Genomic DNA, 48,363 nt, shown 5'->3' on the forward strand with positions numbered 1-48,363 from the left:
GTCTTGCTACACTGTTACCGTGCACATCGCATCGTCAACGCCGGGCCCGACCGCCCGGATACCATAGAGACCATCTGAACGCACCGGAAAGGGGTTCTCATGGAGCCGATTATCAAAGGCATGCAGGGACCCGCTGTCGAGGACGTCCAGTCCCGCCTTTCCTCCCTGGGCTTCGACATCGACGCCGACGAGCTCGAGACGCGCTCGTTCGGCGACAGCACCGCCGCCGCGGTCCGCGGCTTCCGCCGCGACAACGAGCTCGTCCCCGGCGAGGAGGTCGACATGTCCTGCTGGTCGACGCTCGTCGACGCGTCGTACAAGCTGGGCGACCGCACGCTCTACCTGCGCCTCCCCAACTTCCACGGAGCCGACGTCAAGGCCCTCCAGCAGGCGCTCAACGTCCTCGGGTTCGCCTGCGGCGCGGACGACGGGTACTTCGGACCCCATACCGAGGCCGCGCTCCAGCAGTTCCAGGAGAACGTCGGGCTGTTCGCCGACGGCATGGCGTTCCAGGACACCTTCGCCTACATCGCACGGCTCCGCCACGTTTGGGAGGGCAAGCCGTCGGTCGTCGAGGCCGAGGAGCGCATCGGGTTCGCCCGCGCGGCCGAGGTGCTCGAGAGCTATCGCATCGCCGTGCTCGGCAGCGACCCGATCGCGCGCGCCGTGGCCTCGCGCATGTGGAACATCGCCTCCGCCACGACCGAGACGAGCGGCATGGTCCTGTGCGACGCCCGGACCCCCGAGGGGATGGACCTGATCCTCGAGCTCTCCAGCGACGAGCTGCCCGATGACGCGCCGCCGAAGCCGACCATCGTGCTCGCCGAGTGCAACAACCTGACGCAGCGCATCGCGACCGCCTTCGCCGCCGCGAAGAGCAGGCCCGCGCTCATCCGCATCGAGCTGACCGGCATCACCGGATACGACGGCATGTTCACCTCGAGCGACGCCCAGACCCTGGCGGTCCGCCTCCTCGACGGCGTTTGCGCGGCGCTGAACGATTAGGTACACTTGGTTGGCTGCTGACGGCGGGTGGAAGCGCCCGTCAACAGATTCCAATGGGGCATCGTCCAGCGGCAGGACCCCGGTTTTTGGTGCCGGTTACGGGGGTTCGAATCCCTCTGCCCCAGCCATGGAAACGCATGAAGCCCGGAGGCCGCTCGGCCCCGGGCTTTTCGCTCGAGGGGGCGCAGAGGGGTTCGAACCCGCGGGGCCCCATGGCGTGCAAAGCGCGCGAGCGCCTAGCGGTACAGCATGCGGTCGACGGCGCCCATCGAGGCGCGGCGGAAGTCCTCGCTGGTCAGGACCTCCTGCGGCACGCGGATGTTGTCGCGCAGCGCACGCTGGAAGGGGACCCGCAGGGACACGGGAAGGTCCTTGACCACGCCCGACAGGTCGCGCGGGGCATCCTGGTTCTTGGCGGCGTCCTCGCGCGCGATGCCCTGCTTGAGATGGGCGCGGTGCGCGGCGAGCATCGCCCGGTAGATGCCCACGTGCAGCCTGATCTCCGTCACGTTCACCTCGCGGGCGCGCTCGACGAGCCGGGCCCCTTCGCGGTCGATATCGCCGGCGTAGTACACGTAGGGGAAGCGGTAGCCGATGTCGTGCAGGTACTCGTCGAGCGCATGGGACATGCAGATGTTGTGCCCCGCCCCGAAGATCACGCCGCCCACGCGCGCGCCGAACAGCCGGGCGCTGCGCTTCCCCTTGAGCAGGTTGACGACCTCCTCGTACGCATCGATGTTCTCCATGACGATGAAGGGACGGTCGGATCCGATAGCGAAGAAGCCCTGCAGCTGCGTCGTCTGGTTCGCCTCGATCCGCAGGGACGCCGGGTTCAGGCCCTTGCCCGTCATCCGGCGCATGAGCTTCTCCCCGCGCTTGCCCTCGAGCGCCTTCTCGTCGCCGAAGATCTGGTAGGCCCGCTGGCGGCGGGTCGCATAGGCGGGGCGCTCGTCCCCCTGCTCCTCGAGCCAGCGCTGCACCAGCTTGAGGTCGTCGGGGCGGGAGTCCGGCTTGGGAGCGCCGCCGGAGCGCCGCTCCCCGGGCCTTCCGGCATCGCGGCGACGCGAGCGGTCGTCGGAGCCCTTCCGCCCCGCGGCCTTGGCGTCCGATCTCGCGGAAGCGCCCGATGCCGCGGTCTCACCGCCCGGGACCAGCGCGTCCTTGACGGCGACGGCGCGCTCCCGCACCGCCCCGAACAGACCTGTCAGCGCGCGGCGGGAAGCCTGGAGACGGCCCTCGCGAACGGGCTCCGGCGCCGGCTCCGCGGATTTCCGACCGGAACCGGAGGCGGGCTGCGCCTTGGAAGCAGGACCCTGCTCGGCGCCGCGCCCCTCGCGGCGGGACCGCTTGTTCTTGCGGGACCCCTCTTCGGAACGGGTCTTCCCCTCGGGCCGGGGTCGTCCGCCCGCCTTGCGGCCGTCTCCGGACCGCGGGCCGTCCTCGGTTCCGGACCCTCCCCGAACCGTCTGCGCTGCGGATGCCTCGGCCTGCGGGGAGGCGGAAGGCGTTTTGTCACCGTTCGGATTATGATCGCCCCCGCCCGGATTCCCGGCGGGCACCTCGGACCCTGACCGCCGCCTGCGCCGCGACCGCCGTTTGGACGTCTCGTGCGCGGGGGACTCCGCGTCATCCGGCTCCTCGTGCGCCGCGCAGCCGCCTTCGGGAGCTGCGACCGGGTCCCCGGTCCCGCACGGCGCCCCCTCATCGCCCTCCGCGTCCTTCGGGAGCGCATGCCCCGCTCCCCGCTCCGCGCCGTCGCGCGACGCCCCCGACCCCGCGGGGGCATCGCCTTCGCCCGCCTGGGCCTCAAGCGGGGACTCATGCGGGGCCGGCGCAGGTGAGCTCGCGGCGGGGACGCCCGGATGCGCCGAGGCCGTGGCCTCGACGCGCACGTTGACCGCGATCCCCGCCCCCGCGACGGAGGCCGGAACCGACGCGGCGTCCATCCCCGCAGCGGGAACGGCGACCGCGTCCGCCCAGTCCGCAGGCGGCGCGCCGGCACCCTCCCCCGCAGCGCGGCCCGCGCTCCCGAACGGAGCGGGTCCCGCCCCTGCGGCGAGATCGGCCTCCGTGGCGGCACCCGCCTCGACGGCGGTGCACCCGGCGGCGGAGCCCGACCCGGCCATCGCGGATGCGCGGGCGGCGGCGCGCACAGCACCGCGAACGGACGCGGCGGCGGGCACGGGCTCGATACCCGCCTCCTCCACATGCAGGATGTAGTAATCGGGGCCGTTGCGGCGCGTCGCGAGCTCCAGCAGGCCCGCCTCGACGAGCTCCTCGCGCACGGCCTCCGCATCGACCTGACCGCCGAGCGATTTGAGGAGCTGCTCGAGGGCCACCGGCTTGATACGGGGCTCCTTGCGGCACAGAAGCGTGCGGGCGAGGATTACGCGGCGCTTCCCGTCGAGCCCGACCCTGCCGTCAAGCCAATCGATCAGCGCGGTGACGTTGTTCTGGTCATCTGAAATCAGGGCATGCGCCATGTCGGGCTCCTCTGGATGGACAATCGGAACCCCCAGCGTAGCACAGCGGGCGCGAATCGGCTGCGCACCCGAGTCGCACCTCTCCCGGGACCCGCAACCGGCGGCCGCGCTTCCGATCATGGGATCGGCGGCTTCGGCCGTACACGGGCCGCGATGCCCGCCGCGATGCCGCACGACGGCGCGGCTGCATGGGCGGTCAATACGGCCGCGTCATCCCGCAAGGGCCCGCGCTCCTCGTTTGCGTTCGGCTCCCTGGCAGAAAATCGCCGTTTGGGGATAGGTCGACCCGCCGGGCAAGCGATTCAGTGGGACGCGCGGCCGGGTTCAAGCTGGACGCTCCGTCGCACGGGTCCACATCTGGCGATATTTTTATCCGAACACTGATTATCTTGCCGTTTTGTCAGGTATTCCGCGCGCGCACGGCGCCGACCGATCGGTCGGGAGACCCGCTCGCGCCCTCTCGGTGCCCGCATGGGAGACCGGGGCTCCCCGAAACGCCCGTTTTCCGCCAGGATCCCGTTTACGAACGAGAGATCGCGCTGCGGACCCCGGATTATGCGGCGCCCGCTGTACGGGACCCTCGCGAAACGCCTCGAAACGAACGGCGGGGCCGCACCTCGAAAGGTGCGGCCCCGCGACCTCGGGCCATGGCCCCGCGGTTTCGGACTTCGGACGGCCGCGCTTACCCGCGGACGCCCTCACCGCCGGCGGAACGGGCAGCGTCGGCGGCCTCCGCCTTCACGTTGGCCCGACCCATCTCGGTCCACTCGGGCTCCTCGTCGGGCATGGACCCGGCCTTCTTGGTGAAGAACTCCTTCAGGCAGTTATAGGCCACAATCACGCCGAGGACCATGAGCAGGATCGCGAACACGAGCTGCAGGCCGGACGTCGCGATCACGGCGGTGCCGGATGCGGCGAGCGCGTTCACGCATCCGATGGTGCTCAGCACGAGCGAGGTGAACGTCGAGCACAGCAGGAAGACCACGGGCACGTACAGCATCCAGCCCTTGCGGCCCGTGCACTTGCAGAACACGGCGAGCGCGATCATCGTCATGCCGCCGAGCAGCTGGTTGGACGCGCCGAACAGCGGCCAGATGTTGTTGTAGCCGCCGAACGCGAGCGCCAGGCCGAGCGCGAGCGTCAGGACCGTGGACACCCAGGTGTTGGAGAGCACATGGACCAGACCGGTGGTCTCGGCGGACGCGTCCTCCGCGGCGTCGTTGCCGCGGGCGAAGAACTCCTGGAACGACAGGCGGCCGATGCGCGCCACGGCGTCGACCGAGGTCAGCGCCAGAGCGGACACGCACATGGTCATGAACACGGTCGCGAGCGTGGAGTCGACGCCGAACGCCGTCATGCCGCGCGCGACGCCCTGGGAGAAGATCGAGAACGGGGTCGCGGCGACGCCTCCGTTGAGGGCGCCGGTGCCCGCCGTGTTGAGGTCGGAGAACATGATGGCGGCGAAGACGATGGCCAGCACGCCCACGAACGACTCGACGACCATCGCGCCGTAGCCCACGGGCAGCATGTCGGACTCCTTCTCGATCTGCTTCGAGGAGGTGTTGGTCGACACGAGGCTGTGGAAGCCGGAAAGCGCGCCGCATGCGACGGAGACGAACAGCAGCGGGAACAGGTAGCTTCCGTTCGAGGCGAGCGCGGAGAGGTCCGCCACCGCGGGCGCGGTCATCGTCGCCTGGCCGTTGGCGCCGAGTACGACGACGCCCACCACGGCGCACGCGATCATCACGATCATCATGATGCTCGTGAGGTAGTCGCGCGGCTGCTTGAGGGTCTGGATGGGCATCGCGGCCGCGAACAGCAGGTACACCGCGATCACGGCGAACCAGCCGTACTTGGGCAGATACACGGGGAACTGCATGCCCACCGCGAACATGAGCACGAACAGCACCACGGCGAGCGCGAGCTCCTTCACGCCGGTCAGGCCGATCTTGCGGTTGAGCCAGCCGAAGGCGATGGCGACGAAGGTGAACAGGATCGAGATGGTGCCCGCGGTGCCGCCCGCATAGGAGGCGGCCGTGTCGACGGCGCCGTCCGCAGCGGTCTTCATCGCGAAGGTACCGGCGACCATGTCCACGAACGCGGCGATCACGATGATGGTGAACAGCCAGCTGAACAGCAGGAACAGCCTGCGCCCGGTGCGCCCGATGTACTTCTCGATCAGCTGGGCGAGCGACTTGCCGTTGTTCTTGACGCTGGCGTACAGCGCGCCGAAGTCGTGGACGGCGCCGAAGAAGATGCCGCCCACGAGCACCCACAGCAGCACCGGCAGCCAGCCGAACATCATCGCGGCGATGGTGCCCGTGACGGGGCCCGCGCCGCAGATGGAGCTGAACTGGTGGGAGAACGCGGTGAAGCACGAGGCGGGCGAGAAGTTGCGCCCGTCCTCCATGCGGCGCGCCGGGGTGACGGCCTCGCGGTCGATCCCCCACTTCGCCGCAAGCCATCGGCCGTACCCCAGGTAGCCGGCGGCGAGGACCACCGCCGCTACCAGAACCACTACGATTCCGTTCATGTCCGTTCCTTTCCCCGGAAGGCCCCTCGGGACCGAGATGGTCGCCCGCTTCCCTGCCCGGGCGTCCGTCTCGTAAACAAAACGAGGGCCGCCGAAATCATTCAGCGGCCCTCGTCCACCAGCCGCCCGTATGGTACGGGCCGGCCTCAACGTACGCCAACCCGTATCAGATAATCTCGCGGATAATGGATAGCAGGTCTGTACGCATGATCTCGAAAACCTTCTCGTCTTCCGATGCGGGACCCCGCACCGTCCTGTAATGCGCAGCCTAGTCTACGCTTTAGCTGAGGAAAGTCAAACCTGCGACATCTATGTTTCGATGCCGTTTCATGTGCGGATTACCGCGCCCACGGGGGTCGGAGAAGGTCTATGGGGGCGTCCCTATGGTTTTGTCGCCCCTCGAAAAGAGTTCGACGTGCCGCGGTGTGCCCGGCGGGGCGGGCGAAGAGGGTGGCGGACTCCGGCAGGCAGGCGCAGGCGGGGGGGCTTGACGTCACGGGCGCGGAGGCAACGGCAGGCGGCCCCGCCGTTGCAGCGGGGCCGCCTGCCCGAATCGCGGCCGGTGCGGCCGCGTCTATGTCACATCCGGTCAGCTGAGCAGCGCGCTGGCGACCTCGTCGGCAACGCTGTCGTCCTCCTCCCACGCGCCGTCGGAGTCGCGGTAGTACTGGAGGTCGAGGTCGCTCTGCTTCGCCTCGGTCTCGTCGACCGCCTGCATCATGAGCTCGCCCACGCGCGCGTAGAGCTCGTCCTCACCGAGCCCGATGACGCTCGGGTCCGTCTGCAGCTCGTACAGGAGCTCCTCGAAGCGCGGCATGATGTCGGCGAAGGACTTGACGGTCATGGAGACGTGCGCGACGGCCGTCCCGGCCTCCTCGTCCACCCCGACCGAGGTGATCTCGTAGGAGAACCCGTCGAACATCGAGGCGACGAAGTCCTCGGTGGAGACGCCGAACTGGGACAGGCCGCCGTCCTCGTCGATGTCCTCGATCATCTCGCGGTAATCATCCGAGGTCGGATCGGTGATGAGGTCGAGCTGACCGGAGATATCGCTGCGGATGAGCTCCTCGACGGAGGGGCCGGAGGGCATGAAGGCGAACACCGCCGCAACGATGACGACGACCGCCGCAACGGCGGCGACGATGGCGATGATCGGCCCGCGACCGCCCTTCTTGGCGGGCTGCGCCGCAGCCGGCGCCGGCTGGCCGGGAGCGGCGGGGGCGGCCTGAGGCCCCGGCGTCTGGGGGCCGGGGACCTGCGGTCCGGGCGCAGGTTGCTGCGGTGACGGCCCGGGTGCGGGTTGCTGGCCGGCAGGCTGCTGCGGCGCAGGCTCCGGTGCGGGCTGCGGCCCGGCGGGTGCCTGCGGCTCCGGCTGCGGAGGAACAGCGGGCTCGGCCGCATCGCGCGGCAGGAGCGCCTCGGTGACGGGGGCCTCCGGGAGCTTGGCGCCGCAGCTCGTGCAGAACGTCGCGCCATCCTTCACGGGCGCGTTGCAAAACGGACAGTTCATGGCATCTTCCTCTCGCGCTGAGGCGGGCGTCCGGTTGACGCCAGCCACTCTCGACGCGCCCAGTATAGCAACGGTGCGCGGCGCGGCCGGCGGCTCCTCGCCCACCGGCCCACCGCGCACCGCAGCCGGACTTTTCCCATGTAAATGATGGTGTCGGTAAACTTGGCGCCCTTACTCGGCCGCTCCGTAGCGCTCGTAGTAGGCATCGATGGCCGCCTTCGTCGCGTCGTCGATCACCACGCGGCCGCGGACCTCGCGCCCGTGCAGGTGCTCGACGACCTCCGCCATGCTCACGATGGAGGCGACGGGGAACCCGTAGCGCTCCTGGATCTCGGCCTGCGCGGTCTTGACGCCGCCCTTGCCGACCTCCATGCGGTTGAGGCTCACGATCAGCCCCTTGACCTCGACGTCGGCCGCCGCCTTGAGCTTGGGGTAGGTCTCGTCGATGGACTTGCCGGAGGTGGTGACGTCCTCGACCATCACCACGCGGTCGCCGTCTTCGAGCTCGTAGCCCAGCATGCCGCCCTTGTCGGCGCCGTGGTCCTTGACCTCCTTGCGGTCGGAGCAGTAACGCACCTCCTTGCCGTAGAGCTCGTGCAGGGCGATGGCGGTGACCACCGACAGCGGGATGCCCTTGTAGGCGGGTCCGAAGACCACGTCGAAATCGAGCCCGAAGTTGTCGTGGATCGCGCGGGCGTAGAACTCGCCCAGGCGCTTGAGCTGCTCGCCGGTCACATAGGCGCCCGCGTTCATGTAGAACGGCGAGGTGCGGCCGCTCTTGAGCGTGAACTCGCCGAACTTGAGCACGTCGCTCTCGACCATGAACTCGATGAACTCCTGCTTGTAGGCTTCCATGGACAGATCCTCTCATCGCGGGTGCGTATTGCCTCCGCCCCATTCTAGCAGCGCCCGAGGCGCTGCCGCCCGACCCCCTCGCGACATGCGGCCGAAACCCCCGGCGGCCCGCTCCCCGGCGGCCCGGGTGCGGGCGGGCGCGCGGACAGGAATCCATCCGGCGGCCCCGGTGCCCGCAAGCGCCTCCGGAGCCCCGCCGTCCGCGACCGCCCCCGGCAGCCCCAGGCCGCCCGGCGCGGTCGGTTCGACGGGCGTCCCCCCCCCGTAAGGAAAATTCTTTCGATAAAACGTCCCGACCCAGCCTGCTGAATCCGTGACGCCCTCCTCAATGCTATGCAGCGCTACCAGCCTTTTTCGGTAGGGAAAAAAATTTTCTACGGTTGTCGAAAAACACTTGCAATACATCTCCGGAATACGCCACTATAGTGCTAGTACGCACCCCTGCGGGCAGTCCGCCCCGCGGATCACGACTCGGAACCGCACGGCATCCTCCCGCGCGGGCGCGCATTCCTTTTGTCGCATCGCCAGCGAAGGCGAGTTTCGGCTCCACAGAGGGGAGCCATAGGGAAAGGAGCATTCCATGATCCGTGCTGTCGACAAGCTCGAGCCCTTCCAGAGGGCGATCACCAAGGCGCACCTCGCCTCCACCGGCGTCGCCGTCGATTCCCTGGAGAACCCGGACAAGCCGCTGATCGCGATCGCCAACAGCTGGAACGAGATGTGCCCGGGCCATGAGCCCCTGCGCCAGCTCGCCGAGGAGGTCAAGAAGGGCATCCTCGAGGCCGGCGGCGAGCCCATCGAGTTCAACACCATCGCCATCTGCGACGGCATCGCCCAGGGCCATGCCGGTATGCACTACAGCCTGCCCCACCGCGAGATCATCGCGGACTCCTGCGAGGCCCAGATCCTCGGCCTGAACGTCTTCGACGGCGTCGTCTACATGGCGAGCTGCGACAAGATCGTCCCGGCCATGCTCATGGCCGCCGGCCGCATCAACCTGCCGGCCGCGCTCGTGTCCGCCGGCCCCTGCTGGGACGAGATCAAGCCGAGCGACTCCAAGGCCCTGCGCGCGTCCTTCCTGCGCGGCGAGGCCACCGAGCTCGATGTCATCGAGGGCACCCTCAAGTACTACACCGGCCCGGGCATCTGCCCGTTCCTGGGCACCGCCAACACCATGTGCTGCCTGGCCGAGGGCCTGGGCATGATGGTCCCGGGCGGCGCGCTGCAGCCCGCCCCCACCGCCATGCGCCGCTTCCTGGCCCGCCGCACCGGCGCAGCCGTCGTGGAGCTCGTCCGCCGCGGCATCAAGCCGAGCGACATCATGACCGAGGCCGCCTTCCAGAACGCCGTGACGCTGCTCGCCTCCATCGGCGGCTCGCTGAACGCCCTGCTGCACCTGCCGGCCATCGCCCACGAGCTCGGCCTGAACGTCACCTGGGCCCAGGTCGCCGAGACCACCAGCCGCGTGCCGCTGGTCACCAACATCACCCCGAACGGCGACATGTCCTGCATCAACCTCTACAAGGCCGGCGGCGTGCCCGCGGTCATGAAGACCATCGAGAAGGACCTCGACACCTCCTGCATGACCATCAACGGCAAGACGGTCGGCGAGAACCTCGAGGCCGACATCAAGATCGACCGCTCGGTGATCCGCACCCAGGACGACCCCGCCTCCGTCGCCAACGGCATCCAGGTGCTCTACGGCAACCTGGCTCCCGAGGGCACGCTCGTCAAGACCTCCGCGGTGCCCGAGGACCAGCACACCTTCGACGGCCCGGCCATGTGCTTCAACAGCGAGGAGGAGTGCTTCGCCGCCTACAACGAGCACAGGATCCCGGCCGGCACCGCGGTCATCATCCGCTACGAGGGCCCCAAGGGCGGCCCGGGCATGAAGGAGCTGCACCGCGTCACCGAGATCATGAAGGGCATCCCCGGCTCCGCCGTCATCACCGACGGCCGCTTCTCCGGTGCCTCGGGCGGCCTGTCCGTGGGCTACCTGTGCCCCGAGGCCGCTGAGGGCGGCCCCATCGCCCTCATCCAGGACGGCGACATGGTCCACATCAACCTGGAGGACAACGCGATCTCCTTCGACATCACCGACGAGGAGCTCGAGGCCCGTCGCCAGAACTGGACCCCGGTCGTCCACGACTTCAAGGGCAAGGTCCTCGGCCGCTACCTCAAGGAGGTCGGTCCCGCCAAGGACGGCGCCCTGCTCGGAGCCTAAGCGCTCCCCGGTCGCCGACACGCGGCTCCCCTCGGGAGCCGTCGGCTCGCGCAGCGATCGCCCCGGTCAGCCCCGTGCTGGCCGGGGCTTTTCCATGGGTCGTCCGGGGACGGGTCCGTTTCAACCCATGAGGAGCGCCGCATGGGTTGAGACGGACCCGTCCCCGGACGACCCATAACGAGACGGGGCCCCGGCGGGATGAATCCCGCCGGGGCCCCGGGCAACCCGATCGTGGGGCTGCCGGCTACTCGCCGCAGCCGCTCTTGATGAGCTCGACGAGCGCCTTCACGGCATCCTGCTCGTCCTCGCCGTCGGCGGAGATGACGATGGCGGTGCCGCAGGAGAGGCCCTGGGTCATGAGGGCGAGCATGCTCTTGGCGTTGACGCCGTCGCCCTCGTCGCCGGCCTTCTTGACGGTGACGTTGGACTTGAAGCCGGAAGCGGTCTTGCAGAACAGGGACGCCGGACGGGCGTGCAGACCGGTGGCGTTGACGATGGTGGTCTCCTCGGAATACATGGGACTACATCTCCTTTACTTGCGAGCGTGAGCTCTACGGGTCCGGGAGCGACGTCCCGGACGCATTGACCGTATTGATAACTGTACCACGTCGCAGGCGCGATGCCTGCCCGCAGTGCAGTACGAACGACCCCGGGCCGACAGACATCGGCCCGCGCGCGAGCGGATCGGATGGCGCGCATCCGGCCCTCCCGCGCGAAACCGGCAGGGCCTAGACCATCTCGCGGACGGCCTCGTGCAGGCGCTTGCGGTCCGCCGGGTCGTCGCTGTTGTAGTGACGCGAGTTGACGATGTACTCCTCGATGGTGTTCAGGTTCTCCTCGGTCGGCTCGATGCCGAGCTCGCCCAGGGTCAGCGGGAGGTCCATCTTGCGCATGAACTCGCGCAGCTCGTCCTCCTTGTCCTTCAGGCCGTTGAAGTACAGCTGGCAGAACAGGCCCACCGCCACGATCTCGCCATGGATGGCCTCGGCGGCCTCGTGGGTGAAGTGCGTGCGGACGCCGTCGTAGATCACGTGCGCGAGCTCGGACTGACGGAAGCTCTTGGTGGTGTTGGCGATCACGCCCGTGGTGATGACGTTCAGGAACGCCATGTCCGTCAGCGCCTTGGTGACCTCGTGGCGGCGGTTGTCCTCGATGGCTTGCAGCGCGATCTCATCGAGCACGCCGTAGACGTAGGCGGCCATGTTGTAGGCGGTGTAGACGTCGATCGGCGTGTCCTCGAGGTGCATCTCGGGCTGGCCGTTCAGCATCTCGATCTTCTTGGCCATGGCGTCCATGACGCCCGCCGCGTTGTAGCGGATCGGGCAGTTGGCGATGACGTCGAGGTCCATGTAGACCGCGTCGATCTCGTGGTCGAAGCGCCAGGAGCGCAGCTTGCCGCCCTCGGCGGTGTACATGACGCTCATGCAGGTGAACGGGGCGCAGGTGGACGCCGAGGTGGGGATGTTGACCGCACCGAGGTGCGCGACCTCGCCGACCGCCTTCGCGAGGTCGGTGATCTTGCCGCCGCCGACGCCGACGATCTCGTCGCAGCCGGCCTCGTGGGCCTTGGCCGCGAGCTCCTCGGCGGCCTCGTAGCAGCACCAGCCCGTCCAGATCTCGAGCTGCCAGTCGACGCCCGCCGCCTCCATGCTCGGGACCAGGCGGTCCTTGACGGCGTCCCAGGAACGCGGGCCGGCGACGATCAGCATCTTGGAACCGAAGCGCTTGAGCTCCTCGCCCAGCTGCTCGAGCAGCCCCTGCTCGCAGCGGACGCGCCCGGCGCCGAACTTGATCGCGGTGTCCAACTCTACTGCCATGAATACATCCTCTCTCCCATGTGCAATTCATCACGGCATCTATCTCCCGGTGCGCGGTGGGCGCGATGCCCCTGCAGCCCGCCGCGCACCGTGAAGACCGTCTCGTCGCGGCCGCGCGCATGCCCGCACGCGGCCGCGCATGCGGCGTCCCTAGCCGCGGATCTCGCGGACGGCGGCCGCGGCCTCGGCGGCGATGGCCTCGACCTTGGAGAAGTCCCCGTCGGCGAAGAGGTTGGGCTTGACCATCCAGGTCCCGCCCGCGGCGATGATGGCGTCGCAGCTCAGGAAATCGCGGACGTTCTCGGTGTTCACGCCACCGGTGGGCATGAAGCGGTGGCCGACGAAGACCGAGGCGAGCGCCTTGATCCCGGCGAGGCCGCCGTAGAGGTTCGCGGGGAAGAACTTGGTCACGTCGAGGCCGCGGTTGATGGCGACCATGATCTCGGTCGGGGTGACGGCGGCGGGGATGATGTTCACCTCGTGCTCGATGCACCAGTCGACGGTCTCGGGGTCGTAGCCCGGCGAGACGATGAACTTGGCACCGGCCTCCACGGCCTGCTTGCACTGGGCGAGATTGACCACGGTGCCCGCGCCGACCAGGATGTCCGGGCACTTCTCGGACATCTCGCGGATGCAGTCGGCCGCGGCGGCGGTGCGGAAGGTCACCTCGGCGGCGGGCAGCCCGCCGGCGACGAGGGCGTTCGCCATGGGCACGGCGTCCTCGACCTTCTCGAGCACGACCACGGGCACGACGCCCGTCTTCTCGACCTGCCCGTAGAACCCGTTCTGCTTCATGTACTCAGTCGACATCTTGCTTCCTCTCTCTTTCGGTTCCCTCTCCTTGTATCCGCACAGGGCCACGCTCGTGGCGGCGGCGCATCCGCCCTCAGGGCAGGCAGGTGCACCACACCTCCTGGTTGTGGAAGATGGCGAAGTCGTCGAACCCCAGGCGCTCGGCCGCCGGCTGCTCGCCGTCGCAGACGCGCTCCAGCAGCTTCAGCAGATGGGCTCCCAGCTCGCCGATCGTGACGGTCCCCTCGACGGCGCCCGAGGCGTCGAAGTCGATGTTGTCGCCCATGCGCTCCGCGGTCTCGCAGTTGCCCGTCACCTTGATCACGGGGATGAGCGGGTTGCCGATCGGGGTGCCGCGCCCGGTGGTGAAGATGAGCGCCTGGGCGCCGCCCGCCGTCATGCCCGACACCGACTCGATGTCGTAGCCCGGGGTGTCCATGATCACGAGGCCGCGCTCGCTCGGGATCTCGCCGTAGGGCACCACCTGGCGGATGGGCGAGACCCCGCCCTTGGAGATGCCGCCCAGGGCCTTCTCCTCCAGCGTCGACAGGCCGCCGGCCATGTTCCCGGGCGAGGGGTTGGCGCCGCGCACGTCGACGCCCGTCTCGGCGAAGCTGCGCTCCAGCCCGCCCACGATCCGGTAGATGTCCTGGGCGACCTCGAAGGAGTTCGCGCGGTCGGCCAGGATGTCCTCGGTCCCGATGAGCTCGGTGGTCTCGCCCAGCATGACGGTGCCGCCCGCGGCGACCACCGCGTCGCTCACCACGCCGACCACGGGGTTTGCGGCAAGGCCGCTCGTGGCGTCCGACCCGCCGCAGTTCGTCCCCAAGACGAGGTCGGCGAGCGTCATCTCGCAGCGCTCGACATCGGCCGCGCGCGCGACCAGGGCGCGCGCCAGCTCCGCGCCGCGCTCGACCGCGCGCTCCGAGCCGCCGAGGTCCTGGATGGTGATGACCTCGAGCGGCTTATCGCCCGCGGCGCGGATCCGCTCGGCGAGCTCGTAGGGGCGCGTGCTCTCGCAGCCGAGGCCCACGAGCAGCGTGCCGAACACGTTGGGGTTGGCGGCCAGGTTCCTGAGGCAGCGGCGCATGATCTCGATGCCGGTCCCCACCTGCCCGCACCCCTTCGCGCACGGGACGGCCACGGCCCCGGGCACCGCCGCGGCGATGCGTCGGGCGACGACGTTCGCGCAACCGCAGGTGGACAGGACCATGACATGGTTCCGGATGCCGATGCGCCCGTCCGGGCGACGGTAGCCCCTCATGCGCGCACCCCCGTCTTGATGCTCTCGATATTGTGGACATGCACGTACCCGCCGCGCTCGATGCACTCCGTCGCACGGCCGATGACCTGCCCGTACTTGTAGATCTTCGCCCCGCACCCGAGCGAGCGCAGGCTGATCTTGTGGAAGCGCGGGATGTCGGCGAGCGCGCTGAGCTCGTCGGCCGCCTCGCCGGTCTTGGTCGTCACGACGACGGTATCCCCCGCGGACACGGCCTCGATGACCGTCGCCACGTCGTCCGTCGCGCTCATGAGCAGAGCCCGTTTCGCCATGTTCGCACCCCCTTGGTTCATGGTCGGTCGCACCGCGCGCCGCGCGGCACGGTCCCGGGCCCCGTGGACCCGGCGCCCAGGGCACCGGCAGCGACACCGGCGCCTCGTCTTCGGTCCGCCCGGGCGTCGTGCCCGGCGGCCGCTTTTGGACGCGCGCCCGGGCACCCGCCCGGGGACGTCCGGATTCCGGGATCAGCCCGCCTTCCTGCCCACCTTGGACAGCGGGTCCTCGAACCCGGTGAACACGATGTCCGGGAAGCGCTCGCCCACGTTGTCGCGCAGCCAGTCGAAGGCGTCCTGGATGCGCTGGCGGCGCACCCACAGACCGGAGAGCTCGAGCATGTAGTAGACGCGGTCGGTTCCGTTCGCATCCATCTGCGCCTGCATCTCCGGGGTTATCTCGTCGAGCTGGTCGGCGGTGCGAAAGCCCGTCACGTCGAGCATGAGGTCGTTGGTGTTCGCGGCCTTGAGCTGCACGTTGAGCACCTGGCTCCACGGCAGGGTGATGACGTCTTGCGGCTTGGTGTAATCGGTCACGCCGTCGAGCGTGTAGACGAACAGCGGGGAGCGGTTCATCATCTTCCGCGTGTTGAGCACGATGCCCGCGACGAAGCATGCGGCGATGACCACCGACAGGACCCGCCACAGGATGCCGTCGCCCTGGGTGAACCCGAGCCACACGATGCACGCGCCGATCAGCGCGTAGGACACCGAGATGGCGGTCAGCTTCCGCAGGTCGTTATAGACAACGAGTTGTTCCATGGGATGCACCTCGCATAGGTTTCAGATTCAGCGCAGGACCTCGAGGAAGTCCGCGACGTCGGCCAGCGTGTCGAAGGACAGCACGGCCTCGCGGCGGATGCCCTCGCACGTGCCCTCGGGCTGGTCCAGGATGGGGTAGCCCGTGGTGATGGAGTCCATTCCGGTCAGATCGTCGAAGATGAAACCGGACGTGAAGCCGCCCGCATTGGCGGCGCGGATGCCCGCGAGGCTGTCCTCCAGGACGAGCGTGCGGGCGGGGTCGGCGCCGATGAGCTCGGCGGCCTTGAGGAAGATCTCGGGGTCGGGCTTGCCGCGCCGCACGCTCGTCCCGTCCATGATGTGGGGGAAGGCGTGCGTGAGGTACTCGGCCTCGAGGTACTGGTCGATGAGCGACCGGGCAGAGGAGCTCGCCAGCGCATAGGGGATCCGGCGCTCCTGGAGGTAGTTGAGCAGCTCGAGCAGACCGGGCTTCTTGCCCACGCGGCCGTTCTGCTCCATGCGCACCGCGTTCTTCTGCTTCTTGATGTAGGCGCGCCAAGTGGCGACGTCCTTGTCGTCGCCGAAGGCGTGTTTGAGCCCCGCCACGACCTCGCTTTCGATGCGGCCGCAGAGGCTCATGTAGAGCGCCGGGTTCATCTGGAACCCGAAGGCGCGGGCCGCACGCAGATAGGCGCGGTAGCACAACCGCTCGCTATCGAAGATGAGGCCGTCCATATCGAAAAGCACTGCCTGAAACGGACCCACCGTCGGAACTCCTTACGCTCGCATGCCGCCGATTACCGTCGATAGACAAAAGGAAAGGCCTGCACCCTCCTGCGGGTGCGCGGGAAGGTGCAGGCCCGAAAGGTCCAGGCTAGGCCCGGATCTCGTTCACCGGCTCCTCGCCGGCGACGAAGCGCTCAACGTCACCCACGCACTTCTCGCCCATGCCGCGCAGGCACTCCTCCGTGTAGGCGGAGATGTGCGGGCACACGAGAACCTTGGGGTGGTTGAAATAGGGGTCGTCGGCCGCGGGCGGCTCGTCGTGCATGACGTCGATGGCCAGGGCCTTGACCGTGCCGTCCGCGAGCGCGTCGAGCATCGCCGGCTGGTCGATGAGGTCGGCGCGCGCGTTGTTCACCACATAGACGCCCTTCTTCATCTTGGCGAAGCAGTCGGCGTTCAGGATGTGGAAGGACGTGGGGTTCAGGTCGGCGTTCAGCGTGAGAATGTCGCAGGACGAGACCACGGTGTCCAGGTCGGTGTAGGTGATGTCCACACCCTGGGCGCGCAGCCCCTCGGCCCAATCCTCGTGCTGGACAGGATCACAGGCGAGAACCTTGAGGTCGTAGCCGCGGGCGAGGATCTCGACGACGCGGGACCCGATGTTGCCGCAGCCGATGATGCCGAGCGTCTTGCCCGAGACGCCGTTGCCGACGAACTTGGCGCGCTCGGCCCAGCGACCCTCGTTGGCGGCGACGTGGGAGTCGCTCACCTGGCGCATGGCGTCGAGCAGCAGCGCCACGGCGCCCTCGGCCACGGCGTCGCGCTCGACGAGCGGGGAGACGGTGGTGAGGATGCACCCGGTGGCGTTGCAGGCCTTGACGTCGACGTTGTTGTAGCCGATGCCGTGGCGGGAAAGCAGCAGCAGGTCGGTCTTGTGCTCGAAGAACTCCGCGTCGAAGAACGGGGTCACCGAGGAGATGATGATGTTGTAATCCTTCAGTGCCTCGGCGAGCTCGGCGCCGTGGGCGTCACCCGCCACGCGGACGCGCTCGACGGTACCGATCTTCTGGAGACGCTCCATCTGATCGGGGAAGCGCGTGCCGAACGATGAGGAGTTGACGATGGCGATCTTATAGTCCATGCGTTGCGTACCTTACCCTTTTCCGTACGAATCGAAAGCCTGCGAATGAGTCCTCGGCTACTTGCCGCACTTGGCCAGCGCGGAAGCCAGGGAGACGTTCTCGGAGGACGGGATCTTCTGGAAGTAGACCGTCACGCCGGCGTCGCCGATGGCCTTGGCGATGTCCGCGTCATCGGAGGTGAGGCCGACGGACTCGATGACCTTGGTGGAACCGGGCTTGATGGCGATGCCGCCGACGTTGAGCTCCTTGATGGGCACGCCGCCGTCGACCGCGACCTTGGCATAGGCCAGGGACTTGAAGATCAGCGCGACCTTGTCGTCGCCGAACTGGTCGGCGTTCCACTGGTCGACGAGGCCCTGGGCGGAGAAGACCTTGATCTTGAGGCCGCCGGTGGACTGGGTGGACTCGTAGATCTCCTTCATGAACTCGTCGTTGGCGGTGGCGTCATCGATGACGTAGGCGGAGTTGGTGCCCTTGCCCTTGGTCCAGACCTGCATGACCTGGCCGTGGACCAGACGATCGTCGATGCGTGCGAGGGTGATCTCTGACATTTGGTTCTCCAATCCCTAGCGGATGACTACAAGCAGGGGGCACATCCCCCGTATTGGGAGATGTACCCCGTTTTCAACGATTAGCCCTTGAGGTTGGAACGGTTGATGAGGCGGGCGCCCATCTTGCCGGCCTCGAGCGCGGTGTTGGCCAGCTCATGGCCGTCCTCGGCGATCTCGAGCTGCTGGATCGTCTCGATCAGCATGGGCATGTTCACGCCCAGGATCACGTCGCAGTCGACCTTGGCCACGCAGGCGAGCGCCACGTTGGAAGGGCTGCCGCCCATGAGGTCGCACATGATGATGGTGTGCGCGCCCTCGGCCTCGTTCTTCTCGACGATCTCGAACGCCTTCTCACGCAGGTCGTCCACGGACTGGCCGGGCACGAGGCCCAGGGCGTCCACGTTCTCCTGCTCGCCCATGATCATCTCGGCGCTCTTCTTGAGCTCGATGCCGAACAGGCCGTGCGTGATGATGAGGACCTTGTTCATACGCTGGTGCTCGCTTTCTCTCGAGGTGTTCGCTTACCGGATGCTTCAGCTTAGAGGATGCCGATGACGGCCAGGACGATCAGGATGACCGTGAAGCCGAGCATGGCCTGGGTGACCTTCATGCCCTTCTTCTGGAAGAAGAAGTACAGGCTCATGACCGCGATCAGCGGCAGGATGCCGGGCAGGATGCCGTTCAGGGTGTCCTGGAGCACGAACTCCTTGCCGGACATCTCGAAGGCGATCGGGGTGGTGATGGTCACGTAGCTCGCGGCCATGCAGCCCATCATGAACAGGCCGAGCACGCCGAGGGCGTCGATGATCGACTTGATGCGGCCGCCCTTCATGACCTCGAGCGCGGCACGACGGCCCATGGTGTAGCCCATGCGGGTGAACAGGAAGCCGTAGATGAAGGTCGCCGAGGCGAAGCAGACGAACGGCAGCACGGCGCCGAGCGGGTTGCCCTCCTGGCACAGGCCGAGGAACAGGGCGATGAAGATGTACTGGACGGTACCGGAGTCGATGGAGTCACCGACGCCGGCCAGCGGGCCCATCAGGCCGATCTTGGTGTTCTGGATCATCGTGGCGTCGAGCGCGTCCTCGCCGGCGTTGAGCGCCTTGGCGCGCTCCTCCTCCAGCGAGACGGTGATGCCGGAGATGATGCCGCCGCCCCAGACCGCCTGGGTGTTGAAGAACTGCAGGTGGCGCTGGTAGGCCTCACCGAGCATGACGGGGTTCTTGTAGAGCTTCTTCAGCACGGGCATCATGCCGAAGCAGAAGGCGGGCGCGACCATGCGGTCGAAGGTGTGGGGCACCTCGTTGGCCCACCACCAGCGGAACCAGGTCTTGAGCAGGTCCTTGTTGGTGATCTCCTCGGGCTTGTTCTCCTCGCCGAGCATCAGGCGGGGATCGGCGTGGATCATGCCGTCTTCATCGAGGTAGTCGTGGTAATCCTGGGAAAGCTTCTCGACAGCTTCGCTCATCGGTGTATACCTTCCTTTCTTGAACTCTCAGCAGACCGGGCGCGCTTAGGCGTCGGCCTTCGCGGTGAACATGTTGTAGCAGAAGGCGATGATGACGCCGAAGACGGCCCAGGTGATCATCGTGATGCTGACGCCGGCGGAGGTGGTGATCACGACCAGGAAGTAGGCCAGGAAGAAGAACACGAGCAGCTTGCGGGAGCCGATGACGTGCATGGTGATGGCGATACCGAGCGCGGCGAGGCCACCGGAGACGACGGTCAGGGCGTGGAGCACCGGACCCTCGGAGATGGCGTTCATGACGTCGGAGATGACCGGCGCGCCGAGGTACAGGGCGATGGTCATGGTCGGGACGAACAGGGCGAAGCCGATGAGGGAGGGGGCGAGGCCGATCCACAGGGCCAGACCGCGGGAGTCGGCCTTGACGGCGCAGGCGTCCATCTTCTGAACGCAGATGGTGTTCAGGAAGAAGCGGAGCTGATACAGGTAGCTGCCCATCAGGCCGACCGGCACGGCGATGGCGACGGCGGCCTCGGGGTCCAGGCCGCCGATGACGGCGGTGGACACGGCGATGGCGGAAGCCACGCAGGGCTCGGAGGGCATGGCGCCACCGGGGGCGACGACACCCATGTAGATGAGCTGGATCGTGGCCGTGGTGACCATGGCGGTGTGCATGTCGCCGAGGACCGCGCCCACCACGAAGCCCGCCATGAGCGGCGAGAAACGCATGGTCAAGGTCGCATAACCAAGTGCGCGCGATTCGACTGCCGCCACGAAGAGGGCAATCAGCAATGCTTGCAGAATTGACATTATGCCGTTCCTTTCTCTCCTCTTTTCCGGGGGCGGCGGAGTGCGTCTTCCCCGCCTTCCCCTTCGCCTTGCCAGGACCCTCCCCTGTCAAGACATACCTTGGGCATAGCTGCCCCTATGCAGAAAATAGTATGTGTTTTTTGACTGTTCCCAGCGAAAATTTTTTCTTTCTGGTGAGCGGTGTATAAGTTATCGCCTGCCGAAAAGTTGAGGTATTTTCAGTAAGGTTGTGCTACAGCGCTTCACGGCGCTCCCCAGACACCCCCATATAATCAAAATACCAGTTACATACCTCTAGTCGTATCGTTCTCCCAAAACCCGTCGTGCTGGATTTTTCACCGCACCCGCTACCGTTCACCGGAAGGAAGGGCGATCTCGGGACCGTTCCCCTACCGTTCCCTCATGGGTGATATCTTAATACGGACTAAGCGGACAGCCCCGAATTAGAAAATAATTTTTTTCTCCTACCGGCACGCGGGGTTGGACCGATTTCGGTATATTTTTCTACAAGCAAGTCGCGCGCGGATACGGTCGCCGCGGAACGCCCTTTCCCGTGCATGCGACGGACCTCGACGTTGGGATCTCGGATGGCACGAAACACCGTACTCCTCAAAATCAAATCCCTCATGCCGGCGCTTTCCGCCAAGGAGCAGAAGATCGCCGACTTCATCCTCGACGACCCGCGCTTCGCCTCGCGCATGACCATCAACGAGATGGCGGCCAACCTCGGCGTCGCGGACTCGACCGTCTTCAAGTTCACCAAGAAGCTCGGTTACCGCGGCTTCCGCGATTTCAGGACCGACCTGCTCGCCGAGGAATTCGACCCGCAGATCTCCATCCACGAGAACGTGACCCCCGACGACGACCCCCTCACCGTCGCGGAGAAGATCATCCACTCGAGCGCCAAGTCGCTGAACGACACGCTCGCGCTGCTGTCCGCCGACGACCTCGAGCGCGCCCTCGACTACCTGCTCGGCGCGGCGCGCATCTCGTTCTACGGCTGCGGCGAGTCCGGCGTGATCGCGCTCGACGCGTACCAGAAGTTCCTGCGCTCGCCCATCCCCTGCCACGCCATCATGGACTCGCACATGCAGCTCATGCAGGCGTCCCTGCTCACGCCGGACGACTGCGCCGTCGTGATCACGCACACCGGCGTCACGCACGAGATGTACGTGGCCGCCAAGCTCGCGCACAACGCGGGCGCCAAGGTCATCCTCATCACGAGCTACCCCTCGCAGAAGATCTCGGAGTACGCGGACATCACCTTCGTGTCCACCTCCGACGAGACGAGCTACCGGCCCGAATCGCTCTCGTGCCGCTACGCGCAGCTCGCCATCATCGACTCGCTGTACACCGCGATGATGTTCCGCCTGACGGAGACCTCGACCTCGCTGCACAAGATCCGCGAGGCCATCAACTTCATCAAGGAGGAGGCGTAGGGGCCGCTGCGGCCCCTACCCGTTGTAGCGCGCCAGGAACGCCCGCGTGCGCTCGTGCGCGGGGTTGCCGAGCACCGTCTCGGGCGCGCCCTGCTCCACGATCGCGCCTCCGTCCATGAAGACGACGCGGTCGGCCACGTCGCGGGCGAACCCCATCTCATGCGTGACGATGATCATGGTGATGTGCTCGGTCGCGAGCTGGCGGATGACCTTCAGCACCTCGCCGGTGAGCTCGGGGTCGAGCGCGGAAGTCGGCTCGTCGAAGAACAGGATGTCGGGGTTCAGGGCGAGCGCCCGCGCGATGCTCGCGCGCTGCTGCTGGCCGCCCGACAGCTGGCAGGGCACCTTGTCCTCGCAGCCGGAAAGCCCCATCTTGGCGATCAGCGCCCGCGCCTGCGCCTCGACCTCCGCACGGTCCCGGCGCTGCACCGCGATCGGGGCGTCCGTGATGTTGCGCATCACGGACATGTGCGGGAAGAGGTTGTAGCTCTGGAAGACGAGACCGAAGCGGCTCTTGGCGCGGCGCAGCTCGTCGCCCCGCAGGTAGGTGACGCGGCCGTCCGGTCCCGTCGACGCCACCGTGAGGTCGCCGTAGCGCAGCTCCCCGGCGTCGATCTGCTCGAGCATGGTCGCGCAGCGCAGCAGCGTCGACTTGCCGCCGCCCGACGGGCCGATGACCGCCACGACCTCGCCGGGGCGCACCTCGAGCGAGATGTCGCGCAGCACGGCGTTGTCGCCGAACGCCTTGTCCACACGCTCCATCGCGAAGACGGGCTCAACCATGTGCCTCTCCTTACCTGCTCCTGCCGTTTGGGGCCGGGAAATGGGAAATCAGGGACAGGCACTTATTTCCCACGGCAAAGCCCATTCGGGATGCGGTCACCTTCGGCCGTTGGGAAAAAAGTGCCTGTCCCTGATTTCCCATTTCCCGGCCCCCGATCACCCACGGCGGAACGCTAGTCGTGGTAGTAGTCCAGCCGCTTCTCGGCCGCGCCGATCAGCAGCTCGACCAGGAAGTTGAAAACCCAGTAGAACACCGCGGAGATGGCGAACGGCACCATGCTCACCTGGGACGCCACCAGCGCCTTGGCCGTCGAGAACATCTCCGCGACGCCGATCGCGAAGGCGAGCGAGGTGTCCTTCACCAGGGTGATGACCTCGTTTCCCATCGCCGGGAGGATGCGCTTGACCACCTGCGGCAGCACGATGCGCGCGAAGGTCTGCGCGCGGGTGTAGCCGAGCACCTCGGCCGCCTCGTACTGGCCGCGGGGGATCGACTGGATGCCGCTCCGGTAGATCTCCGCGAAGTACGCCGCGTAGTTGATGATGAACGCCACGATGCAGGCGTACCACTTCGAATCGGGGGTGAGTTCGATGCCGAACACGTAGTACGGGGCGAAGTAGATCGCGAACATCTGCAGCATGAGTGGCGTCCCGCGCATGATCGAGATGTAGATGCGCGCGACGGCGCGCAGCGGGGCGATGCGGCTCATCCGCGCGAACGCCACCGGCACGGCCAGCGGGATGGAGCCCACCAGCGTGAGCACGAAGATCTGCACGGTGGTCCCGAACCCCTCGAGCAGCATCCCCGTCATGGTCGCCAGATCCATGGCGCCGCTCCTCTCACATCGGCCCGGGACGCGCCGCATGCGCGCCCCGGGCTCCCCGCCCCGGTCCCCGTCGCGCGGGGGCCGCCGGCATGCCGACCGTTACTCGAGCACCCAGTTATCGTAGGAGATGCCGTACTCGGCGTACTTGGCGCACAGCTCCTCGATGGTGCCGTCCTCATCCATCTCGCGCAGGGTCTCGGTCACCTGGTCGGCGAGCTGCTGGCTGCCCTTCTTGAAGCCGACGGCGTAGTGCTCCTCCGACAGCATGTCGGGCAGCTGCACGTAGGCGTCGGGGTTGGCGGCCATCTGGTACTCAGCGATGGACAGGTCGCAGGCCACCGCGTCGACGGCACCGGACTCGAGCTGCATGAAGGCCGTGTTGTACTCGCCGATCTGCTCGAGGGAGGCGAACGTCGCCGCGAGGTCGGCCTGGTCGCCCTGGAGCACGTCGAGCGCGGCGGAGTCGACCTGGGTGATGACCGTCTTGCCCGCGAGGTCGTCGAAGCTCTCGATGCCGCTATCGGCCTTCACGACGATGACCTGGCCGTTCAGCATGTAGGGCTCAGAGAAGGTGTAGTCGTCCTCGCGGCCCTCCATGGTGAAGCCGTTCCAGATGCAGGAGATGGCGCCGGAGTCGAGCAGGGTGTCCTTGGCGTCCCAGTCGATCGGCTCGTAGGCGACCTCCCAGCCGTTGCGCTCGGCGACCTCGGCGGCGAGGTCGAGGTCGAAGCCGGTGAACTCGCCGTCGTCGCCCACGAAGCCGTACGGCGGATAGGACTGGTCGAAGCCCACCGTGAGCGTGGTGATCTCGGCGGAGGTGTCCTCGGCGGCCGATCCCGAGGCGGAGCCGTCGGAGGCCGGCGCGCCGCCGCACGCGGCGAGCCCCAGCGCGCAGACGAGCGCCATCCCGGCGGCCAGAGGCGCGAACAGTCGATTCTTCTTCATGGTCTGAACCTTCCCCATCATGAGCGCGCCGCGGGCGGCGGGCGCTGCCATTGCAACGGGCTCCACTTTACTATGATGGAGTGTCTGGGGCAAGGGTATTCTTTATCTTGGCGGAGCATTCGCAGTGCGCGGTGCCGTGCTGCAGGCGACGGACAGCAAGCGCGGGCGAGACGGGAGGGAAACCGCGGATGCACATCCATGCATACGGTGAAATCCCCGCCCGCGCGCGGCATGTGTACGATTTCGAGGTGCCGGTTCGCCGTATGCGCCGCACCCCGTATAAACGTCCCAGTTGGTTCCTGCGATGTTGTCGGAGGGTGCCGGCCATACGGAAGATTCGCACCTGGAAACCGTACACATCTCCCCGCCCGCCACGCATCCAATCCCTCGGATGCGGCTTTTGAGCCGTTTCCATGCAGAAGCAGGACGGTTTCCGCAGGTTTCATAAGGATGCTATGCAGCTATAAAATGACGCGCCGGACCGGAGCCCGACGCGCCCTGCATCATAGGGATATGCGGCCGCGGCTACTCGCGGAAGCCGTCGACGAACGGGTCCTTCACGCCGCCGGAGCGCTTGCCGGCGACGACCGCCCCCGCGCCCAGCGCGGACAGGCCGGCGGACACGGCGAGCGCGATGCTCGCGGCGTCGGCTGTGGCGGGCAGGCGCTCGGGCTCGGCGGCGTCGCCGCCCTTGGAGCCGTTCGCTTCCCGCTTCGCACCGGACCCGTCCCCGTCCTGGGAGCCGGATCCCGTGTCGGACGAGCCGCCTGAGGAGTTGCCATCGTCCGTCTTCTGCCCGTCATCGCCCGCCGCGCCGTCGGACGGGGAGCCGGTGGTGCCCGCAGCGCCGTCCTGCGTGGAGCCGCCCTGGTCGGACGAATCGGAGCCGTCGGCCTCATCGCCGCCCGACGAGGTGCCGGAACCGTCGGAGGAACCGGGGTCGCCCGTGGAGTCGCCGGCCGGGTCATCGGCCGCACCGTCGGAGGTATCGCCGCTCGCGCCGTCGGAGACGTCGCCGTTCGCGGCATCGCCGTCGGAGGAGCCGTCGTCGGATGCGGAGTCGCCGGCGGGGTCGGTCGTCCCCGTATCGCCCGCGGCGCCGCCGTCGGAGGACGGGCCGCCAGCGGATGCGGAGCCGTCGCCGGGCTCCGTCGCCCCCGCATCGCCGTCCGTCCCGCCGGCCGCATCGCCGCCGGCAGCGTCACCACCGACAGCGTCACCACCGGCCGTATCGCCGCCGGTCGCGTCGTCGTTGGCCGTATCGTCGCCGGTCGCATCGCCGCCGGTCACGGCATCGTCCCCGGGAGCCGTGCCGTCATCGGAGCCCGTCTCGGTATCGGAGCCGCTGCCGGGCTGCTCCGCCGCGGCCTCGTCCTCGCTGATATAGGAGAGGCAGGTCGCGCGCTCGCGCTCGTAGCGGGCGCGGTAGCTCGCGCCGTAGGTGTAGCCGTCGACGTTCTCCACCACGGCGTCGCACAGGGCGTTCACGAACTCGCGGTCGGTCATGTCGTCGGACAGGTTCGCCAGCTTGAAGAACCTCTGGCACCCGCCGGAACCGAAGAGGTTGCACAGGCCCCATGCGAGGCCCTTCACGCAATCGGCGCGCCCGGAGATGTCCACCCCGAAGTTGTTGCGCAGGATGCGCTCGACCGTCAGGTAGTACTCCTGGTAGGCGAAGTTGTCCTGCAGGGCGGAGAACTCGGCGGGGTCCGCGGCGTAGGCGGCGTGCCAGGCGTCCTCGGCGAGCTGGCCGATCTCGGTGAGCTGCTTGGTGGAGCTGTCGTAGGTCGCGCCGTTCTGGAGCTCGTCGCCGCGCTCGATGACCGCCGCGAACATCGAATACTTGGAGGAATCGTAGCTGTAGCAGGCCTCGATGAAGTCGAGCAGCGAGTAGCGCCGGTCGAACTGGTAGAACCCCATCGCGTTGTAGCCGTCGCCGTAGCTGAAGCCCTGGTCGTAGTTGCTCCCGCTCTCGTTCTCGGCGAAGTACCTCATCTCGCTCGAGAGGCTCTGCGGCGTGATGGACACGCGCGCGCTGCGACCGCTGAGCAGGGAGTTGAGCGACAGCGTCATGATCGTGGGCATGCCCTCGGCCGAGGGGTCCTCCACGTAGTCGTCGGCGCGGTCGTACTCCGCCGGCGCGGGCAGCTCCTCCTCGGCGGCATCGTCTCCCGTCGAGGTGCCGTCCCCGGTGGACGACCCGCTCGCGGCAGCGCCCTCCAGCGAATCGGCGCGCTCGGTGCCGGTATCGGTGCTCGCATAGGTGATGGTCGGGGTGCCGACGGTGCCGATCGCCAGCGTCAGGGCGAGTCCGGCGGCGATGGCCTGGTGCCTGGGCTCCATGGTGCCTCCTTGGTTCTGCGTCTTCCCGAGGGAAGGTGGTGCGATTGGGGTGTGTTGCGTCAGGACGCAAGAGACCCCTCCATTATGCAGAACCCGGAGCCGCTTGACAAAGGGGGTCGGTTTGTATCACAAGCCGCCGACATCGTCGCCCTCGGGCCGTCGGCTGCGCAGCTTGAAGCCGATGCCCCAGACCGTCTCGATATCGTCACGAAAAGCGCGCCGGCGCCCATCTCGGGACGCCGGCGCGCGTCGAACCTATCCGCGGGCCGCTCGGGGCAGGGCGCCCCGGGGCGCTAGCAGACCTTCTGGATCCAGCCCTCGGGACCCTCGATCTCGCCGTCCTGGATGCCGGTCAGGGTCTCGCGCAGCTTGCGCATCACGGGCCCGACCTCCTCCATGCCGCTCGCGAAGACGATCTCCTCGTCGCCGTTCACGACCTTGCCGACCGGGCTGATGACCGCCGCGGTGCCGCACATGCCGCACTCGACGAAGGCGCCGGACTCGACCTCGGAGAACGCCACCTGGCGCTTGACGACGCGCATGCCGAGCATCTCCTCGGCGACCTGCACCAGGCTGCGCCGGGTGATGGACGGCAGGATGGAGTCCGTCGCGGACTTGGGAACCACGAGCGTGCCCTCCTTGTCCACGAACAGGAAGTTGGCGCCGCCGGACTCCTCCACGTAGGTATGGGTCTGCGGGTCGAGGAACATGTTGTCGGCGAAGCCCTCGGCATGGGCCTGGACGCTGGGGTACAGGCTCATGGCGTAGTTCAGCCCCGCCTTGATGGCACCGGTGCCGTGGGGCGCGGCGCGATCGTACTCGGGCACCTTGACCGCGACGGGCTTGACGCCGCCGGAGTAGTACGGCCCCACCGGGGTCACGAGGATGCGGAACTGGTACTCGTCGGCCGGGGCGACGCCGATGACCTCGCCGGTGGCGACCATGAACGGGCGGATGTAGAGCGTGGCGCCCGACCCGAAGGGCGGCACCCAGGCCTCGTTGGCCTTGACGACCATCTTGACGGCCTCGATGAACTTGTCCTCGGGGAACGGCGGCATGACGATGCGGCGGGCGGAATCCGCCATGCGGCTCGCGTTGAGGTCGGGACGGAAGCAGACGATGTCGCCGTCCTTGGTGGTGTAGGCCTTGAGACCCTCGAAGACCTCCTGGCAGTAGTGGAAGATGCCCGCGCACTCGGACAGGGTGAGCGAGTGGTCGGTCGTGAGGCCGCCCTCCTCCCACGCGCCGTCGCGATAGGTGCACACGTAGCTGTAGTCCGTGGGACGATAGGCGAACCCGAGGCTGCCCCAATCGATATCCTTCTTCTCAACCGCCATGGGATGCTCCTTCTTCTCCGCATAGATGACGAGGTGGCATGTGGGCGCGATGCGGCGCGACGCCCCGCGGGAGGGGCGCCGCGCCGTGCGCGTGAGATTGATTCTACTCCCGCGCACGGTGCCCGGCGCGGTTTTTCTTTACGCCGCTAAAGCTTAACGTGGATGACGGCGCGCTCCGGGCGCCCGACATGCGCGGGCGGGCCGCGGGGGCCTCCGTTGTTTCAGGATGAGGGCGAGGGCCGATAAACCCTAGTATTTCGCTATACTTAACGCATCGCGAGGCTGAGGGAGGGCTCGATGGGCTTCATCACCACCATCAAAGAGGATATCGCCGCGGTCCGGGCCAACGACCCCGCCGCGCAGAACGGCCTGGTCATCTTCCTGTCCTACCCCGGCCTCCATGCGAAGTGGGCGCACACGCCCGAGCACTGGCTGTGGAACCACCGGATGCGCGGTCTCGCCCGCGTGATGTCCCAGGTCACCCGTTTCTTCACCGGCGTCGAGATCCACCCCGCCGCGCAGATCGGGCGGCGGCTGTTCATCGACCACGCGATGGGGGTCGTCATCGGCGAGACCACCGTCATCGGCGACAACTGCACCCTCTACCAGGGTGTCACCTTGGGCGGCACGGGCAACGAGACGGGCAAGCGCCACCCCACGCTGGGGGACAACGTCACCGTCGGCAGCGGGGCCAAGGTGCTCGGCAACATCCATATCGGCGACAACGTGCGCATCGGCGGCAACTCCGTGGTCGTGAAGGACGTGCCGCCCGATTCGACCGTGGTGGGCGTCCCCGGGCGCGTCGTGCGGCGCAACGGGTGCCGCGTCATGAACGCGACCTTCGACGCCAAGCGCCATCGCGAGAACATGCCCGACCCCGTCCAGGAGGCGTCGATGGCGAACCGCGAGTGCATCGCGGAGAACGCGCGGCGCATCCGCACGCTGGAGCAGCAGGTGGCCGAGCTGACCGAGCTCGTCCACGTGCTCACATCGGATTCAAAGGGCTAGGAAGGCGCCGTTACGGAGGCGCCGATACGGCTCCCCGGGCCCGTCGGCGCTGCCGGGGCTACTCGCCGTCGCGCGTGCCCTCGGAGGAGCCGCGCCCCTCGCGCACGGCGGGCAGCACGCGCTTGACGACCCAGAACGCCACCACGATGACGGCGATGACGATCAGGACGACCTTGACGATGTCGGAGAAGCCCTCGACCTGCGCGGTCACGGTCTCCCAGGCGCCGCCGGCGGCGTACCCCAGGCTGCACAGGACGGTGTTCCACACCGCCGAGCCGATCAGCGTGTAGAGGCTGAAGCGTGCCAGGTTCATCTTGGCCGTGCCCGCGGGGATGGAGATGAGGCTGCGCACCACCGGGATGCAGCGGCACAGCAGCACCGTGATCTGCCCGCGCCGGTCGAACCAGCCGATCGCCTTGGAGACGTCGCCGGAATGGAAGCCCAGAAGGCGCATGGGGCGGGTGTCGAAGAACGACTCGAGGCGGTCCTGGGACAGCAGCCTGCCGATACCGTAGAGGACGAAGGCGCCCGTCACCGAGCCGACCGTCGCCGCGACGATCACCAGGGGGAGCTCCATGCTCGTCTGGATGACCAGGAAGCCCGACAGGGGCAGGATGAGCTCGCTCGGAATGGGCGGGAAGACGTTCTCCAGGAAGATGAGCCCGAACACCGCGAGGTATCCGAAGCTGCTGATGAAGGAAAAAAACGCCTCTTGCATGGGGGCCTCTCTCGTCACGCCGCGCCACCGGGGCCCGGTCGCGCCGACCGCGCGCCGACCCGGTGGGAACCACATCGAACGCGGCTGATGGTACTCAAGGCGCCGACGGGGCGCGGGCCCGTCCGCCGAAAACCGAATACCGCCGACAGAAACTACAGGAAACCACGACGCGACGGCGCATCGGCCGGCAGGCGGGCGCGATATGGTGACGGGCAGGACGCCCCCGCGCCATGACGCCGCGGCGCCCCCGCCCGCCGGAAAAGGCCCCCGTGCGGAGCCGAGCCGCCTGGGCACGCAAGCGGCTCGACCCCGCACGGGGGCCTCTTGAAACGGTTCGCGGACTTCAGCCGGTGCAGCCGGCCTCCGGCGCAGCCCTACTGCCAGTCCGCGGGGAACACCGTGTACACGTACTTGGCGTGGTCGGGCGTCTGGAAGTGGATGTGGCTGCCCTTGGGGATGTAGATGATCTCGCCGGGGGCGGCGGACACGACGCGCCCGTCGATCTCGATCTCCAGCGTACCCTCGAGCACGATGTCGTACTCGTCGTAAGTGAGCGTCCACTCGAACGACGCGGCATCCTTGAGCTCCATGATGCCGCAGCCCATACGGGGCGCCTCCTCCAGGGTGGTCACGTCGGCGAGCAGCACGTCGGAGCGGCCCTCGAACGGCTCGAGGGCGACCCGGGACGTCTTGATGCCGATAATCCCGCTCGGGTCGACATGCTTGTAGGGCGCGTCCGACGCGCACGCCTCGAGCGTCGCGCGGACGACGTTCTCGACGAGCGACTTCAGAACGTCCTGGCTCATTTCCATGGGAATCACCTTTCCTGTCTCGATGGGGCGCGTCGCGCGGGGGCCTCACGCCGGGCGGCGTCCCCGCCGCGCCCGCGTCGGGGACGGGCGCGCGGCGGATGCGGCACCCGGCCGCCGCGGGCTAGCAGATGGCGCGGTACAGCTCCGCGATCTGCTCCGGGGAGGCGCTCACCGGGTTGGTGGGCATGCAGCGGTCCTTCTGCGCGTTGGCGACCATGACGTCGACCTTCTCGCGGGCGAGCGCGCGGCGCTCCTCGTCCTCGATGGCCGGCGCGACGTGCACGGCGCGCATCAGCTGCTCGATCTTTCGGACGAGGCCCTCGACCGCCACGGCGTCGGTATGGCAGCAGCACCCCACGCGCGCGGCGATGCGGGCGTAGCGGGCGCACACCGCGGGGTCCTTCGCGTTGAAGCGGATGACATGGGGCAGCAGCAGCGCGTTGCAGCGGCCGTGCGGCAGATGGACCTGCGCCCCCAGCGCGTGCACCATGGCATGGCACAGGCCGAGGCCGGCGTTGTTGAAGGCCACGCCCGCCATGCAGGAGGCGTTGTGCATGCGCTCGCGCGCCGCGATGTCGTCCCCGTGCCCCACGACGTGCTCCAGGCACTCGAACACCACGGCGGCGGCCTTCTCGGCGAGCGCGTCGGACATGTCGGTCGCATCGGTGGCGACGTAGGCCTCGAGCGCGTGCGTCAGCACGTCGAGCCCGGTGTCCGCCGTCACCGTGGGCGGGACGGTGCGGGTGAGCTCGGGGTCCAGGATCGCGTGGTCGGGCAGGAGCTCGTCCGAGACGATCGGGTACTTGACGCCCGCCTCGGGGTCGGAGATGACCGAGAAGCTCGTCACCTCGGAACCGGTGCCGCTCGTGGTGGGAACGGCGACGAACAGCGGACGGTCGACCTGGGCCGTGCGCGTGTAGATGTAGCTCGCCGCCTTGGCGGTGTCGATGGCCGAGCCGCCGCCGAGCGCGACCACGCAGGTGGGGCGCACCTCCATGAACAGCGACACGCAGGCGCTCACCACGTCGACTGTGGGGTCGGGCACCACGCGGTCGAACAGCTCCCAGGTGCAGCCGATCGAATCCAAGCGGTCGGTGACCTGGTGTGAGGCGCCCGACTTCGCCATGAACGGGTCGCACACGACCGCCGCGCGGTCGCACGACAGCTCGAGCAGCTTGTCCAGCGCGCCCGCACCGCTTGCGATCTGCGCCCCTAAAACGAACGTGTCCATCGTCTACTCCTCCGAAAGACCGATGTAGGCCTTGACGTCGTCGACGCCGCGGCGATCCTTGTTGCTGATATAGAAGATCCGGTCGCACCCGGCCAGCTCGAGCTTCTCGCGCGCCTGCTCGATGGCCTCCTCGCTCTCCGCGATGTCGACCTTGCTCACCAGGCCCACCGTGGGCTTGCCGAACATCGTGGCGAAGCCCGGGGCGAACATGCACGTGTCGTCCGTGCAGTCCTGCACGAGCACGATGACCTCGGCGTCGGCGGTGGTGAAGCCGCCGGGGACCGGGGTGCCGGTGCCGGGGGCGCAGGCGGGATCGAGGTAGTCGATGTCGAAGGTCAGGAAGGCCTTGGCGTCTCCCACGCGCTCGATGATGCGCTCGATGACGGCCTCGTTACCGATCTTGTGGTGCTCGTCGGCCTTGATGGCGGCGTAGCCCAGATCGGAGGAGCGGGTGAGGTCCTCGGGGCCGTAGAGGCCCTCGCGGATGCCGACCTAGATGGACTTGGAGGTGTCGACCAGGCCCTCCTTGGCGGCATGGTAGAACGGGGTGCCGTGGGTGTAGTCCTTGCCGAAGTACTTGTCGATGGTGTCGTAGTGCGCGTCGAAGTGGATGAGGGCGACGGGGCCGTTGACCTCGGCGCAGGCGCGCAGCTCGGGCAGGGTCACGGAGTGGTCGCCGCCCATGGCGACGGGGACGACGCCCTTTTGGAAGATGGGCAGCATGCCCTTCTTGATGACGTCGAAGGAGTCCTCGACGTAGCCGGGGACGGAGCCCAGGTCGCCGTAGTCGACGCCGGAGCACTCCTCGAAGATGTCGACGCCCAGCGGGCCGCTGTACGGCTTGGCGGCGAGGGCGGACATCTCACGGATGGAGGCCGGTCCCTGACGGCAGCCGACGCGGAAGGTCGCGCAGGTGTCGAAGGGGATGCCGAGGACGGCGAAGTCGACATCGTCGAGCACGGACTCGTCCTCGACGAGCTCCATGCGCATGAAGGTCTTGACGCCGGAGAAGCGCGGAGACATGAGAGAGTTCTTAGGCTTGTAATGCTTGGACACGACCATCACTCTTTTCAGTGCTCGTGAGCGCGTGAGCGCTCGTCCGTCTCGATCCGCTGCGCGCACCGGTACCCGCGGGGCGCGGACCCCGAGGCGCCGCTGTGTCTGCGCGCGGCCGATCGCTTCTGCAGCGCGGAGCCCCTTCCGCGCTGACCACAGCTTCGATGCTTGTGCTACACAAAGGTCAAATCCGCCCTCCGTGAACGGACGGTATTCGCCCGTAAACGGAAAAGGCGCAGGTCAGAGCCGTATGCCGACGACGGCGCGATGGCGAGCGGCCGGTGACGGGCCGCGGGCGGCGACCCGGTTGACGGGATCGCGAGCGTGCACTAGGGTACGGGCACATCGCCACCGGGTTGTAAGAAACCTGTCAGGTTTCGGTTACCCGTCTGCGACCCGAGCCCCACGCCCCACCGTAAGCCATACAATGCGGATGCCGCCCGCCCTTTCCCGGACGGGCGCGTTCGCTGCGGAAAGGAGCCGAAGGCGCCATGTCGCGTATCCCGATCGTCGATTGCCACACGCACACCAGCTTCTCCGACGGGGAGTCGACGTTCACGGAGGTGCTGACCGCAGCCGCGGCGAACGACTGCCGCGTGCTCGCCTTCACCGACCACCTCACCCTCCCCGTCTCCATGGACCCGGAGGGGGACGCCATGGTGAGCGAGGCCGACCTCCCCGCGCGCCGGCGCGCCTTCGAGGAGGCGTGCGAGCTCGCCGCCGAAATCGCCCCGAACATGGAGCTGGTGTACGGCTTCGAGTGCGACTGGTACCGCGGGTGCGAGGACAACGTGCGCCGCTGGAGCGAGGGCGCCGTCATCCGCCTGGGCAGCGTCCATTGGATCGGCGACCCCGGCGACATCCGCGCCGGATCGACCGGCATGGTGCCCGAGGGCAGCGTCGAGCCGGCGGGGACCCCCGGCACCGGCTGCGGGTGGATCGACAACAAGGACGACCTCCATCTGTGGGACGAGCTCGGCCCCGACGAGGTGTGGCGCCGCTACGTGGACGACTGGTGCCGCGCATGCGAGAGCCCGCTCGATTTCGACGTCATGGCCCACCCCGATCTCGCCATGCGCTTCGCCAACGAGGGCTACGCGCCCACGGGGGACCTGCCCCCGCTGTGGGACCGCATGGTCGAGTGCGCCCACGACACCGGCCGACGCATCGAGGTCTCCACGGGCGGCAAGCGCAAGCGCGTCCTCGACTACTACCCCACCCGCAGGCTGCTCGAGCGCTTCTGCCGCGCGGGGGTGCCCATCACCTTCGGGTCCGACGCGCACCGTCAGAGCCATGTGTGCTGGGGCATCCTCGAGGCCCAGGCGTTCGCGCACGAGTGCGGCTACCGCACGTTCGACATCCCGCGCGCCGACGGCAGCTGGCACCGGGTCCCCCTGGGCCAGAACTGGCAGCTGGCGGCCCCGGCCCCCGCACGCTGAGCGGACCCGCCGAGGGGCTGGTTGGGGACGGGTTCGTTTCAACCCATCAGCGCGCGTTCCGGAGGGGTCGCCCGCCGCAGGGGGTCGGTGCGATGGCGTATACTTCGCAGAGGTATCACGCACCCACCGTCGGCTGCGCCGACGTGCAAAGGAGGCCCTATGGCAAGCATCAGCGTCGACTACTACTCCTCCTCGCTCATGCGCACCACCACGCTGAACGTCATCCTCCCCTTCGACAACCCCGACGACGCCTGGGCCGTCGACGCCGCGCTGCGCCGCGACCCGCATACCTGGGAGGCAGCCCCCTACCCGCCCCGGACCGCCCCGCTGCGCACGCTCATCCTGCTCCACGGCATCAACGGCAACCACACCGACATCATCTCGGAGACGCGCATCACCAAGTGGGCCTCCGAGCACCGGATCGCCGTCGTCATGCCCTCGGGCTACAACGCCTTCTATATCGACAGCCCCGAGACCCACAACTACTTCGGCCGCTTCGTGGGCCTGGAGCTGCCCCATGTCGTGCGCCGCATGTTCCCGCTGTCCGAGCGCCGCGAGGACATGTTCATCGGCGGCATCTCCATGGGCGCCTACGGCGCGCTGCGCAACGGCTTCAAGTACGCCGAGAACTTCGGCGCGATCATCGCGCTGTCCTCGGCCATGATCATCGACAACTTCGACGCCCTGATCCGCGACGAGCCGTTCTTCCTGTCCCGTCCGTTCCTGGAGGCGATCTTCGGCGACCTGGACCGCGTGGTCGATTCCGACAAGGACCCCGCGCGCCTCGCCGCCGACGTGGTCTACTGCGACCGCCCGCGCCCGCGCGTGTTCATGGCCTGGGGGAGCCAGGACCCGCTCGCCCAGCCCAACCGCGTGCTGGCGGCGCGCCTGCGCGGCACGGGCATCGAGGTCGAGCAGCGCGAGATGGCCGGGGGCCACGACTGGGACTTCTGGAACGCCGCGCTTCCGCAGGCGCTCGACTGGCTGCCGCGCGGGTAGCGGGACGCGCGCCCGCCGCCGACCCGGGCCGTCCGGTCGCCCCGCGGTCGCCGGCCCCGGCGCCAGCCCGTTCGCCCGCTCGGACGAGGCGGACGAGACGGCCTTCCCGGACGCATCGGCCCCGCCGGTCGATGCGTCGGCGACGGCCGACCCCCCGTCCGCCCGCTTTCGGGTATAACTTGAAGATGCGCCTGCACATGCGGCGATGAGCCGCATCCAACCGTGCCCAGAGGGGGAAATCTGCAATGGCACTGCTCAAGGTCGATTTCTACTCCAACTACCTCCAGCGCAACGTGGTCCTCACCGCGGTCGTCCCCGTGGACAAGATGGACGGCAGCAAGCGCGCCAAGCGCCGGCAGGGCCCGTACCGCACCGTGTACCTCCTGCACGGCCTGTTCGGCCGCGACTACGACTGGATCGACAAGACCCATGTGGTCGAGACGGCGGAGGCGCGCGACGTCGCGGTCATCATGCCGTCGGGCGAGGACGGCCTGTACCTCAACAAACCCGAGATCAATGAGTGGCATGGCAAGTTCATCAGCGAGGAGCTGGTCGACGTCACGCGCCACCTGCTCCCGCTGTCGCGCAAGCGCGAGGACACCGCGCTCGCCGGCATCTCCATCGGCGCGTACACCGCCCTCATCAACGGGCTGCTCCGGCCGGACCGCTTCGGGTCCATCATCGCCCTGTCCGGCGCCTTCATGCGCGACCGCGTCCTCGAGGCCGTGGAGTCCCACTCGCCGCGCAAGCGCAAGTACTACGAGCGGTGGTTCGGCAACCTGGACACCGTGATCGGCTCCGAGAAGGACTACGTGACCCTCATCGACCGCTTCAAGCAGGACCCCGAACTGCCAAAGCCCAGGTTCTACGGCGCATGCGGCGAGCACGACAACCTGTGCGGCAACAACCGCGAGGTCGTGGGGCTGCTCAAGGAGGCCGGGTTCGACGTGACCTACTGGGAGCCCGAGATCGGGAGTCACGAGTGGCCGTTCTGGAACGCCTGGATCGACTGCGCGCTCGACTGGTACGCGCCGGGCGAGATGAAGCCGTCTTCGGCGAATGTGGACTACACCGGGATCACCAGCCTGCGCCCGCCCGACGAGGGCAAGTTCGTACTCAAGGACAACGACTGACCGAGGGCGGGGACATGGGAAAATAGGGACAGGTGATTTTTTCCCCCGCCCATCGGGCGATTGGGAAAAAATCACCTGTCCCTATTTTCCCATGTCCCCGATGACCCGCCACGAAACAAAGGAGCCGCCATGCCCGCGCGCACCCTCGTCATCATCGCCCACCCCGACCTCTCCGGCGCGAGCCGGGTGAACAGGCGCTGGGCAGCCGAGCTCGACCGCTTCCCCGACGAGTTCGACGTTCGCGACCTGTACGCCCTGTACCCCGACGGCGTCCTGGACGAGGCCGCGGTCGCCGCGGAGCGGGCCGCCCTCGAGGAGCACGACCTGATTGTGTTCCAGTTCCCCGTGTACTGGTACAGCGCGCCCGCCCTGCTGCGCACGTGGACCGACGAGGTCTACGGGTTCGGATGGGCCTACGGCGGCGAGCAGGCCGCCCCCGGCGAACCGGGGCGCAAGCTCGCCGGGAAGCGCTTCGCGGTGGCCATGTGCGCCGGCGACATCGAGGCCAACTACCGCGCCGAGGGCACCGTGGGGTTCACCCCGAGCGAGGTCATCATCCCCTTCCGCGCCACCGCCAACTACGTGGGAGCGTCCTGCGAACCCGAGCCGTTCACCCTGTTCGGCACGGAGGGCGACCTCTCAGACGGGGAGCTCGAGCGGAGCGCCTCGTCCTACATCTCCTGGCTGCGCGCGCTGTGACCCGCGGCGCGGCCCGCATCGGCGGCCGACGCGACGGATGACGGCAGATAGGACGCGCCCGGGCGCATCATGGCGCCCGGGCGCGTCCCCGTATCGGCATATGCCGCGCTCAGCCCCTACATGAACTGCGAGTTGTACAGCGCCGCGTAGGCGCCGCCCTCCTCGAGCAGCTCGGCATGGGTCCCCTGCTCGATGATGGTGCCCGCGCTCATGACCAGGATGAGGTCCGCGTCCACGATAGTCGAGAGGCGGTGCGCGATCACGAAGCTCGTGCGCCCGGCGGTCAGGTTCTCCATCGCGCGCACGATGGCGTGCTCGGTGCGCGTGTCCACGCTCGAGGTCGCCTCGTCCAGGATGAGGATCTTAGGATCCGTGAGGATCACCCGCGCGATGGTGAGCAGCTGGCGCTGGCCCTGGCTGATGTTCTCGGCATCGTTCGCCACGTGCGTGTCGTACCCGGCCGGCATCGTGCGGACGAAGAAGTCCACATGCGCCATCTTGGCCGCGCGCACAATCTCCTCGCGCGTGGCATCCGGCTTGCCGTAGGCGATGTTCTCCGCGATGGTCCCGTCGAACAGCCAGGCGTCCTGCAGCACCATGCCGAAATTGCGCCGGAGCTCGGCCCGGCTCATGGCGTGGGTGTCCACGCCGTCCAGCGCGATGCGGCCGCCGTTCACCTCGTAGAACCTCATGAGCAGGTTGATGAGGGTCGTCTTGCCCGCGCCCGTCGCGCCGACGATGGCGATCTTCTGCCCGGGCTCGGCGGTGAACGAGACGTCGTGCATGAGCAGCTTGTCCGGCCGATAGCCGAAGCGCACGTGCTCGAACGACACCCGGCCGCGCACCGGCTCGGGCACATGGAGGGCGAGTTCCGGAGCGGGATCGGGCTCGACCTCGGGCTCGTCCAGGATGTCGAAGACGCGCTCGACGCTCGCCAGCGCACTCTGCAGGGTGTTCACCGTCATCGACATCTGCGTCATGGGCTCGCTCGCCTGCATGATGTACTGGAAGAACGCCTGGAAGGTGCCCACGGTGAGGCGCCCCGCGACGAGCATCCCGCAGCCGATGACTGCGATGATCACCTGGGCCAGACGCCCGACGAAGCGGATGGCGGGGCCCGCGGCGTTGGTGAGGAAGTCGGCCTTCCAGCTCGCCTCGGCGAGCTTGTCGGCGAGGCCGTGGATCTCACCGGAGCTCGCCCGCTCGCGGTTGAACGCCCGGATGATCACGCGGCCGCTGTAGGCCTCCTCGACCGCGCCGGTCAGATGGCCCACCCACGCCTGGCGCGCCGCCGCGAGCGCCAGGGTCTTGCGCGCCGCGACCTTCGTCAGCCAGATGGAGACCGCGGAGAACGCCAGGAAGATGCAGGCCAGAAGCGGGCTGTAGACGAACATCATCACGATGGCGCCCACCACGCTGCCCACCGCGGTGAACAGGCGCAGAAGACCCGTCTGCAGCACCTCGGACATCTTGTCGAGGTCGTTGGTGGCGCGGCTCACGATCTCGCCGGGCTTGTGCGCGTCGAAGAACGCGAGCGGGAGGCGGTTGAGCTTGCGCGCGATCCGGTTGCGCAGCGCGAGGTTCAGCCGCTCCGCGAAGCCCGCCATGGTGAAGGTCTGCGTGGCGTAGAAGACGAAGGCCGCCGACCAGATCCCCAGGTAGACGAGGATCTCGCGGCCGCCGTGCCCCCAGTCGACCACGAAGGGCCGGCCCTCGGCGAAGGCCTGCTGGATGTCGGCCCACAGCACGTCGATGACGCGCGCCGAGAACGCGGGCGCCGCCACGCTGAACCCGGTGTAGAACACCACCGAGACCAGCACGATGGCGAAGCGCCAGCGCTGCCCCGCCGCCTCGCTCCACAGCCGGCGCACCGTGGCCGCGGCGTCGCGCGGGACCTCGGACTCGGGGGCGTCGGACTCGGGGGAGCCCGGATCGGCCGGGACTGCGTCGGGCCTCTCGGGGGCGGTCGCGGCGCCGGTCAGGGGCGCGCGCTCGTCGCCGCGGACGTCCTGCGCGCCCTGCATGCGCTCCCTATCGGCTGCCGGCATCGCGTCCGCCTCCCTTCATCTGCGAGTCCGCGATCGCGCGGTAGACCTCGCAGGTCTCCATGAGCTCGTCGTGGGTGCCCAGACCCTCGACCACGCCGTCCTTGAGCACGACGATCTGGTCGGCGTGCAGGATGGTCGAGATGCGCTGGGCGATGATCAGCACCGCCGCGTCCCGTGTCTCGGGCCGCAGCGCGCGGCGCAGGGCCGCATCGGTCTTGAAGTCGAGCGCCGAGAAGCTGTCGTCGAAGATGTACAGGTCCGCGCGCTTCATGAGGGCGCGCGCGATCGACAGGCGCTGGCGCTGGCCGCCGGAGAAGTTCGTGCCGCCCTGCGAGACCTTGGCTTGGAGCCTGCCCGGCAGCTCGTAGACGAAGTGCCCCTGGGCGACGTCGAGCGCATGGCGCATCTCCGCCTCGCCCGCGCCCTCGTTGCCGAAGCGCAGGTTGCTCGCCACCGTGCCCGAGAACAGCCAGGCCTTCTGGGGCACGTAGGCGATCCGCGCCCGCAGGTCCTCCTGGCTCATGTCCCGGATGTCCTCGCCGCAGAAGCGCACCGCGCCGTCCGTCACATCGTGGAAGCGCAGCAGCAGCTTGGCGACGGTCGACTTGCCCGACCCCGTGGAGCCGATGATCGCGGTCGTCTGGCCCCGTCGGCAGGCGAAGTGCAGGTCGTGCAAGGTGTCCTCGTCCGCGTCGGGGAACCGGAAGGTCGCATGGTCGAACTCCGCCACGGCCTCCCCCGCTTCGGCGGCACCGGCACCTCCCGCGGCGCCGCGCCTCTCCGTCGCGGCCCCCGCCGCGCCGCCCTGCGGGTCGCGGATCTCCGGCTCGAGGTCGATGACGGCCGCCGCGCGGTCCAGGCACGCCTTCGCGCGCGGCAGGGTGAGCACCACCATCTGGGCCGCCATGATGTAGAACAGGATGAGCATCGCGTACTCGAGCACCGCCGAGATGCTCGCGATCTCCATGGCGTGCGCGCCCACGCGGTCGCCGCCGAGCCACAGCACCGCGACCTCGGTGAAGTTCATGAGCAGGAAGCTCGCCGCATCCACGCCGGCGAACATCATGTTCACCTTGATGGCCGAGTCGGCGTAGTTCGAGAACACCTCGTCCAGCCGGCGCTCCTCGCGGCGCTCCTTGGTGAAGGCCCGGATCACGCGCACGCCGATGATGCTCTCGCGCAGCACCACGTTCATGCGGTCGATGAGCCCCTGCAGCCGCATGAAGATGGGCGCCGCGTTCTTGATGGTCACGGCGGCGATGACGAGCACCACCACGGTCACCGCAGCGAGCAGCAGGCCCATCTGGATATCGATCATGCAGGCCATGATGATGCCGACCACGCACAGGAACGGCAGGGGCAGCACCATCTGGATCGTGGCGATGATGGACTGCTGGATCACGTTGATGTCGTTCAGCGAACGCGTGATCATGGACCCGGTGCCGAAGCGCTCGAAATCCCCTCCGGAGAACGCGAGGGAGCTGTCGTAGATGGCGCAGCGGATGTCGCGCGCGACGTTGGCGGCGAGGCGCGCGGCCAGGAAGGCGCCGGTCAGCGCGCCGCCGCTCGCGAGCATGGAGGCGCCGAGCATGAGCGCGCCGCCGCTCACGATATGGTCGAGGCTGCCGCTCGCGATACCGGTGTTCACCATGTTGGCGAGCATCGTCGGTACGAGCAGCGTGCCCGTGTTGTCGATGAGGAGCACCAGCAGCGTGACGGCCACCAGCGCCCGATGCGGTTTGAGGAACCTCCAGAGCAGCTTCATGCTGACGTCCCTTCACATGGGTTCGCGCGGTCGTTATGGCAGGGGGGGGTGCGGCGCGGTGCCGCGGGGCGGGTCAGCGCCCGGGGTCGATATGCGCCGAGACCGGGGAGCCGGGGCCCGCCGTCGGGCCGTCCTCCTCCGGCAGGGCCTCCATGCGCTCGAGCTCGGCGGAGAGCGCCCGGGTGTAGGCGCGCGCGACCCGCAGGATGGCGGCGCGGTCGGCGGGGGCGAGCGAGCAGAACGCGCGGCGCTCGGCATCCTGGGCGGGCACGATGTAGCGCTCGGCGAACGAACGGCCCGCTGCCGTGAACGCCGCGGTCTTGTTCCGCCGGCTGCCCTCCGCATAGGAGAGCTCGATCAGACCGCGCGCCTCGAGCGACTTGATCGCCGAGTTGATGGTCTGCTTGCTGTACGCCCACGAGCTGGTGAGGTCGGCGAGGGCGATGGGGCCGTCGGCGCGCTCGATGTCGTACATCATCCAGTAGGCGCAGTTGGACAGGCCGCATCGTCGGGCGAAGCCGTAGTAGATGCGGTCCGCCTCGAGGTAGAGGCAGTCGAGCTCCCTGGGGTCGCTCGGCGCGGACCCCGCATCCGGAAAGGACGGCTCGCGGGCCGTCGCGGAATCGCCGGTCGCATGCTGACGCTCGGGCTCCATGGGCACCGCCTTCCTCGATATCGCGTGACTGTGCCGCCATGGTAGTCCGATATCGGATATACGTCAACACGGGGCGCGGGGGGTCTTTCGGGCCTCCGCCGGACGTCCATGCCGCGTGGGCGCGCAGAAAAAACGCCCGCCGCCGCGAACGGGTCGCGACGGCGGGCGACGGGGGAAGGTCGCGCATGCGCGGCTAGAGCTCCCAACCCTCCTGGAGCGACTCGTAGAAGGTCGCGGAATCGCACAGGTCGTGCAGGCTCTTGCCATCGCGCCACGGGAGCTCGGCGAGCTCGGACAGCGTGGTGACCAGTTCGGAGCAGTCGGTGAAACGGCCCTTGCCGTTCAGCTTCGAGCAATCCTGGACGCGCCAGTAGCCGTCGGTATGGGTCACGTAGTACTGGTCGCCGTCGACGTCCATAAACACGCGGGTCTTGGAACGCAGGTAGTTGAGGAGTTCCTCGAAGCTCAGGGATATCGTCTCGTCAGCTTTCAGTCCCATGGCGGTCTCCTAGCTGTCGGGCGCCGAAGCGGCGCGTTGGCCTTGCAGATACCCCCAGTAAACCCGTCCGGCGCGCTTCCCATACGGTCAAATCAGCGGGCGGGGCCAAACGCTAGAGCAACGGCCGTTCTGCACGTTTTGGACACATGGTTCACGGCGGACGGCATGGCGGGCGGTGACGGACAGGGCCGCCCCGGCGCCGTCACGCGTCCTTCGACCCGAACGCATCCATCAGCAGCGCGACGATCCCGCAGACCAGACCGCCCACGGGCCACGCGAGCCAGAACCACATGGCGCTCGTCCCCGCGGGGTCGAAATCGGACGGGTCGGGCGAGGTCAGAACCGGGGCGAACAGGAGCCCGAGGCCGACGATGGTCGCGACGATCATGATGGCGCCGCAGATGGCGCCCACCTTCTTGCCCGACCGCTTACGCTCCATCAGGGCCTGCTTCACCTCGTCGTCGACCTGCGCGCTGACGATGTCCTCGATCTCGAGGTCGTCCGCGATCTCGCGGTTGCGCTCGCCGATGTTGGTCCGCCCCAGAAGCATGCCGAAGTGGACGATCGACCACACGCCCGCCGCCACGAGCATCATGAGGATGAGCATGCCGAGGCGGGCGTAATCGGTCCTGTCCGTCGCGACCAGGGCGATGACGCCCAGGAAGATGTCCGCGATGCCGATGATGCAGCCGCGCGCCATGCCCCGGCGCGCCTCCAGGCGGTCCTCCTCGGTGTAGAAATCCTCGATGTAGGGATGCGCGCGGTTGAAGGCCGTGTACTCCATGCCCGCCGGGATGAGGAACGCCAAGCCCGCGAGCACGCCGACGAGGATGCACAGGAGCATCAGGGCGTCCGCGTCGCCTCCCGGGACGAGCGCGCCGGCACCCTCGAGGGCGAGCCCCACGCCGGAGCCCGCGATGATGCAGGCGATGCCCGTGGGGACCTGCCAGGCGAGCTTGCGATGGCGCTCGTCGTAGCCGCACACATCGGTCGGCGGGCCGGCGGGGACCGACGCGGCGGGCTCCGCGGCGCGCGCGGTGAGGTCCCCGGTCACGAGGTCGTCGAGCGTGCAGCCGAAGATCTGGCAGATCTTGATGAGCTTGTCCATCTCCGGATAGCTCTTCTCGGCCTCCCACTTGGTCACGGACTGGCGGGAGACGCCGAGCAGCATGGCGAGCTGCTCCTGGGTCATGTTGCGTGTGGAGCGGAGGTGCTGGAGGTTGTCGCGGAAGCTCATGGTCGGGCCTTTCGATCGGATCGGCGCCTGCGGGCCGCTCGGGTTCCGACCCTCCCCGGTAGTATACGGGTTCGCATGGGGGTGGCTCCCTGCCCGCAGACGCTTCTGTTCAGCTGCTTGCCGGCACCGTCCACTCTACGGGCGCGCCGGCACCGGTTCCACCAACCGCAGGGCTGCATTTTGCCCGGAATCCCGGCAACCGGAAGGCGCCTTCCGGTTGCTTTCCGCAGGTAGACGCCCTATCACCTCAGACGGGGCAGACCGGGTGCCGTGACGGGCGGGGCGTGCGGCGATCGACGGCGGCAGATGGGACGGCCCCCGCTGCCGCGCCGCCGCGCGCCGCCATGCCGTCGCGGCCGCGACCTCGCCGCCGCGGCCCTAGAACTCCTCGATGACCTCGTTCTCGCTCCGCGACGCGGGTGTCAGCCAATCGCTGTCCGGCCGGCAGACCAGGCGCGCGTCCTGATACGCCTGCCGCATGGTGAGGATCGTCTGCCCGATGTAGTTCTGCGACCGCACGCGCTCGACGACGAGCGCGACATCGGCCTGGCCCTCGCGCAGCAGGCAGATGGGGAGCAGCAGGCTCATCTTGTTCTTGCGCGGGTAGTACATGGGGATCGCCGTCTTGTAGTTCCAGCGCACCCGGGCGAGCGCGCGGTCCACGGCGCTCTTGAACCGGTTGTTGAGCGCGTCGTAGGCGTCGTCGTCCTCGTCGAGCACCGTGCGCAGGCGGCGGTACGCCTCGGCCCTCCCCTCGCGGTCCTGCCCCGACGCCTCGATGCGGTCGATGATCTCCACGCCCTCGTCGTTGTAGCGCAGGCCGCCGCGCAGGAACTTGAGCGGCAGGCGGTCGATGTTGTCGATCAGGAAGTGCCGGTGGCTGATGGTGAGCGAGCGCCTCAGGTCGTACAGCAGGTCGCGCGGGTCGTCGAAGAACGACGGGGCTCGGGCAGCCGGGCGAAGGCGTCGACGAGCAGCTTGCCGTAGTACCCCTCCGCGGCGACGCAGAAGGAGGCGAACTTCCACGGCTGCTTCCCCGCGAACGTGTTGCGCTCGAACACCGCGTACACGTCATCGTAGCGGCGGTCGACGAGGTTGGTGTTGAGGGCCGCGAACTGCCCGTCCGACGACTCGAGCACCTTTCCCTCCTGCTTCAGGCGGTAGAAGATCGTGGTGATGAAGCTCTTCAGGATGGGGTGGCGGTGCGCGGCGCCGCGGATGACCACGTCCCCGCCCCAGTCCTCATCGAGGGCCTTCGCCGCCAGCCCGTCGAGGAACTGGTCCCAGGTGCCGAGGTAGGCGAACTCCTCGAGCGCGCGGGAGGGCGATGCGGAGGCGACCGAGCGGACCTCCGAATCGATGTAGTTGACGTACCACGGCTTCGAGAGGTCGCGGCTGCTGCGGCGCAGGTTCACCTCGACGGGCGTGATGCCGTCGGCCCGCATGAAGGGCAGGGGGAATATGACCTTGCCGCCGAACGTGCGCAGCGCGGACGCCTCCCAGGCAGCGGCCCACGCGTCCTCGAGCAGCCTGTCGAGGTCGGTGCCCTCGGGCGCGACCGGTGCCAGATAGCTCCTGCTCGTGTTGGGGAAGGAGGCGAAGGCGAAGAACTCGGGGCCGAGCTCGGCGCGTTGCTCGTCGGAGAGCGGCGCCCGCACGTAGTCGGGCAGCTCGAGGGCGCGACGGACGGCGGGGGCGAAGTCGAGCCCTGCGGCGTCCGCGGCCGGTTCGGGTCCCGGCGCGGGAGCCGGGGCCGGGGTGGGGTCGGGCTCCGGCGCGGAAACGGGATCCGGGGTCGGCGCGGAGTCCACGGGACCGCCCGCCCATCCCGGCATACGGTGCACGAGAACCTCCACGTTGGTGGCCGTCTCGCTCGTCCTGATGACCCTGAGCTCGAGGAAGCCTCCGTTCTCGACGGACATCCGCTCGAGGAACGGCCGCGCCTTCGCGAAGCCGTACTCCTTGTTCTCGATCCCGTTCTTCTTGAGCAGCGCGTTCACATGGGCGAGCAGCGCCGGGGCATCGAAGCCGTACGCATCGGCCAGCAGCCGGTACACCCGGCGGCTGTCCTGCTCGGTTATCTCCCGCACGATCTTGGCGTCGGCATTCGCGTCTCCTGCAGCTGCCATGGTCATCATCCCTTCTCGTCCATCCCGCTGTTCCCTATCGATGATACGGGAGGATGCCCGCCCGGTGCCCTGAAGGGTGTCGATTAATTTGCGACGGGGTGAGACGAAAGGGGGAATCGGCGGATGGAGGCAGGCGGAGCAAGGCGGCGGGTGGCGCGGCGCGCGGCGATGCGCCTTGACGGGGCCGCCCCGGCCGTCGCGACCGTCCGAGCCGCGTGGCGCTCAAACGGACGGTCCCCCGCGCCGTGAAGGAGCGACCTTCATGACACGGGGGACCGTCCCGCCTGTCACCGACCGTCGCGCCGGCTCGGGCGCAGGGGCTACCAGATGCCGAGCACGTGCTGCATCCCCAGCGAGACGCAGGCGATCGCGACCCAGCAGGCGAGACCCATGAGGATCGGCTTGCCGCCCGTGCGCACGAGCTTGACGATGTTCGTGTTGAACCCGATCGCCGCCATCGCCATGACGATGAAGAACTTCGACAGCTCCTTGATGGGGGCCGTCACGGCCGCGGGCAGGGCGAACACCGTGGTCACGACGCTGGCGAGCACGAAGAACAGGATGAAGAAGGGGAAGATCTTCTTGAGGTCGAAGGTGCCTGCGGCCTCGCCGGCGCCCTCGCCCGCGGAGGCGGCGCGACGCGCGAGGCGCATCTGCCAGAACGCCAGCGCGAGCGTGATGGGGATGATCGCCAGGGCGCGGGTGAGCTTGACGATGGTCGCGGCGTCGAGTGTGTTCGCCCCGGGGTGCATGCCGTCCCAGGCCGCCGCGGCGGCGGTGACGGAGGAGGTGTCGTTCACCGCGGTGCCCGCGAACAGGCCGAACCCCTCGTTGGTGAGGCCGAGCATGCCGCCGAGCGTGGGGAAGACGAGCGCCGCGATCACGTTGAACAGGAAGATGACGCTGATGGCCTGGGCGATCTCCTCGTCGTCGGCGTCGATGACCGGCGCCGTGGCCGCGATGGCGGAGCCGCCGCAGATGGAGGAGCCCACGCCGATGAGCGTGGAGATTTTGCCCGGGATCTTGAGCGCGCGGCACAGCACGAAGGCGACGACGAGCGAGGTGGTGATCGTCGAGACGATGATGGGCAGCGACGTGGCGCCGACCTGGGCGATCTGGGCGAGGTTCAGGCCGAAGCCGAGCAGGATCACCGCGTACTGCAGGATCTTCTTGGACGTGAACTTGACGCCGCGCTGCAGGGGCTCGCCGGCGCGCGCGGGCACCGCGAGCGCGAGCACCATGCCGATCAGGATGGCGAACACCGGCCCCCCGACGACCTCGAACTGTTTGCCGAGCAGCCATGCGGGCACGGCGACGATCAGGCAGAACAGCACGCCCTTCCACATACCCTTGAAATCCTTGATGAGCTCCATGCCTCTCATCCTTCCCACGTCGTTATGGTTCGGATGCCATGCTACTGCCTGCGGTTATAATCTATTCCATCAATATGCTTATACTCTCATCATGATTCGTGATGACGAGGGTTCGCGACGATGCCCGCGGCCGGCCCGGCACAGAGCGGAGGGACGGAATGCTCGACTACCGCGTCCATACATTCCTAGCCGTCTACCGGCAGCGCAGCTACACGCGCGCGGCACGCGAGCTGCACATCTCCCAGCCGGCGGTGACCCAGCACATCCATCAGCTCGAGCAGCATTACGGGTGCGCGCTGTTCGCCAAGACGGGCCGGGGCGTGGAGCCGACCGCCGCCGGCGAGGAACTGTCCCGCGCGCTTGGCGTCATGGCCAACGACGAGGAGCGGCTGCAACGCGAACTCCGCCCGCTCAACGAAAACGACTCCGTGCAGGCGCCCTTGCGCTTCGGATGCACGCGCACGGTCGCCGACTACGTAGCACCGCGCATCCTGGCGGCGCACCTGGCCCGCCGCCCCGACGACCAGATACTTATGCAGGCGGAAAACACCACGGAGCTGCTCGGACAGATCGAGGCGGGATCCATCGACTTCGCGCTGGTGGAAGGCTCGTTCGATCGCGCGCGCTTTGACCATGCCGTCTTTTCATGCGAGCCCTATGTCGCGATCGCCCAGCACGCGTTCGACGCCACGCGCCTTGAGGACCTGCTCGGGCAACGGATCATCCTGCGTGAGCCCGGGTCGGGCACGCGAGAGATCCTCGAGCGGTATCTCGCCGTGCGCAACCTGTCCGTGCGCGACTTCGCCGGCATCATCGAGCTTGCGAGCATCCCCGCCATCAAGGCGTGCGTTCGCGCCGGGGCGGGCATCTCGTTTCTGTACCGCGCCGCCGTGGAGAGCGAGCTTGCTGAACGCGAGCTCGCCGACGTCACGCCTGCCGATGTGTCCATCGAGCACCACTTCGAGCTCATCTGGCAGCGCGGCAGCCTGTTCGCGGAGCGCTACCGCGCCTTAGCCCGCTCCTGGCAGGCGTATGCCTCGACGACGGCTTAGATAGCAGCGCCCCTGCACCCCGATCTGCCGTCCCCAATGGCGGACCCCGACGGCAGATGGGGTATTGTTGTGACCGCACAGCCGTTACCTTGGTTGCCATCGAGATAGGAGGACCTCATGCGCGACCGCGTGAGCATCAGCGCCGTCGAGTCGGCGGCGAAAGCAAACAATCGCCCCGGACCGGACCACATGAACTGCGGCGAATCGGTCATCGCCGCGCTGTGGGATGCCTTCGAGCCGGACTTCCCGCGTTCCGTGGTCTCCATGGGCGCCGGCATGGGCAAAGGCGTCGGGGGCTCCGGCTGCATCTGCGGTGCGCTCGCCGGCGGCGTGGCGTTTCTGGGCCTCATGCTGGAAACCAAGGAACGTACCAAGCCGGTTGCCGCCGAATTGCACGACGCGTTTTGCGGAGGAACCGGCAGGCATACGCCCTGCTGCCGCATCCTCACGCGCGGTCTGGAGTGGACGAGCGCGGAGCGTATCGCCCAATGCCAAGCTCATTGTGCCCTCGCGGCGGCAGAGACCGCCCGCATCCTCTGCCGCGAGCTCGACATCCAACTTGAATCGTAGCGAAACGCACGAGCAGGGACTCTCCCGTAGGGAAAATAGGGACAGGTGATAATTTCCC

At 68.1% G+C, this 48,363-nt stretch carries 40 protein-coding genes, 1 tRNA gene and 2 pseudogenes; 11 read left to right on the plus strand and 32 right to left on the minus strand.

All coding sequences use genetic code 11. From position 1 onward, the window contains the following. Nucleotides 1-99 precede the first annotated feature (99 nt). On the plus strand, nucleotides 100-1,005 hold the full coding sequence (locus tag PHA29_RS03450) for a peptidoglycan-binding domain-containing protein (protein ID WP_270848111.1): 906 nt from the start codon (nucleotides 100-102) through the stop codon (nucleotides 1,003-1,005). A 54-nt stretch (nucleotides 1,006-1,059) separates the two neighbouring features. Further along, nucleotides 1,060-1,133 (plus strand) — tRNA-Gln (locus tag PHA29_RS03455). Nucleotides 1,134-1,241: 108 nt separating this feature from the next. Here the strand turns inward: PHA29_RS03455 and PHA29_RS03460 are convergent. The 4 genes from PHA29_RS03460 to pyrE form a co-directional block, all read right to left on the minus strand. Then, nucleotides 1,242-3,488 carry a hypothetical protein gene (locus tag PHA29_RS03460; RefSeq protein ID WP_270848112.1) on the minus strand — a complete coding sequence of 749 codons (2,247 nt, stop codon included), beginning with the start codon at nucleotides 3,486-3,488 and terminating at the stop codon, nucleotides 1,242-1,244. A 682-nt stretch (nucleotides 3,489-4,170) separates the two neighbouring features. Continuing rightward, a complete protein-coding gene (locus PHA29_RS03465; protein WP_270404915.1) occupies nucleotides 4,171-6,021 on the minus strand; it encodes a carbon starvation CstA family protein in 1,851 nt (616 codons plus the stop codon). 589 nt (nucleotides 6,022-6,610) lie between these two features. Beyond that, the gene (locus tag PHA29_RS03470; RefSeq protein ID WP_270848114.1) at nucleotides 6,611-7,531 is read right to left on the minus strand and encodes a zinc ribbon domain-containing protein; all 921 of its coding nucleotides are present in this window, start codon (nucleotides 7,529-7,531) and stop codon (nucleotides 6,611-6,613) included. Nucleotides 7,532-7,702: 171 nt separating this feature from the next. Then, nucleotides 7,703-8,386 (minus strand): orotate phosphoribosyltransferase, encoded by a 684-nt coding sequence (gene pyrE / locus PHA29_RS03475; RefSeq protein ID WP_270575540.1) that lies wholly within the window; start codon nucleotides 8,384-8,386, stop codon nucleotides 7,703-7,705. Nucleotides 8,387-8,966: 580 nt separating this feature from the next. Here pyrE and ilvD point away from each other — a divergent pair. Further along, nucleotides 8,967-10,610 carry a dihydroxy-acid dehydratase gene (gene ilvD, locus PHA29_RS03480; protein WP_270404912.1) on the plus strand — a complete coding sequence of 548 codons (1,644 nt, stop codon included), beginning with the start codon at nucleotides 8,967-8,969 and terminating at the stop codon, nucleotides 10,608-10,610. Nucleotides 10,611-10,854: 244 nt separating this feature from the next. On the opposite strand, the gene PHA29_RS03485 is transcribed toward ilvD, so the two are convergent. The 12 genes from PHA29_RS03485 to PHA29_RS03540 form a co-directional block, all read right to left on the minus strand. Next, the gene (locus PHA29_RS03485) at nucleotides 10,855-11,127 is read right to left on the minus strand and encodes an HPr family phosphocarrier protein (RefSeq protein WP_270404911.1); all 273 of its coding nucleotides are present in this window, start codon (nucleotides 11,125-11,127) and stop codon (nucleotides 10,855-10,857) included. 211 nt (nucleotides 11,128-11,338) lie between these two features. Continuing rightward, nucleotides 11,339-12,427 (minus strand): iron-containing alcohol dehydrogenase family protein, encoded by a 1,089-nt coding sequence (locus tag PHA29_RS03490; RefSeq protein WP_270404910.1) that lies wholly within the window; start codon nucleotides 12,425-12,427, stop codon nucleotides 11,339-11,341. Between the two features lie 150 nt (nucleotides 12,428-12,577). After that, nucleotides 12,578-13,237, minus strand: a complete 660-nt coding sequence (gene eda / locus PHA29_RS03495) for a bifunctional 4-hydroxy-2-oxoglutarate aldolase/2-dehydro-3-deoxy-phosphogluconate aldolase (protein WP_270573996.1) — start codon at nucleotides 13,235-13,237, stop codon at nucleotides 12,578-12,580. 76 nt (nucleotides 13,238-13,313) lie between these two features. Next, complete coding sequence (locus PHA29_RS03500) at nucleotides 13,314-14,483, minus strand: UxaA family hydrolase (RefSeq protein ID WP_270848115.1); 1,170 nt, start codon at nucleotides 14,481-14,483, stop codon at nucleotides 13,314-13,316. Next, nucleotides 14,480-14,773, minus strand: coding sequence for a UxaA family hydrolase (locus PHA29_RS03505; protein WP_270848117.1), 294 nt, complete (start codon nucleotides 14,771-14,773; stop codon nucleotides 14,480-14,482). Before PHA29_RS03505 ends, PHA29_RS03500 begins: the two co-directional genes overlap by 4 nt. A 192-nt stretch (nucleotides 14,774-14,965) precedes the next feature. After that, entirely contained in the window at nucleotides 14,966-15,535 is a 570-nt protein-coding gene (locus PHA29_RS03510) for a hypothetical protein (RefSeq protein ID WP_270404906.1), read from the minus strand. A 27-nt stretch (nucleotides 15,536-15,562) separates the two neighbouring features. After that, a complete protein-coding gene (locus PHA29_RS03515) occupies nucleotides 15,563-16,279 on the minus strand; it encodes an HAD family hydrolase (RefSeq protein ID WP_270848119.1) in 717 nt (238 codons plus the stop codon). 109 nt (nucleotides 16,280-16,388) lie between these two features. After that, entirely contained in the window at nucleotides 16,389-17,381 is a 993-nt protein-coding gene (locus PHA29_RS03520) for an NAD(P)-dependent oxidoreductase (RefSeq protein WP_270404904.1), read from the minus strand. A gap of 57 nt (nucleotides 17,382-17,438) precedes the next feature. Beyond that, a complete protein-coding gene (locus tag PHA29_RS03525; protein WP_270404903.1) occupies nucleotides 17,439-17,933 on the minus strand; it encodes a PTS system mannose/fructose/N-acetylgalactosamine-transporter subunit IIB in 495 nt (164 codons plus the stop codon). Between the two features lie 80 nt (nucleotides 17,934-18,013). Further along, nucleotides 18,014-18,421, minus strand: coding sequence for a PTS sugar transporter subunit IIA (locus PHA29_RS03530; RefSeq protein WP_270404902.1), 408 nt, complete (start codon nucleotides 18,419-18,421; stop codon nucleotides 18,014-18,016). Between the two features lie 50 nt (nucleotides 18,422-18,471). Continuing rightward, nucleotides 18,472-19,401 carry a PTS system mannose/fructose/sorbose family transporter subunit IID gene (locus PHA29_RS03535; protein WP_270404901.1) on the minus strand — a complete coding sequence of 310 codons (930 nt, stop codon included), beginning with the start codon at nucleotides 19,399-19,401 and terminating at the stop codon, nucleotides 18,472-18,474. 45 nt (nucleotides 19,402-19,446) lie between these two features. Next, nucleotides 19,447-20,208, minus strand: coding sequence for a PTS mannose/fructose/sorbose/N-acetylgalactosamine transporter subunit IIC (locus tag PHA29_RS03540; protein ID WP_270404899.1), 762 nt, complete (start codon nucleotides 20,206-20,208; stop codon nucleotides 19,447-19,449). Nucleotides 20,209-20,795: 587 nt separating this feature from the next. Here PHA29_RS03540 and PHA29_RS03545 point away from each other — a divergent pair. Continuing rightward, complete coding sequence (locus PHA29_RS03545; RefSeq protein WP_270405800.1) at nucleotides 20,796-21,647, plus strand: MurR/RpiR family transcriptional regulator; 852 nt, start codon at nucleotides 20,796-20,798, stop codon at nucleotides 21,645-21,647. Between the two features lie 15 nt (nucleotides 21,648-21,662). On the opposite strand, the gene PHA29_RS03550 is transcribed toward PHA29_RS03545, so the two are convergent. The 5 genes from PHA29_RS03550 to PHA29_RS03570 form a co-directional block, all read right to left on the minus strand. Continuing rightward, a complete protein-coding gene (locus PHA29_RS03550; RefSeq protein ID WP_270848123.1) occupies nucleotides 21,663-22,430 on the minus strand; it encodes an amino acid ABC transporter ATP-binding protein in 768 nt (255 codons plus the stop codon). A 173-nt stretch (nucleotides 22,431-22,603) separates the two neighbouring features. Further along, the gene (locus PHA29_RS03555) at nucleotides 22,604-23,257 is read right to left on the minus strand and encodes an amino acid ABC transporter permease (RefSeq protein WP_270573986.1); all 654 of its coding nucleotides are present in this window, start codon (nucleotides 23,255-23,257) and stop codon (nucleotides 22,604-22,606) included. Between the two features lie 99 nt (nucleotides 23,258-23,356). Then, nucleotides 23,357-24,202 carry a transporter substrate-binding domain-containing protein gene (locus PHA29_RS03560; protein WP_270405797.1) on the minus strand — a complete coding sequence of 282 codons (846 nt, stop codon included), beginning with the start codon at nucleotides 24,200-24,202 and terminating at the stop codon, nucleotides 23,357-23,359. Between the two features lie 525 nt (nucleotides 24,203-24,727). Continuing rightward, the gene (locus tag PHA29_RS03565; RefSeq protein ID WP_270848125.1) at nucleotides 24,728-26,545 is read right to left on the minus strand and encodes a VgrG-related protein; all 1,818 of its coding nucleotides are present in this window, start codon (nucleotides 26,543-26,545) and stop codon (nucleotides 24,728-24,730) included. Nucleotides 26,546-26,838: 293 nt separating this feature from the next. Next, nucleotides 26,839-27,909 (minus strand): branched-chain amino acid aminotransferase, encoded by a 1,071-nt coding sequence (locus PHA29_RS03570; protein WP_270848148.1) that lies wholly within the window; start codon nucleotides 27,907-27,909, stop codon nucleotides 26,839-26,841. Between the two features lie 270 nt (nucleotides 27,910-28,179). On the opposite strand from PHA29_RS03570, the gene cysE reads away from it, so the two are divergent. Further along, a complete protein-coding gene (gene cysE / locus PHA29_RS03575) occupies nucleotides 28,180-28,890 on the plus strand; it encodes a serine O-acetyltransferase (RefSeq protein ID WP_270848126.1) in 711 nt (236 codons plus the stop codon). Nucleotides 28,891-28,948: 58 nt separating this feature from the next. On the opposite strand, the gene PHA29_RS03580 is transcribed toward cysE, so the two are convergent. From PHA29_RS03580 to PHA29_RS03595, 4 genes and pseudogenes are all read right to left on the minus strand, one after another. Further along, on the minus strand, nucleotides 28,949-29,608 hold the full coding sequence (locus PHA29_RS03580; protein ID WP_270404199.1) for a DedA family protein: 660 nt from the start codon (nucleotides 29,606-29,608) through the stop codon (nucleotides 28,949-28,951). A 374-nt stretch (nucleotides 29,609-29,982) separates the two neighbouring features. Then, nucleotides 29,983-30,420 (minus strand): cupin domain-containing protein, encoded by a 438-nt coding sequence (locus PHA29_RS03585; protein ID WP_270848128.1) that lies wholly within the window; start codon nucleotides 30,418-30,420, stop codon nucleotides 29,983-29,985. A 121-nt stretch (nucleotides 30,421-30,541) separates the two neighbouring features. Continuing rightward, nucleotides 30,542-31,651 (minus strand): 1-propanol dehydrogenase PduQ, encoded by a 1,110-nt coding sequence (locus PHA29_RS03590; protein ID WP_270848130.1) that lies wholly within the window; start codon nucleotides 31,649-31,651, stop codon nucleotides 30,542-30,544. Nucleotides 31,652-31,654: 3 nt separating this feature from the next. Next, a pseudogene (locus tag PHA29_RS03595) lies at nucleotides 31,655-32,713 on the minus strand (arginase family protein). A 485-nt stretch (nucleotides 32,714-33,198) separates the two neighbouring features. Here PHA29_RS03595 and PHA29_RS03600 point away from each other — a divergent pair. From PHA29_RS03600 to PHA29_RS03615, 4 genes are all read left to right on the plus strand, one after another. After that, complete coding sequence (locus tag PHA29_RS03600; protein WP_270848132.1) at nucleotides 33,199-34,146, plus strand: PHP domain-containing protein; 948 nt, start codon at nucleotides 33,199-33,201, stop codon at nucleotides 34,144-34,146. 159 nt (nucleotides 34,147-34,305) lie between these two features. Next, nucleotides 34,306-35,145 (plus strand): alpha/beta hydrolase, encoded by an 840-nt coding sequence (locus tag PHA29_RS03605; protein WP_270404192.1) that lies wholly within the window; start codon nucleotides 34,306-34,308, stop codon nucleotides 35,143-35,145. Between the two features lie 245 nt (nucleotides 35,146-35,390). Further along, complete coding sequence (locus tag PHA29_RS03610) at nucleotides 35,391-36,278, plus strand: alpha/beta hydrolase (protein WP_270404190.1); 888 nt, start codon at nucleotides 35,391-35,393, stop codon at nucleotides 36,276-36,278. A gap of 129 nt (nucleotides 36,279-36,407) precedes the next feature. Next, a complete protein-coding gene (locus tag PHA29_RS03615) occupies nucleotides 36,408-36,977 on the plus strand; it encodes an NAD(P)H-dependent oxidoreductase (protein ID WP_270848134.1) in 570 nt (189 codons plus the stop codon). 116 nt (nucleotides 36,978-37,093) lie between these two features. Here the strand turns inward: PHA29_RS03615 and PHA29_RS03620 are convergent, their stop codons facing one another. The 7 genes and pseudogenes from PHA29_RS03620 to PHA29_RS03655 form a co-directional block, all read right to left on the minus strand. Next, complete coding sequence (locus PHA29_RS03620; protein WP_270848136.1) at nucleotides 37,094-39,025, minus strand: ABC transporter ATP-binding protein; 1,932 nt, start codon at nucleotides 39,023-39,025, stop codon at nucleotides 37,094-37,096. Next, complete coding sequence (locus PHA29_RS03625; protein ID WP_270848138.1) at nucleotides 39,009-40,790, minus strand: ABC transporter ATP-binding protein; 1,782 nt, start codon at nucleotides 40,788-40,790, stop codon at nucleotides 39,009-39,011. The genes PHA29_RS03620 and PHA29_RS03625 overlap by 17 nt, the downstream gene beginning before the upstream one ends. Before the next feature lie 73 nt (nucleotides 40,791-40,863). Beyond that, nucleotides 40,864-41,445 (minus strand): MarR family winged helix-turn-helix transcriptional regulator, encoded by a 582-nt coding sequence (locus tag PHA29_RS03630; protein WP_270848140.1) that lies wholly within the window; start codon nucleotides 41,443-41,445, stop codon nucleotides 40,864-40,866. A 193-nt stretch (nucleotides 41,446-41,638) separates the two neighbouring features. Then, nucleotides 41,639-41,944, minus strand: a complete 306-nt coding sequence (locus PHA29_RS03635) for a CDP-alcohol phosphatidyltransferase (RefSeq protein ID WP_270404183.1) — start codon at nucleotides 41,942-41,944, stop codon at nucleotides 41,639-41,641. Between the two features lie 202 nt (nucleotides 41,945-42,146). Continuing rightward, complete coding sequence (locus PHA29_RS03640) at nucleotides 42,147-43,181, minus strand: helix-turn-helix transcriptional regulator (protein WP_270574975.1); 1,035 nt, start codon at nucleotides 43,179-43,181, stop codon at nucleotides 42,147-42,149. Nucleotides 43,182-43,559: 378 nt separating this feature from the next. Further along, nucleotides 43,560-45,319: pseudogene (locus PHA29_RS03650) on the minus strand (DUF3825 domain-containing protein). A 311-nt stretch (nucleotides 45,320-45,630) separates the two neighbouring features. Further along, on the minus strand, nucleotides 45,631-46,683 hold the full coding sequence (locus tag PHA29_RS03655; RefSeq protein ID WP_270848143.1) for a YeiH family protein: 1,053 nt from the start codon (nucleotides 46,681-46,683) through the stop codon (nucleotides 45,631-45,633). 158 nt (nucleotides 46,684-46,841) lie between these two features. Here PHA29_RS03655 and PHA29_RS03660 point away from each other — a divergent pair, with 158 nt between their 5' ends. Together PHA29_RS03660 and PHA29_RS03665 are read left to right on the plus strand one after the other, a co-directional pair. Beyond that, entirely contained in the window at nucleotides 46,842-47,735 is an 894-nt protein-coding gene (locus PHA29_RS03660; RefSeq protein WP_270848145.1) for a LysR family transcriptional regulator, read from the plus strand. Between the two features lie 117 nt (nucleotides 47,736-47,852). After that, nucleotides 47,853-48,305: a C-GCAxxG-C-C family (seleno)protein gene (locus PHA29_RS03665; RefSeq protein ID WP_270848146.1), complete on the plus strand. Its 453-nt coding sequence runs from the start codon at nucleotides 47,853-47,855 to the stop codon at nucleotides 48,303-48,305. Nucleotides 48,306-48,363: the final 58 nt, after the last annotated feature.

The organism is Candidatus Collinsella stercoripullorum (assembly GCF_027669965.1).
Taxonomy (GTDB): Bacteria; Actinomycetota; Coriobacteriia; order Coriobacteriales; family Coriobacteriaceae; genus Collinsella; species Collinsella stercoripullorum.

Excerpts from the sequence above, each read along its gene's own strand:
- eda (WP_270573996.1), bottom strand. The coding sequence starts at position 13,237 with ATGTCGACTGAGTACATGAAGCAGAACGGGTTCTACGGGCAGGTCGAG.
- PHA29_RS03610 (WP_270404190.1), top strand. The coding sequence starts at position 35,391 with ATGGCACTGCTCAAGGTCGATTTCTACTCCAACTACCTCCAGCGCAAC.
- PHA29_RS03500 (WP_270848115.1), bottom strand. The coding sequence starts at position 14,483 with ATGAGGGGCTACCGTCGCCCGGACGGGCGCATCGGCATCCGGAACCAT.
- PHA29_RS03450 (WP_270848111.1), top strand. The coding sequence starts at position 100 with ATGGAGCCGATTATCAAAGGCATGCAGGGACCCGCTGTCGAGGACGTC.
- PHA29_RS03580 (WP_270404199.1), bottom strand. The coding sequence starts at position 29,608 with ATGCAAGAGGCGTTTTTTTCCTTCATCAGCAGCTTCGGATACCTCGCG.
- PHA29_RS03600 (WP_270848132.1), top strand. The coding sequence starts at position 33,199 with ATGTCGCGTATCCCGATCGTCGATTGCCACACGCACACCAGCTTCTCC.
- PHA29_RS03520 (WP_270404904.1), bottom strand. The coding sequence starts at position 17,381 with ATGGACTATAAGATCGCCATCGTCAACTCCTCATCGTTCGGCACGCGC.
- PHA29_RS03615 (WP_270848134.1), top strand. The coding sequence starts at position 36,408 with ATGCCCGCGCGCACCCTCGTCATCATCGCCCACCCCGACCTCTCCGGC.
- PHA29_RS03630 (WP_270848140.1), bottom strand. The coding sequence starts at position 41,445 with ATGGAGCCCGAGCGTCAGCATGCGACCGGCGATTCCGCGACGGCCCGC.
- PHA29_RS03545 (WP_270405800.1), top strand. The coding sequence starts at position 20,796 with ATGGCACGAAACACCGTACTCCTCAAAATCAAATCCCTCATGCCGGCG.
- PHA29_RS03620 (WP_270848136.1), bottom strand. The coding sequence starts at position 39,025 with ATGCCGGCAGCCGATAGGGAGCGCATGCAGGGCGCGCAGGACGTCCGC.
- PHA29_RS03490 (WP_270404910.1), bottom strand. The coding sequence starts at position 12,427 with ATGGCAGTAGAGTTGGACACCGCGATCAAGTTCGGCGCCGGGCGCGTC.
- PHA29_RS03460 (WP_270848112.1), bottom strand. The coding sequence starts at position 3,488 with ATGGCGCATGCCCTGATTTCAGATGACCAGAACAACGTCACCGCGCTG.
- PHA29_RS03565 (WP_270848125.1), bottom strand. The coding sequence starts at position 26,545 with ATGGAGCCCAGGCACCAGGCCATCGCCGCCGGACTCGCCCTGACGCTG.
- PHA29_RS03470 (WP_270848114.1), bottom strand. The coding sequence starts at position 7,531 with ATGAACTGTCCGTTTTGCAACGCGCCCGTGAAGGATGGCGCGACGTTC.
- PHA29_RS03555 (WP_270573986.1), bottom strand. The coding sequence starts at position 23,257 with ATGGATCTGGCGACCATGACGGGGATGCTGCTCGAGGGGTTCGGGACC.
- PHA29_RS03535 (WP_270404901.1), bottom strand. The coding sequence starts at position 19,401 with ATGAGCGAAGCTGTCGAGAAGCTTTCCCAGGATTACCACGACTACCTC.
- pyrE (WP_270575540.1), bottom strand. The coding sequence starts at position 8,386 with ATGGAAGCCTACAAGCAGGAGTTCATCGAGTTCATGGTCGAGAGCGAC.
- PHA29_RS03540 (WP_270404899.1), bottom strand. The coding sequence starts at position 20,208 with ATGTCAATTCTGCAAGCATTGCTGATTGCCCTCTTCGTGGCGGCAGTC.
- PHA29_RS03655 (WP_270848143.1), bottom strand. The coding sequence starts at position 46,683 with ATGGAGCTCATCAAGGATTTCAAGGGTATGTGGAAGGGCGTGCTGTTC.
- PHA29_RS03635 (WP_270404183.1), bottom strand. The coding sequence starts at position 41,944 with ATGGGACTGAAAGCTGACGAGACGATATCCCTGAGCTTCGAGGAACTC.
- PHA29_RS03605 (WP_270404192.1), top strand. The coding sequence starts at position 34,306 with ATGGCAAGCATCAGCGTCGACTACTACTCCTCCTCGCTCATGCGCACC.
- PHA29_RS03660 (WP_270848145.1), top strand. The coding sequence starts at position 46,842 with ATGCTCGACTACCGCGTCCATACATTCCTAGCCGTCTACCGGCAGCGC.
- PHA29_RS03665 (WP_270848146.1), top strand. The coding sequence starts at position 47,853 with ATGCGCGACCGCGTGAGCATCAGCGCCGTCGAGTCGGCGGCGAAAGCA.
- PHA29_RS03640 (WP_270574975.1), bottom strand. The coding sequence starts at position 43,181 with ATGAGCTTCCGCGACAACCTCCAGCACCTCCGCTCCACACGCAACATG.
- PHA29_RS03465 (WP_270404915.1), bottom strand. The coding sequence starts at position 6,021 with ATGAACGGAATCGTAGTGGTTCTGGTAGCGGCGGTGGTCCTCGCCGCC.
- PHA29_RS03510 (WP_270404906.1), bottom strand. The coding sequence starts at position 15,535 with ATGGAACAACTCGTTGTCTATAACGACCTGCGGAAGCTGACCGCCATC.
- PHA29_RS03560 (WP_270405797.1), bottom strand. The coding sequence starts at position 24,202 with ATGAAGAAGAATCGACTGTTCGCGCCTCTGGCCGCCGGGATGGCGCTC.
- PHA29_RS03625 (WP_270848138.1), bottom strand. The coding sequence starts at position 40,790 with ATGAAGCTGCTCTGGAGGTTCCTCAAACCGCATCGGGCGCTGGTGGCC.
- PHA29_RS03550 (WP_270848123.1), bottom strand. The coding sequence starts at position 22,430 with ATGGTTGAGCCCGTCTTCGCGATGGAGCGTGTGGACAAGGCGTTCGGC.
- PHA29_RS03485 (WP_270404911.1), bottom strand. The coding sequence starts at position 11,127 with ATGTATTCCGAGGAGACCACCATCGTCAACGCCACCGGTCTGCACGCC.
- PHA29_RS03590 (WP_270848130.1), bottom strand. The coding sequence starts at position 31,651 with ATGGACACGTTCGTTTTAGGGGCGCAGATCGCAAGCGGTGCGGGCGCG.
- PHA29_RS03530 (WP_270404902.1), bottom strand. The coding sequence starts at position 18,421 with ATGAACAAGGTCCTCATCATCACGCACGGCCTGTTCGGCATCGAGCTC.
- PHA29_RS03505 (WP_270848117.1), bottom strand. The coding sequence starts at position 14,773 with ATGGCGAAACGGGCTCTGCTCATGAGCGCGACGGACGACGTGGCGACG.
- ilvD (WP_270404912.1), top strand. The coding sequence starts at position 8,967 with ATGATCCGTGCTGTCGACAAGCTCGAGCCCTTCCAGAGGGCGATCACC.
- PHA29_RS03525 (WP_270404903.1), bottom strand. The coding sequence starts at position 17,933 with ATGTCAGAGATCACCCTCGCACGCATCGACGATCGTCTGGTCCACGGC.
- PHA29_RS03585 (WP_270848128.1), bottom strand. The coding sequence starts at position 30,420 with ATGGAAATGAGCCAGGACGTTCTGAAGTCGCTCGTCGAGAACGTCGTC.
- cysE (WP_270848126.1), top strand. The coding sequence starts at position 28,180 with ATGGGCTTCATCACCACCATCAAAGAGGATATCGCCGCGGTCCGGGCC.